Origin of the sequence: Streptomyces sp. NPDC007991, from assembly GCF_042958445.1 — a bacterium.
Lineage (GTDB): Bacteria > Actinomycetota > Actinomycetes > Streptomycetales > Streptomycetaceae > Streptomyces.
The window spans coordinates 197,391-252,254 of the sequence record NZ_JBIBJD010000008.1 but is presented as its reverse complement, the minus strand read 5'-3'; the positions used below and the strand labels follow the sequence as shown (position 1 = coordinate 252,254).

General features: G+C 71.9%; 55 protein-coding genes and 1 pseudogene (1 of these 56 cut by a window edge). 22 read left to right on the top strand and 34 right to left on the bottom strand.

Going from position 1 to position 54,864, the window contains the following annotated elements:
- Positions 1-337, top strand: the final stretch of a protein-coding gene (locus ACFZDA_RS24320) for an MFS transporter (RefSeq protein ID WP_391085265.1). It extends 938 nt beyond the left edge of the window; only the last 337 of its 1,275 coding nucleotides appear in the window; its start codon lies off the left edge, out of view; the stop codon is at positions 335-337.
- A gap of 249 nt (positions 338-586) precedes the next feature.
- On the opposite strand, the gene ACFZDA_RS24315 is transcribed toward ACFZDA_RS24320, so the two are convergent.
- The 5 genes from ACFZDA_RS24315 to ACFZDA_RS24295 all read right to left on the bottom strand — a co-directional run bounded on the left by ACFZDA_RS24315 (position 587) and on the right by ACFZDA_RS24295 (position 7,680).
- Entirely contained in the window at positions 587-1,588 is a 1,002-nt protein-coding gene (locus ACFZDA_RS24315; protein WP_391085262.1) for a TerC/Alx family metal homeostasis membrane protein, read from the bottom strand.
- Positions 1,589-1,822: 234 nt separating this feature from the next.
- Positions 1,823-3,841, bottom strand: a complete 2,019-nt coding sequence (locus ACFZDA_RS24310; RefSeq protein ID WP_391085259.1) for a TerD family protein — start codon at positions 3,839-3,841, stop codon at positions 1,823-1,825.
- Between the two features lie 76 nt (positions 3,842-3,917).
- Entirely contained in the window at positions 3,918-4,496 is a 579-nt protein-coding gene (locus ACFZDA_RS24305; RefSeq protein WP_010039633.1) for a TerD family protein, read from the bottom strand.
- 138 nt (positions 4,497-4,634) lie between these two features.
- Positions 4,635-6,773: an excinuclease ABC subunit UvrB gene (uvrB, locus tag ACFZDA_RS24300; RefSeq protein ID WP_391085255.1), complete on the bottom strand. Its 2,139-nt coding sequence runs from the start codon at positions 6,771-6,773 to the stop codon at positions 4,635-4,637.
- 40 nt (positions 6,774-6,813) lie between these two features.
- Entirely contained in the window at positions 6,814-7,680 is an 867-nt protein-coding gene (locus ACFZDA_RS24295; RefSeq protein ID WP_391085252.1) for an MHYT domain-containing protein, read from the bottom strand.
- Positions 7,681-7,967: 287 nt separating this feature from the next.
- Here ACFZDA_RS24295 and ACFZDA_RS24290 point away from each other — a divergent pair, with 287 nt between their 5' ends.
- Positions 7,968-8,840 carry a glycerophosphodiester phosphodiesterase family protein gene (locus ACFZDA_RS24290; protein ID WP_391085249.1) on the top strand — a complete coding sequence of 291 codons (873 nt, stop codon included), beginning with the start codon at positions 7,968-7,970 and terminating at the stop codon, positions 8,838-8,840.
- Positions 8,841-8,906: 66 nt separating this feature from the next.
- Positions 8,907-9,461: a methylated-DNA--[protein]-cysteine S-methyltransferase gene (locus tag ACFZDA_RS24285; protein WP_391085246.1), complete on the top strand. Its 555-nt coding sequence runs from the start codon at positions 8,907-8,909 to the stop codon at positions 9,459-9,461.
- A gap of 8 nt (positions 9,462-9,469) precedes the next feature.
- Here ACFZDA_RS24285 and ACFZDA_RS24280 read toward each other — a convergent pair whose 3' ends face one another.
- The gene (locus tag ACFZDA_RS24280; protein ID WP_391085243.1) at positions 9,470-9,898 is read right to left on the bottom strand and encodes a VOC family protein; all 429 of its coding nucleotides are present in this window, start codon (positions 9,896-9,898) and stop codon (positions 9,470-9,472) included.
- Positions 9,899-9,999: 101 nt separating this feature from the next.
- On the opposite strand from ACFZDA_RS24280, the gene ACFZDA_RS24275 reads away from it, so the two are divergent.
- Both ACFZDA_RS24275 and ACFZDA_RS24270 read left to right on the top strand, forming a co-directional pair.
- Positions 10,000-10,905, top strand: a complete 906-nt coding sequence (locus ACFZDA_RS24275; protein WP_391085734.1) for a pseudouridine-5'-phosphate glycosidase — start codon at positions 10,000-10,002, stop codon at positions 10,903-10,905.
- Positions 10,902-11,867 carry a PfkB family carbohydrate kinase gene (locus ACFZDA_RS24270; RefSeq protein WP_391085240.1) on the top strand — a complete coding sequence of 322 codons (966 nt, stop codon included), beginning with the start codon at positions 10,902-10,904 and terminating at the stop codon, positions 11,865-11,867. The genes ACFZDA_RS24275 and ACFZDA_RS24270 overlap by 4 nt, the downstream gene beginning before the upstream one ends.
- Positions 11,868-11,893: 26 nt before the next feature.
- Here the strand turns inward: ACFZDA_RS24270 and ACFZDA_RS24265 are convergent, their stop codons facing one another.
- Complete coding sequence (locus tag ACFZDA_RS24265; RefSeq protein WP_391085237.1) at positions 11,894-12,688, bottom strand: methyltransferase domain-containing protein; 795 nt, start codon at positions 12,686-12,688, stop codon at positions 11,894-11,896.
- A gap of 288 nt (positions 12,689-12,976) precedes the next feature.
- Between ACFZDA_RS24265 and corA the strand changes: the two genes are divergently transcribed.
- Positions 12,977-14,104: a magnesium/cobalt transporter CorA gene (gene corA / locus ACFZDA_RS24260; protein WP_391085234.1), complete on the top strand. Its 1,128-nt coding sequence runs from the start codon at positions 12,977-12,979 to the stop codon at positions 14,102-14,104.
- A 43-nt stretch (positions 14,105-14,147) separates the two neighbouring features.
- On the opposite strand, the gene ACFZDA_RS24255 is transcribed toward corA, so the two are convergent.
- Both ACFZDA_RS24255 and ACFZDA_RS24250 read right to left on the bottom strand, forming a co-directional pair.
- Entirely contained in the window at positions 14,148-14,576 is a 429-nt protein-coding gene (locus ACFZDA_RS24255; protein WP_391085230.1) for a CBS domain-containing protein, read from the bottom strand.
- 134 nt (positions 14,577-14,710) lie between these two features.
- A complete protein-coding gene (locus ACFZDA_RS24250) occupies positions 14,711-15,343 on the bottom strand; it encodes a uridine kinase (protein ID WP_391085227.1) in 633 nt (210 codons plus the stop codon).
- Between the two features lie 84 nt (positions 15,344-15,427).
- Here ACFZDA_RS24250 and ACFZDA_RS24245 point away from each other — a divergent pair, with 84 nt between their 5' ends.
- The 3 genes from ACFZDA_RS24245 to ACFZDA_RS24235 all read left to right on the top strand — a co-directional run bounded on the left by ACFZDA_RS24245 (position 15,428) and on the right by ACFZDA_RS24235 (position 18,361).
- Positions 15,428-16,132 carry a DUF2293 domain-containing protein gene (locus tag ACFZDA_RS24245; protein ID WP_391085732.1) on the top strand — a complete coding sequence of 235 codons (705 nt, stop codon included), beginning with the start codon at positions 15,428-15,430 and terminating at the stop codon, positions 16,130-16,132.
- A gap of 140 nt (positions 16,133-16,272) precedes the next feature.
- Complete coding sequence (locus ACFZDA_RS24240; protein ID WP_391085224.1) at positions 16,273-16,752, top strand: anthrone oxygenase family protein; 480 nt, start codon at positions 16,273-16,275, stop codon at positions 16,750-16,752.
- Between the two features lie 118 nt (positions 16,753-16,870).
- Positions 16,871-18,361 (top strand): glutamate synthase small subunit, encoded by a 1,491-nt coding sequence (locus tag ACFZDA_RS24235; RefSeq protein ID WP_391085221.1) that lies wholly within the window; start codon positions 16,871-16,873, stop codon positions 18,359-18,361.
- 52 nt (positions 18,362-18,413) lie between these two features.
- Here ACFZDA_RS24235 and ACFZDA_RS24230 read toward each other — a convergent pair whose 3' ends face one another.
- Positions 18,414-18,899, bottom strand: coding sequence for a carboxymuconolactone decarboxylase family protein (locus ACFZDA_RS24230; RefSeq protein ID WP_391085218.1), 486 nt, complete (start codon positions 18,897-18,899; stop codon positions 18,414-18,416).
- A 46-nt stretch (positions 18,900-18,945) separates the two neighbouring features.
- Between ACFZDA_RS24230 and ACFZDA_RS24225 the strand changes: the two genes are divergently transcribed.
- Positions 18,946-20,358, top strand: coding sequence for an aminotransferase class I/II-fold pyridoxal phosphate-dependent enzyme (locus ACFZDA_RS24225; protein WP_391085215.1), 1,413 nt, complete (start codon positions 18,946-18,948; stop codon positions 20,356-20,358).
- Positions 20,359-20,380: 22 nt separating this feature from the next.
- Here ACFZDA_RS24225 and ACFZDA_RS24220 read toward each other — a convergent pair whose 3' ends face one another.
- The 3 genes from ACFZDA_RS24220 to ACFZDA_RS24210 form a co-directional block, all read right to left on the bottom strand.
- Positions 20,381-21,193: an SAM-dependent methyltransferase gene (locus tag ACFZDA_RS24220; RefSeq protein WP_391085212.1), complete on the bottom strand. Its 813-nt coding sequence runs from the start codon at positions 21,191-21,193 to the stop codon at positions 20,381-20,383.
- Positions 21,194-21,301: 108 nt separating this feature from the next.
- Positions 21,302-21,556 carry a DUF397 domain-containing protein gene (locus ACFZDA_RS24215; protein ID WP_020277664.1) on the bottom strand — a complete coding sequence of 85 codons (255 nt, stop codon included), beginning with the start codon at positions 21,554-21,556 and terminating at the stop codon, positions 21,302-21,304.
- Positions 21,557-22,417, bottom strand: coding sequence for a Scr1 family TA system antitoxin-like transcriptional regulator (locus ACFZDA_RS24210; RefSeq protein WP_391085207.1), 861 nt, complete (start codon positions 22,415-22,417; stop codon positions 21,557-21,559).
- A gap of 246 nt (positions 22,418-22,663) precedes the next feature.
- On the opposite strand from ACFZDA_RS24210, the gene ACFZDA_RS24205 reads away from it, so the two are divergent.
- The 3 genes from ACFZDA_RS24205 to ACFZDA_RS24195 all read left to right on the top strand — a co-directional run bounded on the left by ACFZDA_RS24205 (position 22,664) and on the right by ACFZDA_RS24195 (position 25,885).
- Positions 22,664-23,287 carry an ATP-binding protein gene (locus ACFZDA_RS24205; protein WP_391085204.1) on the top strand — a complete coding sequence of 208 codons (624 nt, stop codon included), beginning with the start codon at positions 22,664-22,666 and terminating at the stop codon, positions 23,285-23,287.
- On the top strand, positions 23,284-23,718 hold the full coding sequence (locus tag ACFZDA_RS24200) for a hypothetical protein (protein ID WP_391085201.1): 435 nt from the start codon (positions 23,284-23,286) through the stop codon (positions 23,716-23,718). The genes ACFZDA_RS24205 and ACFZDA_RS24200 overlap by 4 nt, the downstream gene beginning before the upstream one ends.
- Positions 23,719-23,995: 277 nt before the next feature.
- Positions 23,996-25,885, top strand: a complete 1,890-nt coding sequence (locus tag ACFZDA_RS24195) for an ATP-binding cassette domain-containing protein (RefSeq protein ID WP_391085730.1) — start codon at positions 23,996-23,998, stop codon at positions 25,883-25,885.
- 32 nt (positions 25,886-25,917) lie between these two features.
- Here ACFZDA_RS24195 and ACFZDA_RS24190 read toward each other — a convergent pair whose 3' ends face one another.
- The 3 genes and pseudogenes from ACFZDA_RS24190 to ACFZDA_RS24180 form a co-directional block, all read right to left on the bottom strand.
- Positions 25,918-26,100: a hypothetical protein gene (locus ACFZDA_RS24190; protein ID WP_306967875.1), complete on the bottom strand. Its 183-nt coding sequence runs from the start codon at positions 26,098-26,100 to the stop codon at positions 25,918-25,920.
- 155 nt (positions 26,101-26,255) lie between these two features.
- Positions 26,256-26,348 (bottom strand): annotated as a pseudogene (locus tag ACFZDA_RS24185) (DUF899 domain-containing protein); the annotation flags it as partial.
- A gap of 7 nt (positions 26,349-26,355) precedes the next feature.
- On the bottom strand, positions 26,356-27,720 hold the full coding sequence (locus tag ACFZDA_RS24180) for an amidohydrolase family protein (protein ID WP_391085197.1): 1,365 nt from the start codon (positions 27,718-27,720) through the stop codon (positions 26,356-26,358).
- A 42-nt stretch (positions 27,721-27,762) separates the two neighbouring features.
- Here ACFZDA_RS24180 and ACFZDA_RS24175 point away from each other — a divergent pair, with 42 nt between their 5' ends.
- Positions 27,763-28,716, top strand: coding sequence for an endonuclease/exonuclease/phosphatase family protein (locus tag ACFZDA_RS24175; protein ID WP_391085194.1), 954 nt, complete (start codon positions 27,763-27,765; stop codon positions 28,714-28,716).
- Positions 28,717-28,768: 52 nt separating this feature from the next.
- Here the strand turns inward: ACFZDA_RS24175 and ACFZDA_RS24170 are convergent, their stop codons facing one another.
- Together ACFZDA_RS24170 and ACFZDA_RS24165 are read right to left on the bottom strand one after the other, a co-directional pair.
- Complete coding sequence (locus tag ACFZDA_RS24170) at positions 28,769-30,730, bottom strand: FUSC family protein (RefSeq protein WP_391085191.1); 1,962 nt, start codon at positions 30,728-30,730, stop codon at positions 28,769-28,771.
- 208 nt (positions 30,731-30,938) lie between these two features.
- Positions 30,939-31,715: a nucleotidyltransferase domain-containing protein gene (locus tag ACFZDA_RS24165; protein ID WP_391085188.1), complete on the bottom strand. Its 777-nt coding sequence runs from the start codon at positions 31,713-31,715 to the stop codon at positions 30,939-30,941.
- Positions 31,716-31,866: 151 nt separating this feature from the next.
- Here ACFZDA_RS24165 and ACFZDA_RS24160 point away from each other — a divergent pair, with 151 nt between their 5' ends.
- Complete coding sequence (locus tag ACFZDA_RS24160) at positions 31,867-32,280, top strand: Rid family hydrolase (protein ID WP_391085185.1); 414 nt, start codon at positions 31,867-31,869, stop codon at positions 32,278-32,280.
- A 17-nt stretch (positions 32,281-32,297) separates the two neighbouring features.
- Complete coding sequence (locus tag ACFZDA_RS24155) at positions 32,298-32,906, top strand: gamma carbonic anhydrase family protein (protein WP_391085182.1); 609 nt, start codon at positions 32,298-32,300, stop codon at positions 32,904-32,906.
- A gap of 32 nt (positions 32,907-32,938) precedes the next feature.
- Here ACFZDA_RS24155 and ACFZDA_RS24150 read toward each other — a convergent pair whose 3' ends face one another.
- Both ACFZDA_RS24150 and ACFZDA_RS24145 read right to left on the bottom strand, forming a co-directional pair.
- Positions 32,939-33,664 carry an aspartate/glutamate racemase family protein gene (locus ACFZDA_RS24150; RefSeq protein ID WP_391085728.1) on the bottom strand — a complete coding sequence of 242 codons (726 nt, stop codon included), beginning with the start codon at positions 33,662-33,664 and terminating at the stop codon, positions 32,939-32,941.
- Between the two features lie 5 nt (positions 33,665-33,669).
- Positions 33,670-35,121, bottom strand: a complete 1,452-nt coding sequence (locus ACFZDA_RS24145) for a cytosine permease (RefSeq protein ID WP_391085726.1) — start codon at positions 35,119-35,121, stop codon at positions 33,670-33,672.
- Between the two features lie 145 nt (positions 35,122-35,266).
- Here ACFZDA_RS24145 and ACFZDA_RS24140 point away from each other — a divergent pair, with 145 nt between their 5' ends.
- Entirely contained in the window at positions 35,267-35,950 is a 684-nt protein-coding gene (locus ACFZDA_RS24140) for an FCD domain-containing protein (RefSeq protein ID WP_391085179.1), read from the top strand.
- Here the strand turns inward: ACFZDA_RS24140 and ACFZDA_RS24135 are convergent.
- Genes ACFZDA_RS24135 through ACFZDA_RS24125 form a run of 3 tightly spaced genes read right to left on the bottom strand, consistent with a single transcriptional unit; the run spans position 35,947 to position 38,725 of the window.
- A complete protein-coding gene (locus ACFZDA_RS24135) occupies positions 35,947-36,651 on the bottom strand; it encodes a uracil-DNA glycosylase family protein (RefSeq protein ID WP_391085176.1) in 705 nt (234 codons plus the stop codon). The genes ACFZDA_RS24140 and ACFZDA_RS24135 overlap by 4 nt on opposite strands.
- Positions 36,652-36,704: 53 nt before the next feature.
- Positions 36,705-38,096 carry an MFS transporter gene (locus ACFZDA_RS24130; protein WP_391085173.1) on the bottom strand — a complete coding sequence of 464 codons (1,392 nt, stop codon included), beginning with the start codon at positions 38,094-38,096 and terminating at the stop codon, positions 36,705-36,707.
- A complete protein-coding gene (locus tag ACFZDA_RS24125; RefSeq protein ID WP_391085170.1) occupies positions 38,096-38,725 on the bottom strand; it encodes a helix-turn-helix domain-containing protein in 630 nt (209 codons plus the stop codon). Before ACFZDA_RS24125 ends, ACFZDA_RS24130 begins: the two co-directional genes overlap by 1 nt.
- Positions 38,726-38,858: 133 nt before the next feature.
- Between ACFZDA_RS24125 and ACFZDA_RS24120 the strand changes: the two genes are divergently transcribed.
- Entirely contained in the window at positions 38,859-39,482 is a 624-nt protein-coding gene (locus ACFZDA_RS24120) for a S4 domain-containing protein (protein WP_391085167.1), read from the top strand.
- A gap of 18 nt (positions 39,483-39,500) precedes the next feature.
- Here ACFZDA_RS24120 and ACFZDA_RS24115 read toward each other — a convergent pair whose 3' ends face one another.
- The 3 genes from ACFZDA_RS24115 to ACFZDA_RS24105 form a co-directional block, all read right to left on the bottom strand.
- Positions 39,501-39,965: a DoxX family protein gene (locus tag ACFZDA_RS24115; protein ID WP_391085164.1), complete on the bottom strand. Its 465-nt coding sequence runs from the start codon at positions 39,963-39,965 to the stop codon at positions 39,501-39,503.
- A gap of 113 nt (positions 39,966-40,078) precedes the next feature.
- Positions 40,079-41,140 carry a protein kinase family protein gene (locus ACFZDA_RS24110; protein WP_391085161.1) on the bottom strand — a complete coding sequence of 354 codons (1,062 nt, stop codon included), beginning with the start codon at positions 41,138-41,140 and terminating at the stop codon, positions 40,079-40,081.
- Entirely contained in the window at positions 41,133-41,831 is a 699-nt protein-coding gene (locus tag ACFZDA_RS24105) for a methyltransferase domain-containing protein (RefSeq protein ID WP_391085158.1), read from the bottom strand. The genes ACFZDA_RS24110 and ACFZDA_RS24105 overlap by 8 nt, the downstream gene beginning before the upstream one ends.
- A gap of 161 nt (positions 41,832-41,992) precedes the next feature.
- Between ACFZDA_RS24105 and ACFZDA_RS24100 the strand changes: the two genes are divergently transcribed.
- Entirely contained in the window at positions 41,993-42,256 is a 264-nt protein-coding gene (locus ACFZDA_RS24100; protein ID WP_391085154.1) for a DUF6343 family protein, read from the top strand.
- Positions 42,257-42,355: 99 nt separating this feature from the next.
- Here the strand turns inward: ACFZDA_RS24100 and ACFZDA_RS24095 are convergent, their stop codons facing one another.
- The 4 genes from ACFZDA_RS24095 to rpsA all read right to left on the bottom strand — a co-directional run bounded on the left by ACFZDA_RS24095 (position 42,356) and on the right by rpsA (position 46,107).
- A complete protein-coding gene (locus ACFZDA_RS24095) occupies positions 42,356-42,736 on the bottom strand; it encodes a tetratricopeptide repeat protein (RefSeq protein ID WP_391085151.1) in 381 nt (126 codons plus the stop codon).
- 50 nt (positions 42,737-42,786) lie between these two features.
- The gene (coaE, locus tag ACFZDA_RS24090) at positions 42,787-43,407 is read right to left on the bottom strand and encodes a dephospho-CoA kinase (protein ID WP_391085148.1); all 621 of its coding nucleotides are present in this window, start codon (positions 43,405-43,407) and stop codon (positions 42,787-42,789) included.
- 53 nt (positions 43,408-43,460) lie between these two features.
- Complete coding sequence (locus ACFZDA_RS24085) at positions 43,461-44,399, bottom strand: PAC2 family protein (RefSeq protein WP_037672104.1); 939 nt, start codon at positions 44,397-44,399, stop codon at positions 43,461-43,463.
- Between the two features lie 211 nt (positions 44,400-44,610).
- Positions 44,611-46,107 carry a 30S ribosomal protein S1 gene (gene rpsA / locus ACFZDA_RS24080; protein WP_010039549.1) on the bottom strand — a complete coding sequence of 499 codons (1,497 nt, stop codon included), beginning with the start codon at positions 46,105-46,107 and terminating at the stop codon, positions 44,611-44,613.
- A gap of 419 nt (positions 46,108-46,526) precedes the next feature.
- On the opposite strand from rpsA, the gene ACFZDA_RS24075 reads away from it, so the two are divergent.
- The gene (locus ACFZDA_RS24075) at positions 46,527-47,282 is read left to right on the top strand and encodes a methyltransferase domain-containing protein (RefSeq protein ID WP_391085143.1); all 756 of its coding nucleotides are present in this window, start codon (positions 46,527-46,529) and stop codon (positions 47,280-47,282) included.
- Positions 47,283-47,286: 4 nt separating this feature from the next.
- Positions 47,287-49,827 carry an ATP-dependent helicase HrpB gene (hrpB, locus tag ACFZDA_RS24070; protein ID WP_391085140.1) on the top strand — a complete coding sequence of 847 codons (2,541 nt, stop codon included), beginning with the start codon at positions 47,287-47,289 and terminating at the stop codon, positions 49,825-49,827.
- Positions 49,828-49,839: 12 nt separating this feature from the next.
- On the opposite strand, the gene ACFZDA_RS24065 is transcribed toward hrpB, so the two are convergent.
- The 3 genes from ACFZDA_RS24065 to ACFZDA_RS24055 form a co-directional block, all read right to left on the bottom strand.
- Positions 49,840-50,832: a porin PorA family protein gene (locus ACFZDA_RS24065; RefSeq protein ID WP_391085137.1), complete on the bottom strand. Its 993-nt coding sequence runs from the start codon at positions 50,830-50,832 to the stop codon at positions 49,840-49,842.
- Positions 50,833-50,855: 23 nt separating this feature from the next.
- A complete protein-coding gene (locus ACFZDA_RS24060) occupies positions 50,856-50,990 on the bottom strand; it encodes an SPW_0924 family protein (RefSeq protein ID WP_391085134.1) in 135 nt (44 codons plus the stop codon).
- A gap of 138 nt (positions 50,991-51,128) precedes the next feature.
- Positions 51,129-52,877 carry a lytic murein transglycosylase gene (locus ACFZDA_RS24055; protein ID WP_391085131.1) on the bottom strand — a complete coding sequence of 583 codons (1,749 nt, stop codon included), beginning with the start codon at positions 52,875-52,877 and terminating at the stop codon, positions 51,129-51,131.
- 317 nt (positions 52,878-53,194) lie between these two features.
- Here ACFZDA_RS24055 and ACFZDA_RS24050 point away from each other — a divergent pair, with 317 nt between their 5' ends.
- Positions 53,195-54,070: a DUF4184 family protein gene (locus ACFZDA_RS24050; protein WP_391085128.1), complete on the top strand. Its 876-nt coding sequence runs from the start codon at positions 53,195-53,197 to the stop codon at positions 54,068-54,070.
- Here ACFZDA_RS24050 and ACFZDA_RS24045 read toward each other — a convergent pair.
- Complete coding sequence (locus ACFZDA_RS24045; RefSeq protein WP_391085126.1) at positions 53,970-54,569, bottom strand: hypothetical protein; 600 nt, start codon at positions 54,567-54,569, stop codon at positions 53,970-53,972. The two genes, ACFZDA_RS24050 and ACFZDA_RS24045, sit on opposite strands and share 101 nt — an antisense overlap.
- Positions 54,570-54,864: the final 295 nt, after the last annotated feature.

The window sequence follows — 54,864 nt, the reverse complement described above, 5'->3', positions numbered from 1 at the left end:
CGCCACCGGCGCGCCGCTGCCGATGTTCCTCGGCTTCCTCGGGGCGATGCTCGCGTTCATCACGATGTTCGCCGTGATCGCCGCGTATCTGCCGGAGTTGTACGCGCCACGGGTGCGCTGCACGGGCGCCGCCGTCGGCTACAACCTCGGCGGGGTCATCGGGGGCGCGCTCACGCCGATCGTGGCGACGACGCTGGCCGAGCAGGGCGGGCGGGTGCCCTGGGGCGTGGCCGCGTATCTGACGGCGGTGGCACTGCTGAGCCTGGGGTGCTTCGCGCTGCTGCCGGAGACGCGTCCGGTGCCGGTGACGGCGGCTGCGGAGCCGGCTTCGGGGTGACGTCCGTGATGGTGCGGGTAAACGCTTGCGTGAGCGTTTACCCGTGGACGGCGCGGACGCGTGGTCGGCTGACGGCTTTGACGGCAGACGGCAGACGGCTTTGACGGGTACGAACTTCATGGCACCTCCAGCCGGCCACGGCGCTCCCGGGCCGGGGAACGCGCTCAAGGACAAACAAGCACCGGGACCGGTGGCCGGCGAATTGCCGGCCACCGGTCCCGGTGATGGTTGTTCGCGCGTCCGACGTGGTCAGACGTCGATGCTGTCCTTCGGAGCGCCTCCGCTCTGCGCCTGCGCCGCCTCGGCCGCCGCCTGCTTCTTCGAAGCCCGCAGACTGGTGATCGTGGTGACGATCAGGACGGCGCAGATCACGCCGAGCGAGACCGGAATGCTGATCTCGGGCACGTGCACCCCGGACTCGTGCAGCGCGTGCAGCACCAGCTTCACGCCGATGAAGCCCAGGATGATCGACAGGCCGTAGCTGAGGTGCACCAGCTTCTTCAGCAGACCGCCGATGAGGAAGTACAGCTGGCGCAGACCCATCAGGGCGAAGGCGTTGGCCGTGAAGACGATGTACGGGTCCTGCGTCAGGCCGAAGATCGCGGGGATGGAGTCGAGCGCGAACAGCACGTCCGTGGTGCCGATCGCGAGCATCACGACCAGCATCGGGGTCATGACCCGCTTGCCGTTCTCCTGGATCCACAGCTTGGTGCCGTGGTAGCGGTCCGCCACACCGAAGCGGCGCTCGGCGGCCTTGAGGAGCTTGTTCTCCTCCCAGTCCTCGTCCTCCTCGTCCGCCCGGGCCTCCTGGATGAGCTTCCAGGCGGTCCAGATCAGGAAGGCGCCGAAGATGTAGAAGACCCAGGAGAAGCTGGCGAGGATCGCGGCACCCGCGGCGATGAAGATGGCCCGCAGGACCAGGGCTATGAGGACACCGATCAGGAGCACGCGCTGCTGGTACTGCGACGGCACCGCGAACTTCGCCATGATCAGGACGAAGACGAAGAGGTTGTCGACGCTCAGCGACTTCTCGGTGATGAAGCCCGCGAAGAACTCGCCGGCGGGCTGGCCGCCGCCGAACACCAGCAGACCGAGCCCGAAGAGCGCGGCGAGGACGATCCAGACGACCGTCCAGATCCCGGCTTCCTTGATCGATACGTCGTGCGGCTTGCGGCCGATGAAGAAGTCGACCGCGATCAGGGCGGCGAGCCCCACGATGGTCAGGACCCATAGGGTCACGGAAACATCCACTGCGCCTCCGGCAGTCGTAACGGCAAATGTCAGCGTCGTCGCTGCCGGAGGTCTCTTCCACCCAAGGATGGGCCGACGCCCCGGGATCTGGCCTGATCCGTATTGACGGGTACGCCGCAGCAGACAGGGAGTACTCCCCTCCGTGCCGTCAACAGTACCCCAATCACCAAGAACAGGTAAAGCGCTTGGCAAAAGAAAGACCAAAGAACCTGGTCAGAGGGGTGTCAGAGGGCTTTACACATACTTGGCGCGAGCAGCCGCGACCTGGGTGAGAACCTGCTGGAGGACCTGGCTGCCCGGCGGCACGAGCGAGGGCTCGTACGTCCAGGCATGCCCGACCCACGGGTCGGCGAGGTGATCGTCGGGCACGGGGGTCAGTCGCAGCAGCGAACGCCACAGCGGGTCGAGCAAAGGCCCGTACCCGGACGACTCCTCGCGGTCGGCCACCATCATCAGATGGACGCCGAAGGCGGGGCCCTCGTCGGCGAGGTAGCGCAACTGGTTCACGGCCCGGTCGTCGAAGCCGTGCGGGAAGTCATTGACGATCAGCAGTTGCTGGGAGGTGTCGAAGCCCGGCGGGAGGGAGTCTGCGGCGCCTCCCCGCACCGCCATCTGCACCAGGTCGACCCGCTGGGTGAGCCGGCCCAGCACGTCCGCCACCCCTGCGGCGCCGAGTGCGGGCGGGGCCGCGAGCACACCGGTCTGTACGAGGGGCGCGAGCGGCTGCGCACCCGAGCCGGCCGGGTCGATGACGTGGACGGTGAACTCCCCCGCCGGGTGGACGGCGAGCAGCCGGGCCGCGTGCGCGACCGCCGTCTCCAGGGCCAGACGCCCCAGGGCGTGCGAGTCCGCGAACGAACCGTCGGACGAGCCGGTCCGGCCGCTGTCGATCCACAGGCCGCGCTCCAGCGGCAGCCTGACCAGCATCGGGATGCGGATCCGGTCGGCTTCGGGGAGATGGAGGTCGCCCAGGCGCAGGGCCATGGGGATCTCCATCGGTACCCGGTAGGCGTGCCAGACGGGACTGTCCCAGCGGGCGTACGCCGGCGGGAGGGCGGGTTCGACGACCTCGGCCTCGGCCGCGAGCTGGGTGAGGTCCCGGTCGAGGACCTCGCCGGCCTGGGCGACGAGCTGGTCGTGCCGGGCGCGGGCCGCCTCGCGGACCGCGTCGCCCTGTCCTCCGATCCGGCTGCGCGGATCGGAGAGGACCTCATCCAGCTCCTTGTCCATGCGGGACTCGGCGAAGTCGACGGCGCTGCGGTAGGCGGCAGTGCTGCGGGCCAGGTCCTCGAACATGCCCCACACCTGGTTGTAGAGCCGCTCGTCCATGGACCAGCGGGTCGCGTCGCCCGCGACGGGCTGGGCGGGCTGCCCGGGTGCGGCCGGGGGTGCGGTGGGCGGCGGCGGGGGCGGGGCGGCGTTCTGGCGGCGCGGGTGGCTGTAGTCGACCGGGCCGCCCGTGGTGGGCGTGGAGGGCTGGGTGACGGCGTTGGGATCCGGGGCCGCGCCGGGGTACGACGGTGTCTGCGGCGCGGGCTGCCCCGGCCCGCCGGACGTCTGACCGCCGTACGGCGTCATCGGTGGTGTCTGGCCCGGCTGCGGCGCGGTGCCGCTCTGGTCCGGGCCGAGGGCCGGGGCCGCGGTCTGCCGGGAGCGGTCGCCGTCCGCCGTGCGCGGCGGGGGCGCCTGCACCGAGCGGGCCAGGCCCTGGGCCACCGCGTCGTCGATGGTGCCGGCGAGCCGGTGCGCCTGGGGCAGGCCCTGGTCCGTGAAGAGTTCGGCGAGGCCGCCCGCGTAGCCCTGGCCGACGGCGCGCACCTTCCAGGCGCCCTGCCTGCGGTAGAGCTCCAGGGCGACGACCGCCGACTCGGCTTCCAGGCCGGTGATGGTGTAGCTGGCGATCTGGGCGCCGTCGAGGCCGGTGACGGCGACAAACGGGGCGGCCACGGCACCGAAACGGGCCGGGCCCGCCGCGGCGGCGGGCAGGGCGAGCAGCACACCGACCCGGTGGACGGCTTCCGGCACGGCGTCCAGATCCACGGCGAGGCGATGCTCGGCGGCGGCCTGCCGGGAGACCTCCAGACCCGGCTGGGTGGGCGCGCCCGGGTGGGCGACCCACTCCGCCCCGCGGATCCGGCTGTTCTCGTCGCTGAGCGCGGCGGCGGCCACGATCGGCGTGCCGGCCGAGACCCGGATCTCGAGGCGGGCCTGGGAGAGCGGGTGGTTCTGCCCCCGCACCAGCTCGGCCGTCATCGCCTTCTCCCCCTGTGTCGTTGTGTGGTGTCGTGTACCGCTCGCCTGCCCGTCCCGGCCGGTCGTCCCCGGGGCGTCAGAGGACGGGCAGGATCGCCGGCATCAGGTCCTGGAAGGTGCGGCCGTTGGCCGGGTTGCCGAGGGCCGTCATCGTCCAGCCCGGGCCCGAGCGGTGCACCTTGGCCATGATCTGGGCGGTGTACTGGCCGCCGCCGGCCAGGGTGTAGCGGGCGAGCTCCTGGCCATTGGTCTCGTCGACCAGGCGGCAGAACGCGTTCTGCACCTCCTGGAACGTCTGGCCCGTGAAGGAGTTCACGGTGAAGACGATCTGGTCGATGTGGACCGGGACGCGCGAGAGGTCGACGAGGATCGCCTCGTCGTCGCCGCCCTGGCCGACACCGCCGACGAGGTTGTCACCGGTGTGGCGCACCGAGCCGTCGTCGCTCACCAGGTGGCGGAAGAAGACGACGTCGACCGGCTGCTTGTCGGCGAACAGGACGGCCGAGGCGTCGAGGTCGATCTCTCGCGTGCGCGAGCCGAACAGGCCGCGCCGGGGAGCCGCCTGCCAGCCGAGACCCATGCGCACCGCGGTCAGGCTGCCGCCGTCGTTCTTCTGCAGACTGATGGCCTGACCCTTGGTCATGTTGACGGTCACGCGCTGATCCCCTCTCGGACGTCCCCTGTTGCCGCGCGGTCGCGGTTGATCAGAACACTACGCAGGGGCACTGACAGTGACGTACCCCGGTCCGCACTTTGTGTCGGTCTTGCAACACTGCGCGTACGGGGTCCGCTCTCAGGCCAGGCCCGCCTCCTTCATCTGGCGCAGTTCCTTCTTCATCTCGGAGACCTCGTCGCGCAGGCGGGCCGCGATCTCGAACTGGAGGTCCGCGGCGGCGGCCCGCATGCGTGCGGTCAGCTCCTCGATCTGCTCGCCGAGTTCGGCCGCGGGGCGGTCGGTCGGCGCCGTCTCCTTGGCCTTGCCCTTGGCCGGCTTGGCGCCCTCGGTGCCCCGGCCCAGGGACGGCACGGGCGCCTTGGTGCCCCCGCCGTCCTTCTTCGCCTTGCGGTAGCCCGAGCCGAGCAGCTGCTCGGTGTCGATGTCCTCGCGGGCGATCTGGGCGACGATGTCGTTGATCTTCTTGCGGAGGGGCTGGGGGTCGATGCCCCGCTCCTTGTTGTACGCGATCTGCTTCTCCCGGCGCCGGTTGGTCTCCTCGATGGCCTTCTCCATCGCCGGGGTGATCTTGTCGGCGTACATGTGGACCTGGCCGGAGACGTTGCGCGCGGCGCGGCCGATGGTCTGGATCAGGGAGGTGCCGGAGCGCAGGAAGCCCTCCTTGTCGGCGTCCAGGATCGCCACCAGGGACACCTCGGGCAGGTCGAGGCCCTCCCGCAGGAGGTTGATGCCGACCAGCACGTCGTACTCACCGGCGCGCAGCTCACGCAGGAGTTCGACGCGGCGCAGGGTGTCGACGTCGCTGTGGAGATAGCGCACCTGGATGCCCAGTTCCAGGAAGTAGTCCGTGAGGTCCTCGGCCATCTTCTTGGTGAGCGTGGTGACCAGGACGCGCTCGTCCTTCTCGGTGCGCTGCCTGATCTCGTGTACCAGGTCGTCGATCTGGCCCTCGGTGGGCTTGACGACGACTTCCGGGTCGACGAGGCCGGTGGGGCGGATGATCTGCTCGACGAATCCGTCCGAGCGGGAGAACTCGTAGGCGCCGGGGGTCGCCGACAGGTAGACCGTCTGGCCGATGCGCTCCTGGAACTCCTCCCATTTCAGCGGGCGGTTGTCCAGGGCGGAGGGCAGCCGGAAGCCGTGGTCGACGAGGGTGCGCTTGCGGGAGGCGTCGCCCTCGTACATGGCGCCGATCTGCGGGACCGTGACGTGCGACTCGTCGATGACGAGGAGGAAGTCGTCCGGGAAGTAGTCCAGCAGGGTGTTGGGCGGGGAGCCGGGCAGGCGGCCGTCGAAGTGCATCGAGTAGTTCTCCACGCCGGAGCAGGAGCCGATCTGGCGGAGCATCTCGATGTCGTACGTCGTGCGCATCCTCAGGCGCTGGGCCTCCAGGAGCTTGCCCTGCTTCTCCAGCTCGGCGAGACGCTCGCCCAGCTCCTTCTCGATGTCGTTGATGGCCCGCTCCAGGCGCTCGGGCCCTGCGACATAGTGGGAGGCCGGGAAGACGTACAGCTGCTGGTCGTCGCTGATGATCTCGCCGGTGACCGGGTGCAGCGTGGACAGCGCCTCGATCTCGTCGCCGAACATCTCGATGCGGACGGCCAGCTCCTCGTAGACCGGGAAGATCTCGATGGTGTCGCCGCGGACACGGAAGGTGCCGCGGGTGAAGGCCATGTCGTTGCGCGTGTACTGGATGTCCACGAAGCGGCGCAGCAGCTCGTCGCGGTCGTGTTCCTCGCCGACGCGGAGGGGGACCATGCGGTCCACGTACTCCTGCGGTGTACCGAGGCCGTAGATGCAGGAGACCGAGGCGACCACGACGACGTCGCGGCGGGTGAGCAGCGAGTTGGTCGCGGAGTGGCGCAGGCGTTCGACCTCCTCGTTGATCGAGGAGTCCTTCTCGATGTAGGTGTCCGACTGCGGGACGTAGGCCTCGGGCTGGTAGTAGTCGTAGTACGAGACGAAGTACTCGACCGCGTTGTTCGGCAGCAGCTCGCGGAACTCGTTCGCCAGCTGGGCCGCCAGCGTCTTGTTCGGCGCCATCACGAGCGTGGGGCGCTGGAGCTTCTCGATCATCCACGCGGTGGTGGCGGACTTGCCGGTGCCGGTCGCGCCCAGGAGGACGACGTCCTTCTCGCCTGCCTGGATGCGCTGGGCGAGCTCGGCGATGGCCGTCGGCTGGTCGCCGCTCGGCTGGTAGGGGCTGACGACCTCGAAGGGCGCCACCGTGCGTTCGATCTGGGAAACGGGCCGCATGGGATCCACCGTACGACCCCGCACTGACAATGGGCTCCGGTCAGCGGTTCTGCGGGGTTCGGGAGCCCCGGTGCTCCAGGGTGCGGCGGGGGCGGAGCCGCAGGCGCTGCGGGTTGTGGGGGATGTGGATGTGGGCGGGAATGCCGGGTCTGTGCTCGACGGGGGCGACCGCGGGCTTCCCCATGACCATCAGCGGGTCGAACATCACCACGACGCCCGCGAGGAGGAGGAAGGCGAGCGGGCCGACCAGCATGGGCGCGAGCAGGGCGGCGGGCGACTCACCCGCGGTGGGCTCGGCCGTGCCGTGCAGGTGGACGCTGAGGCCGGCCATGCCGGTGTAGTGCATGCCGCTGACGGCCAGTCCCATGACGAGGCTGGCGCCCACGCTCCACATCAGGCCCCTGACCTGGCCGGCCGCCCACAGGGCGGCGGTGGCCGCGGCCATGGCGATCGCGACGGAGATGCCGACGGTGAGGGTGTCGTACTCCAGCTTCCCGTCCAGGTGCATGCTGGCCATGCCGAGGTAGTGCATCGACGCGATGCCCAGGCCGGTGATGGTGCCGCCGGTGAAAAGGGCCGTTCCGCGGGCCCCCTTGTAGCCGACGATGAAGATCCCGACGCCGACCATCACGATCGCGACGGCCAGGCTCGCGAAGGTCATCGGCTTGTCGTAGTGGATCGTGGCTCCCCGGACCGTGAACCCCATCATCGCGATGAAGTGCATGGTCCATATGCCGGAGCCGATGGCGGCCGAGCCGAGGGCGAGCCAGCCGGGGCGCCAGGACTGGGCGACGAGCATGGATCTGGTGGTGCAGCGCAGGCCCAGGGCACCTCCGAGGCAGGCCATGAGGTAGGCCACCAGGGGTGTGACCAGGCCGTAGCTGAATCCGTCGACCGTGCCCTGCATGCGCGGCTGCCCTTCCCGCCCTTTGCGTCCCGGAATTCCCGATCTGCGCCCCCTCCCAGGACCGCGGCAGCGGTCAGGGTTGACGCAGAGAGTATGACCCCCACCGGAATGGTCGAACGACTTTCCGGCAAAGAAACACGTCCTTGCCCCAGTTGTGCGGTACCGGTGTGCGGAGTTGGGTCCTTTCCATTCAACCTGTGGCCATCCTGTACCCCTCGCTCGTTGACCCTCTGCTGTCACAGTTGAGCTGTCTGTGACGCCGTGATCGCTCGACGCGAGGAGTACTTATGCACGCGCGCGCTGTTGCCGCCTCGACCACCGCGCTCCTGGGGACCGCCGCCCTGCTGTTCCCCGCCTCCCCCGCGCAGGCCGCCGCCGACGGCGGTCGGCCGCTGGTCATCGCACACCGCGGGGCCTCCGCGTACGCGCCCGAGAACACGCTGGCCGCCGTCGACAAGGCGGCCGCGCTGGGCATCCGCTGGGTGGAGAACGACGTGCAGCGGACCAGGGACGGTGAGCTCGTCGTTTTCCACGACGACACCCTGCGGCGTACCACCGACGTGGAGGAGGTCTACCCCGACCGGGCTCCCTGGAAGGTGAAGGACTTCACCGCCGCGGAGATCGCCCGTCTCGACGCGGGCAGCTGGTTCGGCCCCGCGTACGCGGGCGCGCGCGTGCCGACGCTGGAGCAGTTCGTGCGCCGCGTCGAGCGTCATCACCAGAAGCTTCTTCTGGAGATCAAGAACCCGGAGCTGTATCAGGGCATCGAGCGGCAGACGCTCAAGGTTCTCGGCAACGAGGGCTGGCTGGACCGGTCGCACGTGGCGGGACGGCTGATCGTGCAGAGCTTCAGCGCGGACAGCGTGCGGACGGTGCACGAGCTGAAGCCCGCCGTGAAGACCGGCCTGCTGGGCACGCCGCCCGTGTCGGACCTGCCGCTCTACGCCGGCTTCGCCGACCAGATCAACCCGTCGTACGGCTCGCTCTCCACGGCGTACGTCGCCTCCGTCCAGGCGTTCACCGGGCCGCACGGCAGGCCGCTGCAGGTCCTCACCTGGACGGTCGACGACGCGGCGAGGGCCCGGCGGGCGGCCGGGTACGGGGTCGACGGGATCATCACGAACAAGCCGGATGTGGTGCGTGAGGCCGTGGGCGGGTGAGGCAGGCCGGTGGGCGGTGGGTCCGTCCGCGGCGGCGTTGTCAGTGGTGGGCCGTACGGTGGGCGCATGGACAGCCATGGGCAGGTTGAGCAGCGGGTCGTGTGGGCCGTCGTCGACAGCGGTATCGGCCCGCTGCTGCTGGCGGCGACCCGCGAGGGCCTGGTGAACGTCGTGTTCCATGCCACGGACGCGGTGCGGGACCGGGCGGTCGAGCGGCTGGCGTCACGGCTGGGCACCGAGCCCGCCGAGGCGCCCGGCTCCCCGCTGCTGGCCGAGGCGATACGTCAGGTCGAGGCATACTTCGCGGGTGAGCGCCACGCCTTCGACCTGCCGCTGGACTGGTCGCTGATCTCCGGCTTCAACCGCGAGGTCCTGCGCGAGCTGGCATCAGGAGTGCCGTACGGCACGGTCGTCGGGTATGGCGATCTGGCCGGACGGGTCGGCCAGCCGGGTGCCGCCCAGGCCGTGGGCACGGCGATGGGCGCGAACCCGCTGCCGGTGGTGGTGCCCTGTCACCGGGTCGTCGAGAGCGACGGCGGCATCGGGGGCTTCGGGGGCGGGCTGGAGACCAAGCGGACGCTGCTGGCCCTCGAAGGGGTGCTGCCCGAACCGCTGTTCTGAGGTCCTGGTCAGTCGTAGTGCCGTGCCTCGAAGATGTTGCCGTCCGGGTCGCGGAAGTAGAAGCTGCGTGTGGCCTTGCCCCGGGCCCCGAAGGAGTCGTACGAGAGGTCCGACACCGGTACGGAGCGTTCCGCCAGACGGCTGAGAAGGGCGTCGAAGTCGCCCCGGGGCAGTGACAGGCAGACGTGGTTGACGGGGTGCCCCGCGCTGTCGGCGGCGCCGGGCAGCATCGTCATGCGTTCCGCGAAGGTCAGCGGCATGAGGTCGAGGATGGTCTCGTCGTTGACGCGCACGGAGGGGAACGGCGCCTCACCGGCGGCGAACTCGGTGAGCCTGACCGTCTCCAGGCCGACGGCCTTCTCGTAGAAGTCCGCGGCGGTGAGCGGGTCGCGCACCCAGAGGACGACGTGGTCGAGTCGCGGTGTGTTGTCCGTCATGCACCCAGGCTCGTGACGTCGCCGACAGCCCGCAAGGGTTTGGCCCGGCGCGCCGCCCGCCAGAGATGAGGGAAGACCGAGCGACAGGAGGCAGGCGCGTGGTGCTGGTGGTGTCAGAAGAGGTGCGGGGGGCGATCGACGCGCGTCGGCCCGTGGTGGCCCTGGAGTCCACGATCATCGCCCACGGGCTGCCGCGGCCGCGCAACCTCCAGGTGGCGCTGGAGCTGGAGACGGCGGTGCGGCAGGAAGGCGCTGTGCCCGCGACGATCGCCGTGCTGGACGGGCGGCCCCATGTGGGGCTGGACAAGGAGCAGCTGGAGCGGGTCGCGAACGAGGACGGCATCCGCAAGCTGGGCCACCGCGACCTGCCGCTCGCGATGTCCTCCGGGGTGAGCGGGGCTACCACGGTGTCGGCGACGGCGCTGCTGGCGGCGCTGGCGGGCGTGCGGGTGTTCGCGACGGGTGGGCTCGGCGGGGTACACCGGCAGTGGACGGTGACGCAGGACGAGTCGGCCGACCTGGGGCTGCTGGCGCGCACCCGGATCACCGTGGTGTGTGCCGGGGTGAAGTCGATCCTGGATGTGCCGGCGACCTTGCAGCGGCTGGAGACGCTGGGTGTCGCGGTGGCCGGTTACGGGACGGACCGGTTCCCCGGCTTCTATCTGTCCGACTCGGGGCATCCGGTGGACTGGACGCTGCGCACACCGGACGAGGTGGCGGGTGTCATGCGCGCCCAGGACGCGCTCGGCGGGCCGGAGTCGGCGCTGATCGTCGCCAACCCCGTCCCCGAGGAGGAGCAGCTCGATCCGGAACTGCACGCGCGCGTGCTCGGCGACGCGCTGCACGCGTGCGAGGAGGAGGGGATCACCGGCCAGGCGGTCACGCCGTTCCTGCTCGACTACCTCGTTCGGCACACCGACGGCGCCTCCCTGAGCGCCAACCTGGCGGCGGTGCGCGGCAACGTACGCCTGGCGGCGCGGATCGCGGCGGCCTGGGCGCGGGGATGACCGGGGCCGGGGCCGACCGCGGTGCGGTGGTAGGAGCCGACGCGGCGGAGACCTCGACAGCGGGCGGGGCGCTGTTGGTCGTCGGGGACGTCATCACGGACGTCGTCGCGCGGCACGTGGGGCCGCTCGCCGCCGGTACGGACACGGCTGCCTCGATCCGGACGGTGCCCGGCGGGGCGGGCGCCAACGTGGCGTGCTGGGCGGCGCACCGGGGCGCGGCGGAGGTGCGGCTGCTCGGACGTGTGGGCGTACAGGCCGCTGCCTGGCATGAGCGTGAGCTGGTGGCCCACGGCGTGCGTCCGCGGCTGGTCGTCGACCCGCGGGCGCCGACCGGCACGGTGATCTGCCTGGTGGACGGGGGCGCTTCGGCGGAGCGGACGTTCCTCACCGACAGCGGCGCGTCGTTGCGGCTGGAACCGGCCGACTGGTCGGACGCGCTGCTCGACGGCGTGGCCCGGCTGCACCTGTCGGGCTACCTGTTGTTCTCCGAGCCGAGTCGCGCCCTGGTGACGGTGGCTCTGAAGGCCGCACGCGTGCGGGGTGTGCCGGTGAGTCTGGACCCCGCGTCGGCCGGTTTCCTCGGGGAGCTGGGCGCCGGTCGGTTCCTCGCGCTCGTCGAGGGCGTGGACGTGCTGCTGCCCAGCCGGGACGAGGCGTGTCTGCTGACGGGGCTGACCGACGCGGCCGACGCGGCGGCCGAGCTGAGCCTGCGGGTGCCGCTGGTGGTGGTCAAGCAGGGGCACGAGGGGGCGCTCGTCGCCCGCTCGGGGAAGGTGTGCGCCCGGGTCCCCGCCGTACCGGCGACGCCACGGGACACCACGGGCGCCGGTGACGCCTTCACCGGCGCGTTCCTCGCCGCCCTGCTCGCGGGTGCCGGGCCCGAGGAGGCGGCGGAAGAGGGCTGCCGGGCGGGTGCGAGGGCGGTGGAGCGGGTGGGCGGCAGACCACCCCTGCCCGGTTGATGCCCGGCGCCCCGCACCACCTCTGACTACTGCTTGCGCCCCCACGCCGAGATCATCGGCGCCGTCGTCAGATCGAGGCTGCCGGCCGTGACGTTCGCGAGATGCCGGTCGATGTCCTGGTCCGTGGCGAGGCCCGCGGTGACGAGCTGGTCACGGACCTGGCGGATCGTCACCGACTCCAGGGCGGCGCAGGCCGGCGAGGCGACGGGGAAGTAGGCGTCGGCCTGCACCCGGGTCACGCCTGCCTCCCGGAGCAGCCGTGGGAGGACCCGGCCGCAGGGCAGTTCGGTCCCGCGGTCGGCGAGCAGTTTGCGAAAGCCGTGCCGCAGCCGGTTCGCGAGCTGTTGCTCGGGGCCGTACTCGTCGGGACAGAGCAGCGGCTGGAGGGCGGGGTCGGCGTCCTCGACGAGGATGCGCCCGCCGGGGCGCAGCGCCTGGACCATGGATCGCATGGCCCGTGCCCGGTCGGACACGTGGACGAGGGCGAGACGGGCGTGTACCAGGTCGAAGCCCTCCTCCGGCGGCTCGTCGGCGCCGAGGTCGTGCACGCGCACCTGCACGGGCGGCCGGGCCGCGGGGGCGAGCTGTGAGGTGTCGGTGCCGGTCGCGACGACGCGTCCGGTCGGGCCGACCTTCTTCGCCAGCCAGGACACCACGGAGGTGCCGCCGGCTCCCACCTCCCAGCACCGCCAGCCGGATCCGACGCCGAGCGCTTCGAGATGCCGGAACGTCGTGGGGTCGAAGAGAGCGGCGAAGGCGCTGAAGTGCTCTGCCGCCTCGGTCTGCCGGTTGTCGAGGAGGTACCCGTCGGTTCGCGTCATGCCGCGATCTTCCCATTTATCCCACTTATCCGTGATGGTCGATACTCCAGTTGCCGGTGATGACCGACGCTCCGGCACGGAGAACCGCACGGCGCCCGATACGCGTCGAAGTCTCCGGCGTGAGGGCACCCGGAGTCGTTCGTCCACAGCCGGGAACGTCGTTCGTCCACAGCCGGGAACAAAGCGGAACGAGCCGTTTCCACAGGCTTACCCGCAGCTCACGTCGGCCTGGCAGACTGCCGCCAAGGCGCGGGAACGGCGCGAGGAGCTCCACGCAAGGAGATGCAGATGTCCATGGCAGGGAATCTGCGCAAGGTCACGAGCCTCGGCGGCGTCGGCGGCCTCCGCAGGGTGGCTCGGCTGGCCCGGCGGCGCCCGCGCGTCGACCTGAGTCACCCGGCCCGCTCCCCGCTGGGCTCCTCCGTGGTGAACTGCGTGACGTACCAGGACGGGGCCCGCACCGCCGCGCGCGGCGATCTGGTGGACACCGTGGAGTGTGTGCGCAAGAAGGGCGAGGGCTTCGTCTGGCTCGGCCTGCACGAGCCGACCGACGACGAGTTCGCGGGCATCGCCGAGCTCTTCGACCTGCACCCCCTGGCCGTGGAGGACGCCGTCGAGGCGCACCAGCGCCCCAAGCTGGAGCGCTACGGCGAGACGCTCTTCGCGGTGTTCAAAACGGTCTGCTACGTCGAGCACGAGGAACTCACGGCCACCAGCGAGGTGGTGAACACCGGCGAGATCATGGTCTTCGTCGGCAAGGACTTCGTGATCACGGTGCGGCACGGCCGGCACGGCTCGCTGGGCCCGCTGCGCGAGGAGCTGGAGTCCGACCCCGGCCAGCTGGCCAAGGGCCCGTCCGCGGTGCTGCACGCGATCGCGGACCACGTGGTGGACGACTACCTGACCGTCACGGACTCGGTGCAGGAGGACATCGACCAGGTCGAGACGGACGTGTTCGCGGAGACCGGCGCGCGGGCCGACCCGGGGCGCATCTACCAGCTCAAGCGTGAACTGCTGGAGCTGAAGCGGGCGGTGGTGCCGCTCAGCCGGCCGCTGGAGGATCTCGCCACCCGGCCGATCCGGGCGGTCGACCCGGAGATACAGGCGTACTTCCGCGATGTCTCGGACCACCTGCTGCGGGCGAAGGAGCAGATCGCCTCCTTCGACGAACTGCTCAACTCCATCCTCCAGGCGCACCTCGCGCAGGTCACGGTCGCGCAGAACGAGGACATGCGGAAGATCACGTCGTGGGCCGCGATCGTCGCCGTGCCGACGATGGTCTGCGGGGTGTACGGCATGAACTTCGACCACATGCCGGAGCTGCACTGGCGCTACGGCTACCCCATGGTCATAGGCGTCATATCCGTCGCGTGCCTGGCGCTGTACCGGGGTTTCCGGCGCAGCGGCTGGCTCTGACCCAGGGCCGTGACCTGCGGGGTCGTGATGGGGTGAGGCGCGGTCAGCGCGGGCTGGTCCTGGCGTAGACGCCCTCGGCCCAGGAGGCGATCTGGTCGCCCGCCAGATGCCGGGCCAGGTCGGCCTCGCTGATCATGCCGACCAGGCGCTTGTCCTGGATGACGGGCAGCCGGCGGATCTGGTGCTCCCGCATCTCCTGGAGCACCTCGGCCACGTCGGCGTCCGCGTCGATCCAGCGGGGCGTGCCCTTGGCCATCTCGCCCGCGGTGACCTCGGCGGGGTCGTGCCCCATGGCGACGCAGCCGACGACGATGTCGCGGTCGGTGAGGATGCCGCAGAGCCGCTCGTTCGCGTCACTGATGGGCAGGGCGCCGACGTTCAGTTCGCGCATGAGCTGAGCCGCGCGGTCGAGGGTTTCGTGGGCGGGGATCCACTGGACGCCTCGGTGCATGATGTCTCCGGCGGTGGTCATGGAATACCTCCCGGTGCCGGACGGCCGGCGCGGCGCGGGAGGCACCGCGAGTCCCGGCGCCCTTCATTCTCGCCGCGTCACCCGGAGCCCGCACACGGGACAGCGCCCCCTCCCCCGAGCAGCAGGACAGCGGCTCAGCCGCCCCACGCCGGATGGCGCGGATCATCGGCGCGCACCAGGACGTCGGCGGTACCCGCCGGGTCGGTCTCCTGCTCGTAGCGCTCGAAGGCCGGCAGGGTCCAGTGCTCGGCCTCGGGTGTACGGCGGCGCAGGGCGCCCGGGGAGAGCAGGACGTGAACGCTCAGATCGAAGGGGAACCAGTGCCGAAGGAGGAAGGGACCGTGCAGCAACAGTACGCCGCCGGGCGGGAGTTGGACGTAGGGGCTGCGGGTGGCCCGGTCGGCGTCCGGGTCCCACAGATCCGGCAGGACGCGGCCGTCGCCCCCGGCTTCGAGGGGGCCGAACACCTCGCGCCACAGAGCGCTGGTGTCGTACCAGCCGCTGTAATAGGACTCCACGTCCCGGTGGCCGTACTCCAGGCGCACGGAGGCGGGGCGCAGAAAGCCCTCCGTGCCCACGACCAGCGAGGACCGGCCGCGTATCCGCAGCGCCTCGCAGACCCGCCGGGCGAGATCTCCCGGCCGGGCGGCCGGGGCGCCGTCGAAGGCGACGCGCGGCCAGGGACTGCCGTCGGCGGGCTTCACGTCGAGCAGACGCTCGGCGAGTGTGTCGCCGAGCCGGTCCCAGGTGATCGCTTCGAGTCGCACACGGCCCATGATGCGTCAGACCGCGGCAGGACGTGCCGGGCTCCCGTCGGCGGGAATGAACCCCCTATGGTCCCCGACCGCCGTATGGCACCGCGCGCGACGCTCCCGCCCCACACCCCCACCGGCCTCCTCGTCTTCCAGCCCCTCAAGCGGCGGCACTGCGCCGAGTGCCGGCGAGGGCCGCTGCCGCTGCTCGTCCTGGAGGACGCTGCCCCGCGCTGCCTCGACTGTGCCGACCTCGGACATCTGGTGTTCCTGCCGCGCGGCGACACCGCGCTGACGCGCAGATCGCGGGAGGAGAGCGGGCTGTCGGCGGTGGTCGTGCGGTTCAACCGGCGCAAGAGCCGTTATGAGCGGCAGGGCGTTCTGGTCGAGGAGGCGGCGCTCGCGCGGGCCGAGCAGCGGTGTCTGGCGGACGCCGAGGCGCGACGGCGGCGCCGGGTGCGGGACGCGCGACGCAGAGCGGCCCAGGACGCCCTGTTCGCCGAGGCGTTCGCCGCGGAGATACGGCGGCTGTTTCCCGGCTGCCCGGCCGATCGTGCGCGGGCCATCGCCGCGCACGCCTCGGAGCGGGGCAGCGGGCGAGTGGGCCGCAGCGCGGCCGGGCGGGCGCTGACTCAGGGGGCGGTGACCTCGGCGGTCGTGGCGTCCGTACGGCATCTGGACACGCCGTACGACCGGCTGCTGATGAGCGGGGTGCCCCGGCACGAGGCGCGGCGACGGATCGCGGCGGCGGTGGAGACGGTGCTGCGGGGGTGGACCGAGGCACGGCTCGGTTCCACCGGGTGACCGGGCCGGCCGGGCGGCCGGTCAGTCGGTCGGTGACACTCGCGTGCCGTGCACCGTCACTGTTCTCGTACGGGATTTCACTTGTGGTGAGGAAGGGTGCCCGGGCAGGATCCCGGGGTCGAGGAGCGGGAGAGGCTGACATGATCGACGGACCGTACTTCGTGCTGACCGTGCTGGGTGTGCTCGGGACCGGCCTGGTGGCCGGGGTGTTCTGCGGCTTCTCGACCTTCGTCATGCGGGCCCTCGCCACGCTGCCGCCCGCGCAGGGGGTCGCCGCGATGAACGCGATCAACGTGGCCGCGGTGGCGCCGCCCTTCATGGCCGTGTTCCTCGGGTCGGCCGTGCTGTGCGCGGTGATCGCCGTGGTGACGTTCGTGCTGTGGCCGCAGGAGGGGACGGGGGAACTGCTGGTGGGCAGCGCGCTGTACCTGTTCGGCTCGTTCGGGGTCACCATGGTCGCGAACGTGCCGCGCAACGACGCGCTGCTGAGGCTGGGGCCGGACACCCCGGAGGCGGCCGCGTACTGGCCGGCGTATGTGCGCGAGTGGACGATATGGAACCACGTCCGCACGGCCGCCTCGGCCGGGGCGGCGGTGGCGTACGTGCTGGCACTCACCTGAGCGCGTCGGCCGACGCTGTCCCGCCCCCTGCGCGGGTGCCGCGGCGGACGTATCGTGGCCGGAAGGAGCGTCGCCCGACGGCGCACGGCCTGTCACAGCGTAGGCAAGGAAGACGGCCATGGCCGACCCCAAGGGTTTCCTGACCACCCCCCGCCAGGACTGGCCGCGCAGGCCCGTCGAGGAGCGGGCCAGGGACTGGGACGAGGTGTACGTCCCCGGGGCGCTGCTGCCGATCATCAGCAAGCAGGCCGACCGCTGCATGGACTGCGGCATCCCCTTCTGCCACGAGGCCTGCCCGCTGGGCAACCTGATCCCCGAGTGGAACGACCTGGTCTCGAGGGAGGACTGGCGGGCCGCCGCCGACCGGCTGCACGCCACGAACAACTTCCCGGAGTTCACCGGCCGGTTGTGCCCGGCGCCGTGCGAGGCGGGGTGTGTGCTGGCGATCAACCAGCCGGCCGTCACCATCAAGAACGTGGAGTGCGCGATCGCCGACCGGGCGTGGGAGGAGGGCTTCACGCCGGCGAGGCCGCCGGAGCGGCTGTCCGGCAAGACGGTCGCGGTGATCGGTTCCGGGCCGACCGGGCTGGCGGCGGCCCAGCAGCTGACCCGGGCGGGGCACACGGTCGCCGTGTACGAGCGGGACGACCGGCTCGGCGGGCTGATGCGGTACGGCATCCCCGCGTTCAAGATGGAGAAGCACCATCTGGAGCGGCGGCTGGAGCAGATGCGGGCCGAGGGGACCAAGTTCCGTACGTCGACGGCGGTCGGGCGGGACATCGCGGCCGACGATCTGCGGACTCGCTACGACGCCGTGGTGCTCGCCACAGGGGCGACCGTGTGGCGCGAACTCGGCGTGCCGGGGCGGGAGCTGACGGGCATTCACCAGGCGATGGAGTACCTCCCGCTGGCCAACCGGGTGTGCGAGGGCGATCTGGAGACGTCCCCGCTGTCGGCCGCCGGGAAGCACGTCGTCATCGTCGGCGGCGGCGACACCGGGGCCGACTGTCTGGGCACGGCCGTCCGGGAGGGTGCCGCGTCCGTGACCCAGCTGGACATCTACGCGCTGCCGGACACCGAGCGCGACGAGGACAGCGAGCCCTGGCCGACGTATCCGGTGCGGATCTACCGGCTGTCCGCCGCGCACGAGGAGGCCCGTGACCTGCGGACGGCGCCGGTGGCCGACGCGGACGCGCGGCTGTTCGCGGCGTCCACGCTGCGTTTCGACGGTGACGCGGACGGCCATGTGCGGTCGCTGCACCTGGTCGAGGTGGACGCGCGGCGCCGCCCGGTGGAGGGCAGCGGGCGGACACTCCCCGCCGACCTCGTGCTGCTCGCCCTCGGTTTCCTGGGGCCCGACCGGAGGGACGGGCTCGTCGACCGGCTGGGGCTGGACATGGAGCCTCGCGGCACGATCGCGCGTGACGCCGGTTTCGCCACGAACGTGCCCGGCGTGTTCGCCGCCGGAGACGCCGCCCGCGGCCAGTCGCTCATCGTCTGGGCGATCGCCGAGGGGCGGGCCGTGGCGGCGGCGGTCGACCGTCATCTGACGGGCAGTTCGCGGCTCCCGTCGCCGATCGGACCCTACGACCGGCCCATGGTGGTCTAGGCAACGGCCGGTCCAGTCCGGTCCGGTCCGGTCCAGTCCGGTCCGGGGGCGATCACCGCTCGTCCGTGCCCGCCACCTTCCCCGTCGACAGCGCCACCCGGTTCCAGGTGTTGATCGTGCAGATCAGGGCGAGGATGTGGGCCAGTTCGCGCTCGTCGAAGCGGGCCGCGGCCTGTGCGTAGACCTCGTCCGGGACGCCCGCGTCGGCGACGAGCGTCATCGCCTCCGTGAGGGCGAGGGCCGCCTGTTCCCGCTCGCTGAAGAAGTGCCGGGCCTCGCGCCACACGGCGACCATGTGCAGCCGGTCCTCGCTCTCGCCGGCCTTGCGGGCGTCGTTGGTGTGCATGTGCAGGCAGTACGCGCAGTGGTTGAGGTGCGAGGCGCGGATCTGGATCAGTTCGACGAGGGCCGTGTCGAGGCCCTCGCGGGCGGCGGCGTCGAAGGCGATGAGGGCCCGGAAAGCCTTCGGGGCGGACTTGGCGAACTCCAGCCGGGGCGCCTTCACCTGCGTGTCGCTCGTGCTCGGGTGCGTTGTCATGTCCTTGAGCCTACGGACGTAAAGACCCACTGTAGGGTGCATTTCCATGGGGGATTCGTGGGTCAATTCGGCGGAACGGATCGGGTCCGACCTGCACCTGGAGCTGACCGGGCCGGGCGGGCGGCGCGCGGCGCTGACCCGGGCCCTGCGGGAGGCCGTGCGCAGCGGGCGGCTCGCTCCGGGTGCGCGGCTGCCGCCGTACCGCTCGCTCGCGGCCGATCTCGGCGTCGCCCGCAACACGGTGGCCGACGCCTACGCGGAACTCGTCGCGGAGGGCTGGCTCACCGCCCGGCAGGGCTCGGGCACCCGGGTCGCGGAGCGTGCCGAGCCGCTGCGGCCTGTCCCCCGCGTGCCGCGAGCGGCACCTCCACGCGCGCGTGGACCCCGGCACGACCTGACGCAGGGCACACCGGACGCCTCGTCGTTCCCGCGCACCGCGTGGCTGGCCTCTTACCGGAGGGCTCTGCAGCAGGCGCCCAACGAGGTGTTCGGGCCGGGCGATCCGGCCGGCCGGATCGAACTGCGGGAGGCGCTCACGGAGTACCTGGCACGCGCGCGTGGTGTGCGCACCGAACCGGGCAGGATCGTGATCTGCTCCGGCTTCGCGCACGCGCTGCGGCTGCTGTTCGGCGGGGGCGTCCTGCGCGGGCCCCTGGCGGTGGAGGCGTACGGGCTCGGATTCCACCGGGAGGTCCTCGCGGCGGCCGGGGTGCGGACCGTGCCGCTCCCCCTCGACGCAGACGGCGCCCGGGTCGACCGGTTGGGGCGCGAGCGTGCCGTGCTGCTCACGCCGGCACACCAGTTCCCGACCGGAGGGCCGCTGCACCCCGAACGCCGGGCCGCCGTGATCGACTGGGCACGCGCGCGTGGCGGGCTGGTCCTGGAGGACGACTACGACGGCGAGTTCCGCTACGACCGCAAGCCGGTCGGCTCGGTCCAGGGCCTCGATCCCGAGCACGTGATCCACATCGGCTCGGTCAGCAAGAGCCTGTCACCGGCGGTGCGGCTGGGCTGGATGGTGCTCCCGGAGCGGTACGTCGACGCCGTCCTGGCCGCCAAGGGGGACCGGGAGGCGTGGGCGAGCGTCCTCGACCAGCTGAGCCTCGCGGACTTCGTCGTCTCCGGGGCGTACGACCGTCACGTACGGCGGATGCGGCAGCGTTACCGCAGCCGCCGTGACCGGCTCGTCGCGGCGCTCGCCGAGCACGCGCCGCACATCCGGGCCACCGGTGTCGCGGCCGGACTGCACGCGGTACTGCGGCTGCCGCCGGGCACCGAGGCGTCCGCGGTCAAGGCCGCCGTCTGGCAGGGCATCGCCCTGGACGGCCTCGCGGCGTTCCGGCACCCGGACACGGACATGGCGGCGGGTGACGGCCTCGTCGTGGGGTACGCGACTCCCTCCGAGCATGCGTACGGGCCGGCCCTTCAGGCGCTGTGCCGTGCACTGCCGCCGCCGTGACCGGCCCGTGAAGCGCGTGGAGCTACGGCTTGCGCGCGACCGCCCCGTATCCCGGGATCACCCCGTCGTCCTGCCCGGGTACGGGCTCGCCCAGTTCGGGGTGCCAGTGGTGGGGCACCTCGACTCCGGGTTCGACGAGTTCGAGGCCGTCGAAGAAGCGGGTGAACTCCTCGCGGGAGCGCAGGGCGAGGGTGACTCCGGCTGCGCGGAGCTTCTCGGTGGCCGCCTTCGACTCCTGCGGCGTGAAGTCGGCCGTGGCATGGGTGACGACCAGGTAGCTGCCGGAGGGCAGTTCGGCGAGCAGCCGGCGGACCAGGTCGTGCGCGCCGTCGTCGTCGGAGACGAAGTGCAGCAGCGCGATGAGCGACAGCGCGACGGGCCGGGTGAAGTCCAGGACCTTCCGCGCGCCCTCCAGGACGGCGTCCGGGTCGCGCACGTCGGCCTGGAGGTACTCGGTCGCCCCCTCGTCCGTGCCGCGCAGCAGGGCCGCCGCGTGGGCCAGGACGATGGGGTCGTTGTCGCAGTAGACGATCCGGGCGTCGGGGGCGGTCTCCTGGGCGACCTGGTGGAGGTTGGGCTCGGTCGGGATGCCGGTGCCGATGTCCAGGAACTGCCGTACGCCGTTCGCGGCCAGCCAGCGGGTGGCCCGGTGCATGAACGCGCGGTTGACGCGCGCCATGACCGGCACCCTCGGGTCGAGGCCGAGCATCTGCCGGCCCATCTCCTCGTCGACCGGGTAGTTGTCCTTGCCGCCGAGGTACCAGTCGTACATCCGCGCGGGGTGGGGTCTGGTCGTGTCGATCTGGACGGCGGGTGTGGGGTCCTGCCCGGTCATGAGTCACTCCGTAAGGCACAAAGGGTGGTCAATTCAGCACCAGAGTCGGAAATTCGAGCATCGGGAAATCGAGCGTCAACGGGTCGAGCGTCAGAAAAGGCAATCGGGTCAGGACAGCAGGAAGTCCGCCTCTCCCGCCTTCGCCCCTTCGATGAAGGCCGTCATCTCGTCGGTGGTGTAGATCAGCGCCGGACCGTCCGGGTCGGTGGACTGCCGGACGGCGATCCGGCCGTCGGCGAGCTTCATCGCCTCCAGGCAGTTCCCTCCGTTCCCGCCGCTCCACGGCTTGTGCCAGCCTTCGCTGCCCAAGTCGCGCGCGGGCATGCCGTTGTAGACGTGTTTGCGCGGCTTGATGCGATCCATTCACAGCTCCTTGCGAAGATCCCTGAGGATCTCCTTCGTGCGATGTGCCGTAGCGGCCTGCGCCGCCATGCGGTCCATGACCTCGAGGTGGGTCGCCACCTCGGCGCGCGCGTCGAGGTAGACCGCGCCGGTCAGGTACTCGCTGTAGACCATGTCCGGCAGTTCGGGCATGGCAAATCGGAACAGCACGAACGGCCCGTACGTGCCCGGGTGCGGCCCGGCCGCGAACGGGGCGACCTGCAACGTCACATGGGACAGCTCCGTGGCCTCCAGCAGCCGGTCGATCTGGGCGCGCATCACCTCCGGGCCGCCGACCGGGCGCCGCAGCGCGGTCTCGTCCATCACGACCCACAGCCGGGGCGCGTCCTCGCGGGTGAGCAGTTCCTGACGCTGCATCCGCAGGGCGACATGCCGCTCGATGTCGTCGGGCCGGGTCTGGCCGATGGCGCCCGAGCGGAGCACTCCGCGCGCGTAGTCCTCGGTCTGCAACAGCCCGGGGACGAAATGGGGCTCGTAACTGCGGATGACGGCGGCCGCGCCCTCCAGGCTCACGTACATCGAGAACCAGCCGGGCAGGATGTCGTGGAAACGCTGCCACCAGCCGGGCTTGTTCGCTTCCTCGGCCAGCAGGACGAAGGCGTCGGCCTCCTCGTCGGAGATTCCGTAGGCTTTCAAAAGCAGTTGCAGATAGGGGATTTTGAGCGTGACCTCGGCCATCTCCATACGGCGGACCGTGGCGGGAGCGACGCGGAGGATGCGGGCGGCCTCCTCGCGCTTCATCCCGGCGCGTTCCCGCAGGTCCAACAGGCGTCGGCCGAGGACGACCTGGCCCACCGTCGGCGCGGACCGCGGTTCGCTCACGCTCCACCTCCACCAAGAGTTCTGACGAGCCGGCCACAGAAGAAGCTGACAGCCCGGCGGCGCCATGCGAAGACCTTTTCGAAGAGCCGGTCATCCGAACAAACGTTTTCGAACAGATCTTCGATGGCCTCAACTGGCGCCGGGCGGGGTGCTGTTGCGAGCAGTGTGCCACGGCCTTCCAGAACGTCACACAGCACTCTGCAATTTTCAGAGTGACACTTGCCAAGTGTTCTCGGCGGGGCGATAGTGGCAAGCGTGATTCCGTCCGCGCCCTTAGGAACAGACGCCGCCGCAGGCCCCAACGGCCTGGGTGCCAGCCCGGAAGCAAGCCCTCTCGGGGCCGCTGCCGAGCGCCGGTTCCGTTTCGAGCTGGCCGCACATCCGGGTTCTCCCGCACAGGCCAGACGCCTGACGCGGGCCCGGCTGACCGGCTGGTCGGTGTGCGAGGACACCTGCGACAGCGCGGCCCTGGTGGTTTCCGAGCTGGTCACCAACGCCATCGTGCACACGGCGAGCACCCACATCGTGTGCGAGCTGCACGACGGCGACGACCTGGTGCGGATAGCCGTGCGTGACGAGGGCTGCGCCCCGGGCCAGCCCCACGCGGCCAGCCGCACCCGGCCCGAGGAGGAGCACGGGAGGGGACTGCTTCTCGTCGACGCCCTCTGCGATGCCTGGGGTGCCCATGAGCACGGCCCCGGGCTGCTGGTCTGGGCCGAGCTGCCGCGCAAGGCCGACACCCCGCACGACCCGGCGGAGCCCCGGAACGACCTGGGCTGGGGCGCCCGCCCGAAGCCGGGGCCGTCCGACGACGGGGACGACGGGGACGGAGCACACCAGGAGCGACACCGAGAGCGGGGGCCGGCGTGAGCCCCGGGTGCGGTGGCCGCGTCCTGAACCTCGACACCCTGACCCGGCTCCGGCGCGAGCTGCGGACGACGGGCCCGGCTCTGCGGCTTCCCGTGCCCGACGGCATGACCGCCCCGCTCGGCTGCGACGCGGTCGCGGTACCCGCCGGCCTCGGCCCGCTGGTCATGCCCCGGCTACCGCGCGTGGGCTGCGTCTACGCCGACGAGGGGCACTGGTGGTGGCTGGTGCCGTCCGACTCCGACCACGCCCTGGAATGGCCGGCCCCGGCGCACTACGCCACCGGCGCGGTCGTCCCGGACCTCCCTGAGCTGCCCGAACTGATCCACCGCCCGGACGGCACGCTGCCGTACACCCCGCCGATACCGCTGTATCTGGCCCTGTGCCGGGTGACGGGGACCGCGCCGGCCTGGTCGCGGCCGGTCAGCGCGTAGGGCTCGTCAAGCTCGCCGGACACGGCTCGATCGAAGCCTGGGCACCACCCCTGCGACTCCGCGCCGTTCAACGCCTCCCCCGCCCGATTCGTGCGCCCGCGCGCTCCCGGCGCCCCGGGCTGCGCCCTGCCCGGGCGGGCTCCGCCCCCGCCATAGTGACCGTTCGTCCACGAGCGGGGCAGAGCGGGGAGGTCGGTCGACGGTGGCGACGAAGCGGACCGCGCCGGAGGTGTCCGAGTCGGAGCGGCTGCTCTTCGGCGGGCCGCTGCGCTACGACATGGGCTGGAACCAGCACGCGGACGCGTTCCTGGAGCTGAACTTCCGCGCGATGATCAGCCGGCTGCCGTCCCTGCTGGCGTCCAGCCTGCGGCTCGCCCGGCAGGCCGACCGGGGCGCCGCGCGGATCGTGCTGGCCGCCGAGGCGGGCCGGGGCGTGGCGCAGGCGGTGGCGCTGCTCGCGGTCAACAGCGTGCTGGCCCGGCTGATGGGCGGCGGCGCGATCGAGGACCGGCTGCGCGGTGCCGTCCCCGCGCTGGTCACCGTGGCCGTCGTGATGCTGCTCGCGGCACTGCTGCGGGCCGCGAGCACCTACGCCACCGGACGGCTGGAGCCCAAGGTGGAGCGGGTGGCGACCGAGCGGTACCTGGAGCGGGCCGCGGCCGTCGAGCTGGCCGCGATCGAGGACCACGCCTTCCACAAGCTGCTGGACACCGCGCAGTACGGCGCCGCCTCCGCCCGCAGGATGATCTCCTACGGCACGCGCGTGATCAACGCGATGATCTCGCTGGTCGCGGCGGCGGGCGTGCTGACCGTGCTGCATCCGGCGCTGCTGCCGCTGCTGGTCACGATGACCCTGCCGAGCGCCTGGAGCGCGCTGACCGTGGCCCGGCGGCGCTACGAGTCCTTCCACGCCTGGGTGCAGCACGCCCGGGCGGGCCGGCTGCTCGGCAATCTGCTGATCGAGCCCGAGGCGGCCCCCGAGATCCGGGTGCACGGGGTGGGCGCCTTCCTGCTGCGGCACTTCCGCGCGATGTCGGAGACGGCGGAGGCCGAGCAGGCCCGGCTGGCCCGGTTGGCCGCCCGTACCGGCCTGATCGCGGCGGCGTGGACGGGCCTGGCGACGGTGGCGACGTACGCGACGCTCGGCGGGCTGCTGCTGGCGGGCGCGATGGCCCTGTCGGTGGCGGGTACGGCCGTGATCGCGATCCGGACCGGCTCGCAGAGCCTCGACACGCTCGTGGTGGAGGTCAACGCGCTCCACGAGGAGGCCCTCTTCGTCGGCGATCTGCATCGGCTGTACACCGAGGCGGACCAGTGGGCGATCCCGGCGGGCGGCGCGCCGCTGCCGGAGGATCCGCGCGAGATCCGCTTCGAGAACGTCACGTTCCGTTACCCGGGCGACTCCGCCCGCCCCGCCCTCGACGACGTGTCGCTCACCCTCCCGCTGGGCCGGATCGTGGCGCTGGTCGGCGAGAACGGCTCCGGCAAGACGACCCTGGTCAAGCTGCTCGCCGGGCTCTACACCCCGCAGAGGGGGCGGATCCTGTGGGACGGCGTGGACGCGGCGACCGCCGACCGGCACCGGCTGGCCGAGCGGATCGCGATGGTGGCGCAGGACTTCAAGCGGTGGCCGTTCACGGCCCGGGTGAACGTCGCCCTGGGGCGCACATCGGTGCCGGTGTGCGAGCAACGGCTGGCCGCGTCGATCGCCGAGGCCGGGGCCGAGACGGTGATCGCGGACCTGCCGCGTGGGCTGGACACCCTGCTCGCCCGCAACTTCAGCGGCGGGCACGAACTGTCGGGCGGCCAGTGGCAGCGGCTGGGCATCGCCCGGGCGGCCTACCGCAGGGGCCGCATCCTGATCGTGGACGAGCCGACGGCGGCCCTGGACGCCCGGGCCGAGCTGGAGGTCTTCGAGCGGATCCGCGCCCTGGCCGACAGCGGTCAGACGGTCGTGCTGATCACGCACCGGCTGGCGTCCGTACGCCACGCGGATCTGGTGCACGTCCTGGACCAGGGCCGGCTCGTGGAGTCCGGGACTCCGGAGGAGCTGCTGGCGACCGGCGGTCTCTACGCCGAGCTGTACGCGCTCCAGGCGGAGCAGTTCGCCACGTCACCCGCCGCTGTTCCGCCGGTCCCGGAGGTGCCGGCACCGAAGGCGGGCTGAGCCCCACCGCCGGGCCGCCGCCGGGGCACGCGTCAGGCTGCGGCGTCGGCGCCGTCTCCGCTGCGCACGATCACCAGGAACATGTCCGTGGCGAGATCCATGACGACCTCGGCAGGCAGGCCCTCCAGACGCCGCGCCTGCGCGAACTCCTCCGCCGGCCAGGAGCCACGCGGCCCACCGGCGGGAAAGCGCTCGAGCACCGTTCGCCCGTTCACCCTGCACCTCCATGTCGCGCTGTACTCGTAGAGTTAAACGCCAACCATGGGGTGAACGGCTCGCGAAGTGACGGTTCTGAGACGTAGTTGACACTCGTTCACCGCCGAGTGTGACCAAACTCTCAGCCGCTTGGCCTATCTTTTCACTTTCCGTATCAGTCGTCGTACTCGTCGTGATAGCGGACGCGGTCACTTCCCGCAGGCGCCCCGAGAGCCGACGCCCGCCCCTTGGGCACCTCCCACTCCTCGGGATCGTCAGGTGTCGTAGTCCTGGATGCGCCGGCCGTGGCTGCGGTCGACGAGGGCGGGCAGGCGCTCCTGCAGTTCCCGTACCACCGCCGGCACGTCGATCGTCAGGAGCTCCCGGTCGCGCATCAGGATCCGGCCGTCGACGATCGTGGTGCGGACGTCGGCGGAGCGGGCGCTGTGCACGAGGGTGGCGGCGAGGTCGTGGACGGGCTGGGTGTGCGGTCCGGTGAGGTCGGCCAGGACGATGTCCGCCCGCCGCCCCGGAGCGATGCTGCCGACGCGGTCCCCGAGACCCACGGCACGGGCGCTCTGGAGGGTGGCGTGGTGCAGGGCCTGGCGGGAGGTCAGCCAGCGGGGGTCGCCCTCGGCGGACTTCTGGACCAGGGAGGTGAGGGCCATCGACTCCCATACGTCGAGGGAGTTGTTGGAGGCGGCGCCGTCGGTGGCGAGTCCGACGTCGACGCCGATGTCGCGCAGGGCGCGGACCGGTGTGGTGTCGGGCCAGGCGAACTTGAGGTAGCCCCGGGGCGCGGTGGCGACCGCCTTACGGCCGTCCGCCCGCTCCAGCACGGGGAGGTCGCTGTCGACGATGCCGGTGCCGTGGGCGAGGAGCAGGTCCGTGTGGAGGATGCCGGTGCGTTCCAGGACCTCGATCGGAGTCGCACCGTGACGGGCGAGGCTGGCCTCGGTCTGGTCGCGGTTCTCGGCGGCGTGGAGGTGGACGGGCAGGCCGTGCGTGCGGGCGAGTTCGCCGGTGGCGGCGAGATCGGTGTCGTCGACCGTATAGGGGGCATGGGGAGCGAGCGCGGTGGTGATCCGGCCGTCGGCCGCGCCGCGGTGCCGCAGCGCGAACTCCAGTGACCGCTCCCGGCCTTCGGGGCCCTGCGAGGAGAAGAACGCCTCGCCGAGCAGCGCCCGCATGCCGGATTCCGCGACCACCCGGGCCACCGCGTCCATGGCGAAGTAGTGGTCGGCGAAGCAGGTGACGCCGGCGCGGATCATCTCGGCGCAGGCGAGCCACGCCCCCAACTCCACGTCCTTCTCCGTGAGGTTGGACTCCACGGGCCAGACGACGTCGTTGAACCACTCCTGTGTCGGAAGGTCCTCGGCCAGACCGCGCAGCGCGACCATCGGCGCGTGCGTGTGGCAGTTGATCAGACCGGGCAGGGCGACCTGGCCCCGGGCGTCGAGGCGCTCGGCGGCGGGCAGGTCCGCGACCGCGGCGGTGGTCGTCACGGCCTCCACGACTGCGTTCCGTACGACGATCGCGGCGTCCTCCTGGAACCCGATGCGCTCTTGATCGTCGTGCACGAGGACGGTACATGCGCTGATGATGAGGTCCGCGGGACCCTCCGCGGCAGAAGGCGTCATCGCGCCAACGTACGACCTGTCGGCTTCTGAAGGGAGCCCGGCATGCTTCTCGGCACCTGGAACCTGGAGAACCTCTACCGGCCCGGCGGCCCGTTCGGCCCGAAGGACGAGGCCGCGTACGACACCAAGCTCGCCGCGCTCACCGCCGTGATCACGGAACTCGACCCGACGCTGCTCGGCGTGCAGGAGGTCGGGGACCCCCAAGCCTTGCAGGACCTGGCCGGGATGCTCGGCGACGACTGGCATGTCGCCTTGTCCGGGCATCCGGACAGCCGGGGAATACGGGTCGGGTTCCTGAGCCGTACGGCCATGACGGTGCTGGCGGACACGACGGCCTTCCCCGCGGAGCTGCGGCCCGTGCAGGTGGACGACTCGGGGGTGACGGTGACGCGGGCGGGGCGGGGCTTCCTCGCCGTCGAGGTCGCGGAGGCCGAGGGCGGGCCACTGCGGGTGGCCGTCTGCCATCTGAAGTCGAAGCTGCTGTCGTACCCGGACGGCCGCTTCCAGCCGCACGACGAGGGCGAACGGGCCCGCTACGGCGCCTACGCCCTGTACCGGCGGGCCGCCGAGGCGACGGCCCTGCGCGCCCTCGCGGACGAGCTCCTGGACGGCGACGGGCAGGGCAGGGACGTGGCCGTAGTGGGCGACCTCAACGACGAGGTGCAGGCCGCGACCACACAGATCCTGCTCGGCCCGCCCGGCTCCGAGATCGGCACGCCGGGCTACGAGCGGGCGGACCAGGGCGACGCGAACCGGCTGTGGGACGTGGCCCCGCTCATCCCGCCCGGGCAGCGCTACTCCCGCGTCACCTCAGGGCGGCGCGAACTGATCGACCATGTGCTGGTGAGCCACCGCCTGCTGCGCCGGGTGACGGCGGCGGGCACGGGCCTGCCCGGCGACGGCCCGCCCGGTCTGCCGTCGGTCGGTCCCGACCCGGCGCAGCGGCGGGGCGCGCCCGGGTCGGACCACGCGCCGGTGTGGATACGGGTCGGCTGAGGGGCCGGTTGCGGGTTCGGCTGAAGGGCCGGTTGCGGGTTCGGCTGAGGGGTCATCCGGCGCGGCGCGTCCTGGGCAGTCGCAGCCCCACCCGCTCTCCCTGTCCGGCGAGTTCACCGAGGAGGGCGCTGAGGCGCCCGGTGTGCTCGGAGCCGATCCGTCCCGTGTCGTCGAGGTGGACGGCGCAGGCGGTGGTGGTGTCGACGAGGCGTTCGAGGAGGTCCGCCACCTCGTCCGCGCCCTCGGTGTGCCGGGCGAGGGCGGGCAGTTCGTGCGCGGACAGCGAGATGGCCGTCCGGGCCTCGGCCAGCGTGCGGTAGGCCTCGCGGCGCAGGGTCCAGCGGGTGGCGCGGGGGTCGGAGGGCGTGATGGGGCGCTCGGAGGAGGTGACCCGGCGCTCGGTGGGCATGCCGCGGCGCTCGGAAGGCGTGCCGGGCCTGCCGATGCGCGGGGTGTCGGCCTCGTCGAGGACGTGGGTGAGATAGGCGTACGCGGCGTCGCTCGCCGCGGCGAGCCGGGCGCGCACTCCCCCGCCCCGCTGTCCGGGCATCGGCAGGTGCCCGGTGATCAGCACGATCGCGCAGGCCAGCAGCGTCTCCCCGATCCGCCCCATGGAGGCCTGCGGCTCGCCGCCGACCATGACCAGGGCGAGGACGAGGACCGTGACGACGGCGGTCTGGGCGGCGAAGTGCCGGGTGGCGACAGGGATGAGCGCTCCGCTGAGGGCGACGAGCGCGATGAGACCCTCGGGCCGCGGCAGCACGGCGGCGAATCCGGCGAAGACGACGGCGCCGAGCACCGTCCCGGCGGCCCGGTTCAGCACCCGCGAGGCCAGCGGCCCCAGGTCGGGCTTGACGAGGAAGACGGCGGTGGCCGGCAGCCAGTACCAGTGCTCGTGCTGCCCGTACCACTGGCCCTGGTGCAGGGCCTGCGCGACGGCCGAACTGGCCCCGAAGCAGAGGGCGACCCGCAGCCCGTACTCGCGCCCGGCGCTGCCGAAGGCGGCGCGCAGCCGGTCCCTGGGCGTGCGGGGCCGGGTGTGCAGAGCGCCGCCCCTGCCCTGGTCGAACACCTCGGCGGCGTGCAGGAGGGCGTCGTCGAGGGCGCGCAGCGCGGGCGCCGAGCGGGAGGGTGCGGGCAGGGGGCCGGTATGGGAGTTGCCGCGAACGGCGGCGGCGAGCCGCCGGGGTCCTTCCAAGGCCCGCTCGCCGACGGCCTCTCCGGCCCACGCCAGGGCGGTGGCGGCCTCGGCGAGGGGCAGGGCGGCGGCGTACTGCGCGTGCAGCCGCCGCTCGGCGGAGGAGGAGGCGTACCGCCGCAGCCGGGGCCCGGCGAGGGCGTCCTGCGCGTGGTCGAGGGCGGCGGTGAGCGCGGCCCGGCGGCGCATCGCCTCGGGCCCGCCGACGGCGTCGAGCAGGTCGGCGACGGCCTCGTACACGCCGGCGACGGCCTTCCGCTCCCCGTCGAACCGGAAGTCCCCGGCGAGGGAACCGGGCGTGGGCAGGACGAGCCGGAGCACGAGCAGCCACCCGGCGCCCGCGACGTAGGCGAGCGCCCGCTCCCACCCCGGCTCCGGCAGGGGCATCCCGGCCCCGATCGCCGAGGCGACGAGCACCTGCGTCCCGACGGCGGAGGCGACCGGCCCGATCGCGCTGATGCTCCCGGCGACGAGCCCGACGAACGTGAGGAGCACCGTCAGCACGACCGCGCCGGTCTGCTGCCCGGCGTACGTCCCGGCCACCAGCCCCAGGGCACCGCCCAGCGCGGGCACCCCGATCCGCTTGACCGAGGCCCGCCGGCTCCCGGGCCGGTCGTTGATCCCGGCGAGCATGGCGGCGATGGCGGCGACGACCCCGAGCGAGGTCCGCCCGGCCTGCACGGCCACCAGCAGCAGCGGCCCCGCCGACAGGGCGCCCCGCGTCACCGCGTTCCAGGGCACCGGCCCCCGCTGAGCGCGCAGGGCGTGCGCGAGCCAGGGCGGCAACGCGAGGTAGGCACGGCGGGACCGGGACACGGGGCTCCTGTCGACTCGTCGAGGGCAGGGGTGGGCCTTCGGGCGACGGTGGCCGGGGCGGGGGTGTGGGTGCCCACAGTAGGCGGGGTTCCTGGAGGAAAGGTTTCCGGAACGTGACGGAGTCCGGGAAAGCCGGGTTCTTTATGAACGCAATCGGCATGAGCTCGATCGGGTACGGCCGTACCCGGTCGGCGACGGCCGTACCCGGTCAGCTCCGCGCTGCCTCCACGGCCCGGTTCAAGACCGTCTCCACGTCGGTGATCCTCTTCACGAGCTCGTCCGGAGGGCTGGTGAGGGCGCCCAAGAGCACGTCCACTTCCCGCAGCCCCGCCCGCGCGACAATCCCCTTCTCGTTGGTCACCCACTCCCCCCGTGCCGCCAGCACCGCGTGCGCCGTCTGTGTCGCCGCGAGGGCGATCGCGCCGGCGACCTGGGTGACCGCGCCTTTCGGGGCATGGCCCGCCTTCGCGTACGCGAGGGTGGCCGTGGCCATGCCGTGCCAGTGGGCCGGGGCGGTCTCGCGCAGGGCCGGTGGGTAGGCCGCGGGGCGCGGCAGGTTGCCCCGCAGCACCTTGTTGATGGCGAGTTCGGCGACGAGCAGATACGTCGGGATGCCCGCCAGGTGGAACATCAGCGGCTCGACCCGGAAGCGGCCCTGCTCCGCCTGCGCCACCTCGTGTTCGACCACGTCCAGATCGCGGTAGTGGACGTCCACGCGCCGGCCGTCGACGGTCAGCCAGGCGCCGCCGTTGAAGACACCGCCGCCCCACGCGCCGAGTTCGGAGACCTCGCCCTCCCAGCCGACAGCCCGCAGGTCCTCCGGATCGAAGACGCCCCGGTAGTAGATCGCCAGGTCCCAGTCGCTGTCCGGGCGTTCGGTGCCCTGGGCGCGGGAGCCGCCGAGGGTGACGGCCTCGACGGCGGGGAGGGCGGCGAGGCGGTCGGCGGTGGTGTCGAGGAAGGTCTGATCCGGGCGGGTGGGCACGGGCGTCGCTCCTGGGCCGGCGGGTGATCCACGGGAAGCGTAGGGGAGCGCTCGGGCGGGGGTGCAACCGAAATACGGGTGCGCCCGCGTGGTGGAACCTCGCATGATCGGCGGGTTGCCCTCGGCTGCCGCCCTTAGATCGGAGACCCCCGTGATCCAGCGAGTCACCGTCCCGAGCCTGTTTCCGCCGCCCGCCTACTCCCACGCCTCGGTCGTGGAGGCCGGCACGCGGCTGGCGTTCCTCGCCGGGTCCGTGCCGCTGGATGCCGACGGCGAGCTGGTCGGCCCGGGGGATCCCGTGCGGCAGGCCGGGCAGGTGATCGACAATCTGCGCGAGCAACTGCGTGCCGTCGGCAGCGATCTGGCGCACGTCGTGTCGACCGACGTGTACGTCGTGAGCGGTGAACCGGCCGTGCTGTCGGCCGTCTGGGAGGTCGTCGAGGCGTCCGGGCTCAGTGCCGGACCGCACTCGTCGACGCTGATCGGCGTGGCGTGCCTCGGGTACACGGGACAGCTGGTGGAGATTACGGCGACAGCGGTCGTGCCCGGCGAGCCGCCGGCCTGAGGCCTGAGGAGAACGCCATGTTGATCGAGCACCGAGGGCGGCGCCCCGTCGTCCCCGAGTCCGCGTACGTCGCCCCGACGGCCGTCCTGTGCGGGGCCGTCGTCCTCGGTGAGCGCAGCCGGGTGCTGCACGGGGCCGTGCTCACCGCCGAGGACGGGGAGGTACGGGTGGGCTCGGACGTCGTCGTCATGGAGAACGCGCTGGTGCGGGGGCGGGCGAGGCACCCCGCGGTGATCGGTGACGCCGTGCTCGTCGGCCCGCACGCCCATGTCAACGGGGCGACGCTGGAGGACGAGGTCTTCGTGGCCACGGGCGCCTGCGTCTTCCCGGGCGCCGTCGCGAGCGCCGGATCCGAACTGCGGATCCACAGCGTGCTGCACGTCAACTCCGTGCTGCCGCCCGGCACGGTCCTGCCCATCGGCTGGATCGCGGCGGGAGCGCCCCGGGCCCGGCTCTTCGCCCCCGGCGAGCACGACGAGTTGTGGCAGGTGCAGGAGGCGCTGGACTTCCCCGGCACGGTGTACGGCATCCCGCGCGGCACCTCGATGCGGCAGGTCATGGCCCGCCAGGCGGCGTTCTACGGGGCTCATCGCGACGACGTCACACTCGACGACGGCGCGGCATGACCCACGGGCTCCCGACGGGACTCCGGAATGGCCTAGGTGTGCCGTCCGGGCCGCCCCCACACCCTGCGTTTCGCCAGCGGCTCGGCGTAGCTCCCCACCCGGCTCGTCGTCAGCCCCAGCGCCACCAGCGATTCGGCCAGTTTGACGGCCGCGGCGACCCCGTCGACGACCGGCAGGCCCAGCTTCTCCCCGACCAGCCGCTGCAATCCCGTCATGCCGGCGCAGCCCAGCACCAGGACCTCGGCCCCGGCCGCGCACGCCCGCTCGGCGGCGGCCAGGAACGCCGTCTCGGTGCGCTCGTCGTCGCCGAGGTCGAGCACGTTCAGGCCCGTGCCGACGATCGCGGCGCAGTTGCGGGCCACGCCCGCCGTCTCCAGGCTGTCCTCGATCTGGCCGACGGACCGCTCCAGCGTGGTGACGACGCCGTAGCGGCGGCCCAGCAGACAGGCCAGGTGTGCTGCCGCCTCGGTGATGTCGACGACCGGTACGTCCACCAGTTCCCGGACACCCTCGCGCCCGTGCTCCCCGAAACCGGCCATGACGACGGCGTCGTACGGCGGTCCGTCGTACGTGCGCAGCGTGTCCAGGACGGCCGCGGCGGACAGGTAGCTGTCGAGCCAGCCCTCCGCGGACTCCGGCCCCCAGGCCGGGGTCAGTCCGGTCACGGCGGTGCCCGGGCCTGCGGCGGCCCGGGCACCTCGTACGATCTCCTCGGTCATCTCCTGCGTGGTGTTGCAGTTGGTGACGACGATCCGCACGTCTCTCATACCTCCACGGTGGCGCGCTCGGGGCGGCACAGCGCCGCGTACAGGCCTGCCGCGAGCGCCGTGCCGATGAACCAGGAGTACGGCGCGACACCGCTGAAGGTCTTCACCAGCGCGAGGACCGCCGCGACACCGGCCGCCGGCAGGAACGCCCACAGCGCCTTGGGGTTGAAGCCCTTGCGGTAGTGGTAGCGGGAGCCGGGCGTGGCGTCGAACAGTTCGTCGACGTTCACCCGGCCGCGCTTGACCCAGTAGTAGTCGACCATGATCACGCCGAACAGCGGGCCGAGGAAGGCGCCGAGGCCGCCGAGGAAGTAGTTCACGACGGTCGGGTTGGAGAAGAGGTTCCAGGGCGTGACGAGCAGGGCCGCGACCGTGCTGATCATGCCGCCGACCTTGAAAGTGATCTTCTGCGGCCAGACGTTGGCGAGGTCGTACGCCGGTGAGACGAAGTTGGCGACGATGTTGACGCCCATGGTGGCGATGGCGAAGGTCAGCGCGCCCAGTACCAGCACCCAGGTGTTGCCGATCTCGGCGACGAGGTAGGCCGGGTCGGTGATCTCCTTGCCGAAGACCTCGAAGGCGCCCGCCGTGACGATGACCGACACGATGACGAAGGCCGTGGAGTTGACGGGCAGGCCCCAGAAGTTGCCGCGCCGGACGGACTTGTAGTCGGGGGCGAAGCGGGAGAAGTCGCAGAAGTTGAGCATCAGTGTGCCGTACGTGGCGAGGACCAGGCCGATCGCGCCGAACCACTGGCGCCACTGCTCTCCGACGGACACCGGGTGCGGGGTGGAGGTGAGCGAGATCGTCCAGCCGGCCTTGGCGAGGATCCACACGGCCAGCGCGATCATCACGAGCCAGATCGCCGGACCGCAGAAGTCCTGGAACTTGCGGACCGACTCCATGCCCCGGCTGATGATCGCCGCCTGGACCAGCCACAGCGCGACGAAGGAGACCCAGCCGAGCGCGTCCAGTCCGAGGAACGAGTTGTGCGTCCACGACTCCAGGCCCGGCCAGGCCGCGAGCAGCATGACGTTGACGGCGACGGAGGCCAGGTAGGTCTGGATGCCGTACCACATGATGGCGATCACGGCCCTGATCAGCGCCGGGATGTTGGCGCCCCAGACGCCGAAGGCGATCCGGCTGACGACCGGGAAGGGCACGCCGTGGCGCTGGCCGATCTTCCCCATCCAGTTCATGCCGATGTAGATGATCACGAAGCCCACGAGCAGGGAGGTGAAGATCTGCCAGACGTTCATGCCGAGGAAGAGCAGTCCGGCGGCGAAGGTGTAGTTGCCGAGGTTGTGGACGTCGGACATCCACATGGCGAAGAGGTCGAAGACCTTCCAGTTGCGCTTCTTCGCGGGCGCGAGGTCTTCGTTGGTGAGCCGGGGATCGGGGACGAACGCTGGGGTGCCGGTGGTTGCGGCACGGTCGGCGAGGGACACGGGGGCCTCCATGAGCAAGGGGACGACGGAGGACTGCTCTGCGAGGGTTTGGTATACCAAACTGCGCACATGGTCTCCTCGTCAACCGTTCTGACCGATGTCGCTCTTGTTAACGCTCCGTAAAAGAGACCGCGCGTCGGCGAAGATGGGCTCCATGACGAAGATCGAACCCCTCGGAGCGGTGCGCGAACGCGTCACGGCCGACCTTCGGCAGGAGATCATCGCGGGCAGCCTCCGTCCCGGCGACCGCCTGGTCGAACGCGAGCTGGCGGAGCGCTTCGGCGTCTCGCGCGTTCCGGTCAGGGAGGCGATCCGGGCGCTCGTCGCCGAGGGCTTCGTCCACTTCGAGACGCCCCGGCGCACGGTCGTACGCCGTCTCACCCCGACCGACGTCAAGGAACTGTTCGAACTGCGCGAGGCCCTGGAGGTCTACGCGGCCGGGCTCGCCGCGTCCCGCGCGACACCGCAGGACCTGGCCGCGGTCCAGGAGCTCCTCGACCGCGCGGCCGACGCCACGGAGGCCGGGGACGCCGAGCTGATCACGGACCTCAACAGCCGCCTGCACGACCGCATCATGGCGATGGCCGGCAACAGCCTGCTGGCCGAGGCCCTGGAACCGGTCGCCGGCCGGCTGCGCTGGATGACCCGGCGCAACGAGGAGTGGCCGCAGCTCCTGGTGGAGCACCGCGAGCTGTACGAGGCCATCGCCTCGGGCGACCCGGACCGGGCCCGCGCGCACGCACTCACGCACGTACGCACCAACTACCGCTCCACGGTGCGGCATCTGTTCGGGGAAGCGGCTCCTCAGCTACGGGGAGGAGGCTCTTAGCCGCTCTTGGTGGGCAGTTGCGCAGCCCGCCCCGCCGCCCGCAGGACGTCGCGCAGCATCGCCGGGGTGAGCCGGCCGGTGAAGGTGTTGCGCTGGCTGACGTGGAAGCAGCCGAAGAGTTCCAGGCCGTCCAGGCGGTAGCGGGCCCCATGACCGAAGGCGGGCCGGGGACGGGGCACGGACCAGCCCGCCTCCGCGAACGCGGGGAGCGCGGCCTGCCAGCCGAAGGCGCCGAGCACGACCACGGCCCGCAGCGTCGGACGCAGCAGCCGCAGTTCCTGCGCCAGCCAGGGGCGGCAGGTGTCCCGTTCCTCCGGAGTGGGCTTGTTCGCGGGCGGGGCGCAGTGCACGGGCGAGGTGACGCGTACGCCGTACAGCTCCAGGCCGTCGTGGGCGTGCTCGGCGGTGGGCCGGGAGGCGAGGCCGACGTCGTACAGCGCCTGGTACAGGACGTCTCCCGAGCGGTCGCCGGTGAACATCCGGCCCGTGCGGTTGCCGCCGTGCGCGGCGGGAGCGAGTCCGACGATCAGCAGCGAAGCGTCCGCCGGCCCGAACCCGGGCACCGGCCGCCCCCAGTACGTCCAGTCCGCGTAGGCGGCTCGCTTGGCCCGAGCCACCTCCTCACGCCAGGAGACCAGCCGCGGGCAGGCCCGGCACTCCGTGATGCACCGGTCGAGGAGGGGGAGACCGCTGGCGTCCATCACTCCACGGTAAGCGCCAATGGGACCCCTCCCCCCACCGGGAGGCAGCAGGCTCAGGAGATGCCGGCACGCGATCCCGAGGTGATGGTCGTGCCCGGCACGGACCGTGCCTCGACGCGGCGTAGCCACAGCAGGCCCCCGGACAGCAGCACCGCTCCGGTCAGCAGCCACGGCAGCGGGCCCGGCCGCAACGCGCCGACGACGAGTCCGGTGAGCGCGCCGACCAGTTGCAGGGCGAGGGACTGGACGGACAGGGCGGTGGCGCGGCCGGCGCTGGTGACGCGGCGGTGCAGCAGGTCGTTCTGGTTCGGGGACGCGGCACCGATACCGAGGTAGAGCAAGCAGAAGCCGAGGACCGCGAGGGCCGTGGCGACCGGATGCGTGGTGGTTGCGGTGACGCAGAGCAGCAGCATGCCGACCGCGCCCGTCCCGAGACAGACCAGCACGGCCCGCTCGCCACTGCCCGCGACCCTGGCGGCGAGCGGCGCGAGGTGGCTGCCGAGACCGTTGCAGACGAAGCCCGCGCAGGCGAGCGCCGCGTACACCATCGCTCCCGAGCCGGGCGCTCCGGTCAGCTCGACGGTGCGGCCCGGGATGAGCAGTTCGATGGTGGCCAGGGCACTGCCGACGGCCGCGGCGGTCAGCAGCACCCGGCGGACCAGCGCGTCCCGGCCGCCCAGCCGCAGTCCGCCCAGGACGGTGACCGGGACGCCGCGCAGCACCGAACGCAGGGTGACCGGCCCTCGCGGCGGCTCCCGCAGGACGGCCAGCACGTAGCAGACGAGGACGACCCTGAGTACGGCTCCCAGCAGCAGCGGAACGGACAGCGGCAACACCGCACCCGACGTCGCCTCGCTCAGCCGGGCGCCGAGATCGGGCCCCAGACCGAGCAGCCAGGGCAGGGCGCCACCGAGCAGCATGCCGGCCGCGAGGGCGGCGGAGGTCGCGGAGCCGCCCCGGGCCAGGCCCGTGCGCAGCTCGGTGTCCGGGCCGGAACACTCCTGGACGGTGTCGACGTACCACGCCTCGGCGGTGCCGCTGCCCAGGGCCCGGCCCACGCCCATGAGCACCAGGCCGGCGGTGAGCACCCACACGGTGGTGCCGAGGCCGACCAGGACGCAGGCGACCACGTTGAGCACACCGGCCGTGGCCAGGACCGACCGGCGTCCGAGGACGTCGGAGAGCCCGCCGGTGGGCAGTTCCAGCGCGGCCACCGTCAGCGACTGGGCGGCGAAGAGCCCCGCGATCGTGGCCAGGGACATGCCGCGCTCGCTGAACAGCAGGACCATCGAGGCCAGGCTGAGGCCCGCCGGCAGCCATAAGAACGCACAGACGGTGACATAGCGGCGGCGAACGGTCCGCAGCTCGGGCAGCTCGGTCGGCTCGGTCGGCTCGGGCAGCTCGGTCGGCTCGGGCAGCTCGGTCGGCTTGGTCAACTCGGTCATCAGGCGCCCTCGCCGTCCGAGTCCTGACGGCCTGTGTCCCCACGGTCGTGCGGGGCGAGCGGCAGCCCGGCGGTGAGGATCAGGACGTTCTCCGCGCGGGGGTCGTCCGCGTCACGGGCCGTCAGCTCCTCCAGCTTCCGGGCCAAGGCGTCCCAGAGCTCGGAGAGCGACTCGGCCGTCAGCCGGGGCATGAGGTCGCTGATCCCGGACGGCTCCACCCACTCCTGGCCGAACCGCCCGGCGGCCATGTCCGCCTCGTGCCGGGCGAGGGACGTCTCCAGATGCTCAAGCTGCCGCCGTCGCGCCAGGCTGACGAAGGCACGGCCCGCCTCGCAGGACTCCATCGCCTCGTTGCTCCAGGACGTCACGGTGTGCCGGGCCCGCCAGCGCCGCTCCCGCCCGTCCCGATGCTCGGCCTCGGCGATGAACGCGTACTTCGCCAGCACCCGCAGGTGGTAGCTGGTCGACGCCGACGACTCCCCCGTCCGCGCGGCGAGCTCACTGGCCGTGGCGGGCCCGTCCTGCCGCAGCAGTCCGAGCAGCTGGATGCGCAGGGGGTGGGTGAGGGCCTTCAAGGCGTCCGTGTCGTGGCCTGGGTCGAGTACGCGCTTGTGCTCGTCGCTGTCCATGCCGGGAGGGTAGGCGACCACCGGCATTTACCAAAAGACATTTTGCAAAACTTGTTTTGCTTACTCTTGTGGGGAACGATTACCTGCCCGGACGGCCCGAGAACAGACGACTCGAAGGACTAAGGTCGGGGACATGGCTTCTGAAGGCGCGGAGTACGACGAAGCGGACGACCCCAAGGCCACGGACCCGAAGGCCACGGGCCCGGCGGCCGCAGCCCCGAAGACCGCGGACCCGAAGACCGCGGACCCGAAGGTCGCGGCGGCCATCGCCGCTGCCGAGGCCGCCGGGCCGCAGAGCGGCCAGGCCGTCCGTGTCGACAGCTGGATCTGGGCCGTACGCCTCGTCAAGACCCGTTCCCTGGGCGCCACCGCCTGCCGGGGCGGACACGTCCGCGTCAACGGCGAGCGTGTGAAACCCGCCCACGCGGTACGTGTCGGCGACGAGGTGCGTGTGCGGCACGAGGGCCGGGAGCGGGTCGTCGTCGTGACTCGGCTGATCCGCAAGCGGGTCGGCGCCCCGGTGGCCGCGCAGTGCTACATCGACAACTCCCCGCCGCCTCCGCCCCGCGAAGCCGTCGCCCCGGCCGGCATCCGCGACCGCGGCGCGGGCCGCCCGACGAAACGGGACCGCCGCGAAATGGAACGCCTGCGCGGCCTGGCCGGCCCCGGTCCGGGCCCCGGTCCGGGCCCCGTACCCGGCCCGGCCTCCGGCGGCGGCTTCGGCCCCGGCGGAAGGTCGGGCAGACCGAGGCCGTGAGCAGCGCACTCGGCGCGATCACGCCCGCAGCCGCAGCAGGCGCAGCAGGTCCGCGTTGTGCCTCCGCCGCGCCCAGGCGATGAGGGCGAGCGGCACGAGCAGGATGACCGGCGTCGCCGCGTACTGCCCGTCCATGACGGTGATCTGGACGATGAACGCGCCCACCATCAGCGCGCCCAGCGCCATCGCCGCCACCGACTGGAGCACGGGGATCAACAGGGCGACCGCTCCGGCCAGTTCGAGCACGCCGATGGTGTACATCCCCGCGCTGCCCCAGCCGAGCTTCTCGAACGACTCGGCAGCCGACGGGTGCGCGATCAGCTTGGGCACGGCGCTCGCGATCCCGAAGATCAGGGCGAGCAGCACCTGGAGACCGCGCAGTGCGATCCGGGCACGCCGCCCGCGGGCGGTGGCGGACTCGGCGATGACGACACCGGCCGGCGCCGAGGGGGCAGGGGTGGCGGGAGCGTTGGACTCGGACATGGAGGTCTCCTGGGGGAAGCGGTCCGTGATGATGCCGCAGGGATAGACCGCCCCTCGTCCTGGAACTCATCGCCACCCGGCGGATTTCTTCCGATCCGCTCCGGCCCCGCCCGTCACGGGCAGAGCCGCCGGAGTCTTTCGGCTGGGTAGGGAGTCGTCCTGCTCACCTCCTGGATCGTGCGGTAGAAGTCCGTCATCACGGCTGCCACCGGGGCATGGCGAGTGAGGATCTTCGCCGTCCCGGATGGCACCCCGGTGGGCTGCTGTCCTTCGGCCCAGGCCTGTATCAGTGGTCCACGGGTCTCCCAGTGGTCGCCGTACAGCGCGGCGACCAGCCAGTTCACGAGGTAACTGGCCGTATAACAGCGGTCGTAGCCGACATGCCGGTCGTAGAAGTCGGTCTCGGCGGGTGAGAGATCGAAGCGGCTGGACAGGGCGAGGCCGTAGTCGGCGAAGTACAGGCGGCGGCCGTCGGTCAGGACGTTCTCGAAGTGGGCGTCGAAGTGGAGCAGCCCCCGGCTGTTCATGAAGGACGTACCGGCCCGCAGTTCCCTCTCCACGAGCGAACACGCCCGGTCGAGAACCGCGCCGCCTGTTCGTACCTGGTCCGTGAGCCACGCGTGCAGCGTCTGGGGGACGTACTCGAGGAACAGCGCGACGCTCGCCGAGGACCGCCGCAGTGCCTCGATACGACGCCGCACTTCCTCGCTCCCTCTCCAGTAGGCCACGGCGCGTTCCACATCGGCCAGTTCCTTCGCCAGGGTGGGTGCCTCGTCCGGCAGCACCCGCCAGTGGTACATCAGCGGAAATCCCTGGAACTGGCCGGAGAGCACCCAGTTCGTCGTCATCGTGTGGACGGCGACCTCGCGCCACGCCCCGAAGCCGGGTCCGCCGACGCCGTACTGGCAGAACGTGGGGAGCCCGAACACGTTGGCCGTGGACCGGAGGTGTTCCGGCCGCCGCTCCAGGTCCGTCAACGGCACCCGCTTCACGAAGACCGGCATGCCGGCCACGTCCGTCCGGGCCGATGTGCCACCGATGCCCGTCCCCAGTGGCACGGCCGCATCCACCAGCTCACGCAACTCGGCGTCGCCGCACAGCGCCAGGGAGGTCGAAACCGCGTCGTAGCCGGTCAGCCGCCCGGACGTCCCCGCCCCGTCCGACTCCTCACGCACCCCGCACGCCTCGGCCGCCGGGCACCGCCCGCACCCAGATCCGGTCCTCCGTCAGGTACCGGTCCACCCTCAGGCCCGCCTCCTCCAGCGCCTCCTCGAACTGTTCCCTCGTCAGGGGGCGTGCCCGGAACGTCTGGGTCCAGACCGCGTCCGGGAACTCGTACTCCGCACGAACCGAGTTGACACCGTCGCCGACCGGCTCCGACGACACGATCCGGACGGTGAAGCCGCTGGGGTCCACCCGCTCGCGCGGCACGTTCACGTGGTAGTCCTCGCCCTCCCGCTGGATCAGCACGGAGCCGCCCTCCGCGACATGGCGCACACACGTGCGCAGCAGGCCCCGCCGCACTTCGGCGTCCCCGGCGTGCACGAGGAACGACGCCAGCAGCACCACGTCGAACGTCTCGCCCAGATCCAGGTCCTCGATCGGGCTGCATATCGTCCGCGCCCCGCGTACCCGCGTCAGCATGTCGGCGGACTCGTCCACCGCCGTGACCTCGAACCCGCGCTCCAGCAGCGCATGCGTCATGCGCCCGACGCCGCTGCCCAGCTCCAGGATGCGCGCGCCCGCCGGCACGGCCGCCGCGATGATCTCCGGTTCGTCCCCGACGGGCAGCCGCGAGTAGAGCTCCACCGCGCAGCCGTCCGGGGTGATGGCCCCGGGTCCCGTCCCCTCGTACCCCTCACGCATTTTCAGCTCCATGCCCGCCCAACGGACCACACCCGCACGCCCGTTCCCGTCCCCGCCCGTGTTCACCCTCCCGAGTGAACGACGACGCGCGCCGGCCCGGCTCTCCCTGTTGGTCGGTGTCCGCGGTGAGGGGTACGTTGCAAAGAGGAGCGGAGATCGTGATGCGTACAGGCAGTGAACCGACGACCGCGCGCAGTGCCCTGCGGGCTCGCTTCTGGCTGAGCCTGTGGGGGCTGGTCTGGGCGCTCTTCGGAACGGTGGCGTTCACACTCGCCGGGCGGACGGGCTGGGCCATCGCCTGTGGCGCGTTGCTGCTGGTGGTCACGATCGACCTCGCCATCGTCCTCAGGCACATCCGCCAGGGCCCGCACTACCAGCCCGGTCCCGACATCCCGCCCTACCGTCCGCCGGAAGATCATCCTTGATGCGGACCGATCGCCCCCGACGCAGACGGATCATCTCCGAGGCAGATGCATCACCTCTGAGGGAGAAGCATCACCTCTGAGGGAGAAGGGGACCGCCGCTCACGAGTCGAAGCGCGCCGCCTTCAGGAACCGCGGGTTCGGGTCCAGCGCGGCGGCCAGGCGGAAGTGGCGCTTGGCCTGGTCAGGGCGGTTCTGCCGCTCATACGTGCGGGCGAGCGCGAAGTGCGCGAACGCGTTGTCCGGCTCGCGCTCCAGGACGATCGAGAACTCCAGCTCCGCAGGCCGCAGCTGCGCCGCCGCGAAGAAGGCACGGGCGCGCAGCAGCCGCGCGGCGGTGTTCTCGGGATGCGCGGCGATGACTTTGTCGAGCAGCTTCACCGCGCCCCGCGGGTCCCGCGCGGCGAGCAGTTGCTCGGCGGCGCGGAAGTCGATGACGTGCGTCTCCGGGGTACGTCCGGTCGAACCGCTGGTCTCGGGCACAGCAGAGTCCTTCCCTCACTGCGAGGGTTCAACGCCCCCGAGCGGTGCCGCTATTCCTGGGGGGACGGCCGGGACGCCTGCGACCTGCGTGTCAGCTCGGCCCACACGTCCTTCACGCGGCGCTCCAGGTCCTCCAGCGGCACGTCGTTGTCGATGACGATGTCGGCGATCTCCCGGCGCTGCTCGCGGGTCGCCTGGGCGGCCATCCGCGCGCGGGCGTCCTCCTCGGTCATGCCCCGCAGCCGGACGAGCCGGTCGAGCTGGGTCTCGGGGGTCGCGTCGACGACGATCACGACGTCGTAGAGCGGCGCCAGGCCGTTCTCCGTGAGGAGCGGGACGTCGTGCACGACGACCGCGTCCTCGGCGGCGGCTTCTTCGAGCTCGCGGGAGCGGGCGCCCACGAGGGGGTGCACGATCGCGTTGAGCGTGGCGAGTTTCGCCGCGTCGGCGAAGACGAGGGAGCCGAGCCTGGGCCGGTCCAGGCTGCCGTCGGCCGTGAGTACCTCCTCGCCGAAGGCCTCGACGACCGCGGCGAGCCCCGGGGTCCCTGGTGCGACGACCTCGCGCGCGATGCGGTCCGCGTCGATCAGCACGGCACCGCGCTCGACGAGCAGCCGTGACACCTCACTCTTGCCGGCGCCGATACCGCCGGTCAGGCCCACCTTCAGCATGAGCCGAGCTTAGGCCCTGCCGGTGACAGGGCCCGGTCCAGGTCTCCCCGGGCTCAGCCGTCGCCTTCTCTCTCCGCCAGGAACTTTTCGAACTCACGGCCGATCTCGTCCGCCGAGGGGATGTCCACCGGCTCGGCGAGCATGTTGCCCCGGGTCTCGGCGCCCGCGACCGCGTCGTACTGGTGCTCAAGGCCCTCGACGAGCGCGGTGAGGTCCTCGTCGCCCTCGCGGATCTGGCGGTCGATCTCCGTCTGGGTGCGGTGGGCGTCCGAGCGCAGCGCGTGGGCGATGCCGGGCAGCACCAGTCCGGTCGCCGCCGTGATGGCCTCCAGGACCGTCAGGGCCGCGTCCGGATACGGGGAGCGGGCGATGTAGTGCGGGACGTGGGCGGCGACGCCCAGGACGTCGTGTCCCGCCTGGAGCAGGCGGTACTCGACGAGGGACTCGGCGCTGCCGGGCACCTGCGCCTCCTCGAACGGGCTGCGGTGGCCCGGGACGAGGTCGGTGCGGTTGCCGTGCGGGGTCAGACCGACGGGCCGGGTGTGCGGGACGCCCATCGGGATGCCGTGGAAGTTCACCGACAGACGGACGCCGAGCCGCTCCACGATCTGCTTCACGGCCGCCGCGAAACGCTCCCACTCCACGTCCGGCTCCGGGCCGGACAGCAGCAGGAACGGCGCTCCCGTGGCGTCCTGGACCAGCCGCACCTCGATGGCCGGATCCTCGTAGTCGCTCCAGCGGTCGCGCTTGAACGTCAGCAGCGGGCGACGGGCGCGGTAGTCCACGAGCCGGTCGTGGTCGAAGCGGGCGACGACCTGGTGGGGCAGCGAGTCGAGCAGCCGGTCGACGATCTGGTCGCCCGTCTCGCCCGCGTCGATGTATCCGTCGAAGTGGTAGAGCATGACAAGACCGGCCGACTCCTGGGCCAGCGCCATGTCGACGACGGCCAGCCCCTTCGGCTCCCATGCGTACAAGCCCTGCGGATCAAGCACAGTGACCGCTCCTCCCGGTGTTCGTACTGCACAACACCCTTGCGGGCGCGGGCATTCCCCGGAGAAGGAGAACATTGATCTTGGTAGCCGGGACAACGCCCCCTGATACACGACAACGCCCCCTGACCCACACTGAGCCCCTGACACACGCTGAGGGCCCGCACCTCGAAAGGTGCGGGCCCTCAGTCAGGAGCTACAGCTCAGTGGGCGTTCAGCTCTGCCCACCCGCCAGCTTCTCGCGCAGCGCGGCGAGCGCCTCGTCCGAGGCCAGCGCGCCGGAGTTGTCCGGGCCCTCGGAGGAGTACGAACCGCCACCGCCGGACGCGGCCGGAGCGGCGGCCTCGCCACCCTCGGCAGCCGCCTGGGCGTCCGCCTCGCGCGACTTGATGACCTGCGCCTGGTGCTGCTCGAAGCGCTGCTGCGCCTCGGCGTACTGGCGCTCCCACTCCTCGCGCTGCTTCTCGTAGCCCTCGAGCCAGTCGTTGGTCTCGGGGTCGAAGCCCTCGGGGTAGATGTAGTTGCCCTGGTCGTCGTAGGACGCGGCCATGCCGTACAGGGTCGGGTCGAACTCGACCGCCGACGGGTCGGCGCCGAAGGACTCGTTGGCCTGCTTCAGCGAGAGGCTGATGCGACGGCGCTCGAGGTCGATGTCGATGACCTTGACGAAGATCTCGTCGTTGACCTGGACGACCTGCTCCGGGATCTCCACGTGGCGCTCGGCCAGCTCGGAGATGTGGACCAGACCCTCGATGCCCTCGTCCACGCGGACGAACGCACCGAACGGAACCAGCTTCGTGACCTTGCCGGGCACGACCTGGCCGATCTGGTGGGTGCGGGCGAACTGCTGCCACGGGTCTTCCTGGGTCGCCTTCAGCGACAGGGAGACGCGCTCGCGGTCCATGTCGACGTCGAGGACCTCGACCGTGACCTCCTGGCCGACCTCGACGACCTCGGAGGGGTGGTCGATGTGCTTCCAGGACAGCTCGGAGACGTGGACCAGACCGTCGACGCCACCCAGGTCCACGAAGGCACCGAAGTTGACGATCGAGGAGACGACGCCGGAACGGACCTGACCCTTCTGCAGGGTCGTGAGGAACGTCTGGCGGACCTCGGACTGGGTCTGCTCCAGCCAGGCACGGCGGGACAGGACCACGTTGTTGCGGTTCTTGTCCAGCTCGATGATCTTGGCCTCGAGCTCCTTGCCCACGTAGGGCTGAAGGTCGCGGACGCGGCGCATCTCGACCAGGGAGGCCGGGAGGAAGCCACGGAGGCCGATGTCGAGGATGAGACCACCCTTGACGACCTCGATGACGGTACCGGTGACGATCCCGTCCTCTTCCTTGATCTTCTCGATGGTGCCCCAGGCACGCTCGTACTGGGCGCGCTTCTTCGAGAGGATCAGGCGGCCTTCCTTGTCCTCCTTCTGGAGAACAAGGGCCTCGATCTCGTCACCGACGGCGACGACCTCGTTGGGGTCGACGTCGTGCTTGATCGAGAGCTCGCGGCTCGGGATAACGCCTTCGGTCTTGTAACCGATGTCGAGCAGGACCTCGTCCCGGTCGACCTTCACGATGACGCCGTCGACGATGTCGCCGTCGTTGAAGTACTTGATCGTCTCGTCGATCGCGGCGAGGAAGGCTTCCTCGTTACCGATGTCGTTGACCGCTACCTGCGGGGTGGTGGCGGTGGTCTCGGTGCTGCTCGTCATGTGGGAAAGGGCTCCGGTACGGACATTGAAGTCGTAGGTACTGCTACGCCGGGAGCCCGTTTCGCTCTGCAGAAGCCGGACAGCCAAGGAAGCGCCACACAAGATCGGTGGCGCCTCGACAACCGAGGGGACATACATACAGATGCGAGCGCAGCCTGCTACGTCTGAGGTGCGCAGGCCCGCAGCGCAACTTGTAGCATACGGGGGCAGCCGGGCAGGGTCAATGCGCGAAGCCGCCCACCCGGGGCGGAACACCGCATACCCGGCACAAGTCGTGTCGTCCGAGGCCACGCAGGGCGTGCGACGCCCGCTTCGTGCCCCCTCCGGGACCGGCTGGACGGAAGAGTACGACGAGGGAGCCGATCATCCAAGAGCCCGAAGCGTCCGAACCAGAGGCGACCCGGCGTGACGCAGATGTCATGGAGAGCTCCCGGGCCAACCGGGGCTGGTGGGACCGCAACGCGGACGAGTACCAGATCGAGCACGGCACCTTCCTCGGCGACGACCGCTTCGTGTGGGGCCCCGAGGGTCTGGACGAGGTGGAGGCCGAACTGCTCGGCCCGCCGGAGGACCTGAAGGGCAAGGACGTCCTGGAGATCGGCGCGGGCGCGGCGCAGTGCTCGCGCTGGCTGGCCGGCCAGGGAGCCCGCCCGGTGGCCCTGGACATCTCGCACCGGCAGTTGCAGCACGCGCTGCGCATCGGCGGACCCTTCCCCCTGGTGTGCGCAGACGCCGGCGCGCTGCCCTTCGCGGACGGCTCGTTCGACCTGGCCTGCTCGGCGTACGGGGCGCTGCCCTTCGTCGCCGATCCGCGCCTGGTGCTGCGGGAGGTACGCCGGGTGCTGCGGCCCGGGGGCCGTCTGGTCTTCTCGGTGACGCACCCGATCCGCTGGGCCTTCCCCGACGAGCCGGGACCGGAGGGGCTGTCGGTGTCGGGTTCGTACTTCGACCGCACGCCCTACGTCGAGCAGGACGAGGAGGGCCGCGCGGTCTACGTCGAGCACCACCGCACGCTCGGCGACCGCGTCCGGGACGTGGTGGCCTCCGGCTTCCGGCTGGTGGACCTGGTCGAGCCGGAGTGGCCGGCCTGGAACACGTCCGAGTGGGGCGGCTGGTCGCCGCTGCGCGGGAACCTGATCCCGGGGACGGCGATCTTCGTGTGCGTACGAGACTGAGCGTGTGATCCGTTACGACGCTCTGGACGCCCTGCCCGTACGCGGTGCCCTGCCCGCCCTGGACGACGCCCTGGAGGGGCACGGCACCGCCGTGCTCGTGGCGCCGCCCGGCACCGGCAAGACGACCCTGGTGCCGCTGGTTCTGGCGGGGCTGCTCGCTCAGGGGCCTCGGCGGCGGGTGATCGTCGCCGAGCCGCGGCGGATCGCGGCACGGGCGGCGGCGCGGCGGATGGCGTGGCTGCTGGGCGAGAAGGTGGGCGAGAGCGTCGGCTACACGGTGCGCGGGGAACGCGTCGTGGGGCGGCACACGCGCGTGGAGGTCGTCACGACCGGTGTGCTGGTGCAGCGGCTGCAGCGGGACCAGGAGCTGGCCGGTACGGATGTCGTGGTGCTCGACGAGTGCCACGAGCGGCATCTGGACGCGGACACGGCGGCGGCGTTCCTGTGGGACGTGCGGCAGACGCTCCGTCCGGAACTGCGGCTGGTGGCCGCCTCGGCGACGACCGACGCGCAGGGGTGGGCCGGGCTGCTGGGCGGGGCTCCGGTGGTCGAGGCCCCGGGAGTGGCGCATCCGGTGGAGGTCGTGTGGGCGCCGCCGGTGCGGCCCGTACGTCCGCCGCACGGGATGCGGGTCGATCCGGCGCTGCTGACGCATGTGGCGTCGGTGGTGCGGCGGGCACTGGCCGAGCGGGACGGGGACGTGCTGTGCTTCCTGCCGGGCGTGGGCGAGATCGCGCGGGTCGCCGGGCAGCTCGGCAAGCTCGGGGACGTCGAGGTGCTCCAGGTGCACGGGCGTGCGCCCGCGGCCGTCCAGGACGCCGTGCTGGCCGGCGGGGAGCGGCGCCGGGTGGTGCTGGCCACGTCGGTGGCGGAGTCGTCGCTGACGGTTCCCGGTGTGCGCGTGGTCGTCGACTCCGGGCTGGCGCGGGAGCCGCGCGTCGACCACGCGCGCGGGCTGAGCGGACTGACGACGGTACGGGCGTCACAGGCGGCCGGGCGGCAGCGGGCGGGGCGGGCGGGGCGTGAGGCGCACGGGGTGGTGTACCGGTGCTGGGCGGAGGCCGAGGACGCACGTCTGCCGCGTTTTCCCTCGCCGGAGATCAAGGTGGCCGATCTGACGGCGTTCGCGCTTCAGGTGGCGTGCTGGGGGGATCCGGACGCGTCCGGGCTGGCGTTGCTGGATCCGCCGCCGGGTGGGGCGATGGCGGCGGCGCGGGATGTGCTGGCTGCGGTGGGGGCCGTCGACTCCGTCGGGAGGGCCACGGAGCGGGGCGCTGCGCTGGCCCGGCTGGGGGTGCATCCCCGGCTGGGGCGGGCCTTGGTGGATGCGGTGCCGTTCGCGGGTGCCGAGCGCGCCTCGGAAATCGTCGCCCTGTTGAGTGAGGAGGTGCCCCGGGAGTACGGCGATGATCTGGCGGGTGCGTTGCGTCGTGCTCGGCGTGGGGGTGACGCCTATGCCTCGCGATGGCGGAGCGAGGTTCGGCGGCTGCGGGCCGTTGTTTCGGGGGTTTCCCACCCGCTCACCCGTAGCTCGCATCCAGAGGCGCAGGTCGACGCGTGGGCGAACTCCTCGGAGGAACACCAGGCCGGGCTCGTCGCCGCTCTCGCCTTTCCCGAACGTGTCGCCAAGGCCGACGGCGGGTCGTATCTCATGGCGTCCGGAACCCGTGCCGAGGCCGGGGACGGGAGCACGCTGCGTGGTTCCCCCTGGATCGCTGTCGCCATGGCCGACCGGCCCGTCGGCAAGGGGCACGCGCGCGTGCAGCTCGGGGCTGTGGTCGACGAGGAGACGGCCCGGCTCGCGGCCGGCGCGTTGCTGGAGGAGCGGGACGAGGTGCGCTGGGACGGTGGGGACGTCGTGGCGCGGCGGGTGGAGCGGCTGGGGGCCGTGGAGTTGGCGGTGCGGCCGCTGAGGGACGCCCATCCCGGGCTCGTCCGCGGTGCGCTGCTCGACGGGCTGCGGAGGGAGGGGTTCGGGCTGCTGCGCTGGTCGCCGGAGGCGGGTGTCCTGCTGCAGCGGCTGGCGTTTGTGCGGCTGCACCTCGGTGAACCGTGGCCGGACGTGTCCGACGGCGCGCTCCACGCGCGCGTGGAGGAGTGGCTGGAGCCGGAGCTGAGCCGGGCCCGGCGGCGGGCCGATCTGGCGCGGATCGACGCCGGGGAGGCGCTCGCGCGGCTGCTGCCCTGGGCCTCCGGTGAGGCCGGGCGGCTCGACGAGCTCGCCCCGGAGCGGATCACCGTGCCCAGTGGGTCGAGGATCCGCGTCGACTACTCCCGTCCCGAGCAGCCCGTGCTGGCGGTGAAGTTGCAGGAGATGTTCGGGCTCCAGGAGTCGCCACGGGTCGCCGGGGTGCCGTTGCTCGTGCATCTGCTGTCCCCGGCCGGGCGTCCGGCCGCCGTCACCGCCGACCTCGCCTCGTTCTGGAAGGACGGTTACCGGGGCGTGCGGGCGGAGCTGCGCGGGCGCTATCCGAAGCATCCGTGGCCTGAGGACCCGGCCGGGGCGGAGCCGACCCGGCACACCAGCGCCCGGCTCAGGCGCTGACCACCGTGCGGCTCAGGCGCTGACCGGTGACGGTTCCTCGGCCTGAGCGGGGGCGGGGCCGGACGGGCGGCGGCCGCGGGCCTCCAGGTACAGCGCGAGGGCCAGCAGGAGGACGCCGAGGGCCAGGGAGCCCCACGGCCCGTAGGACGTCATCAGCAGGATGAGCAGGCGCTGGGATTTCACCAGGTCGACGGTGTGCGTGATGTAGTCCTCGCGCATCTTCACGTGCCCGGCGAACGCGGTCACTTTGTCGCGGTCGCCGAGGAGGGTGCCGCCGCGCAGTTCCTCCTGGTGAAGTTCCTCGCCGTAGACGGGGGCGCCGGTGAGGGGCTCGACCCAGAACTTGCGGACCGTGGTGTACCAGCGTGTGGTGCCGGTCTCGGCGACCGACTCGGGGGTGAGGCCCGCCACGGGCAGCGTCTTGGGGATCCGCACCTTGGTCCAGGGGATGGTCTGCTCGAAGTAGTAGACCTCAAGGCCGCGGAAGTCCCGGGTGCCCTTGTAGTGGATGGGGGCGGTGAGGCGGGCCTGGGCGTCGAAGTACTCGTAGTCCCGTTTCTCCGTGAGGAACGGCCATTTGAACTCGATGCCCTCGCGGCGCACCGGGTCGCCGTCGACCGTCTCGCCGGTGGCGTGGACGGGTTCCTGGGTGTGTGCGTCGAAGATGTAGCGCTCCGGGACCTTCGACACCATCTCGCCGTCGGGGCCGACGACGTAGGACAGGCCGTCCCAGACGACCACGTCCCGGCCGGCCGACTCCTCGATCCGCTCGGAGGCCTCCACGTCGCCCTTGAGGGTCTGCACGATGGTGACCTTGGGGACGGTGCGGGCCCGCATCGTGCCGTAGTCGAGGAGGGTGGCGTTCTCCGCCTCCAGGACCATGTCCTGGTACTGGTTCGCGGGGATCTTGGCGAGGCGCGGGAAGGCGTACCAGCGCAGCAGCGGGGACAGTGCCGCGAAGAACACGGCGAGGGCGAGCAGGACCAGGCCGGCCTTGCGGCGCATCTCGGCCTCCCTCCGGCGGGCGGTCAGGGGTGTGCGGGCACCGTCGTCAGCAGCGGCTTCGGGGACGTGCCGCCCGAGGGGGAGCCGAGGGCGGTCAGCGTCAGGACCAAGGCGAACGCGACGGCGAGACCGGTGGCGGCGGCGATGAGTACGCGCATACGGGGCCTCCCCACGGGCTGAACTGATACACCGTCAGTTTCCTCGGCACCGTAGCAACGCGCGGCTGAGATGAGAACACGTCGCACACACAACGACGCCCCTCTTGAAAGAGGGGCGTCGTCCGTCGTACTTGAGAGCTACGCGCTCGGGCCGGCCGAAGGGCTCGGCGACGACGTCTCGGCGGCGGCCACCGTCAGTTCGACGGTGAGGGTCGCTCCGCCTTCGGTGCCGACGCGGAGCAAGAACGTGCCGGTGGTGTCGTCCGCGTAGAGCTTCGGCAGCATCAGCAGGCCCTTCGCGTCCGTCTTCAGGCCCGTCAGGGTGCGGACGGCCTTGCCGTCGGCGTCCTTGAAGTAGGGGCCCTTGTCGTTGGCGGCCGGATCGTCCGCCGACTTGATCAGCGTGGCGGTGGCCGCGACGCCGTCCGCGACGGCGCCCTTGTATGTGGCCTTCACCTCGACCTGGTTCGCGAACTCACCGCCCGGGGTGCAGGTCAGCGCGGCGTCACCGGTGCGGACGAGGGTGTCGGCGGCGCGTTCGGTGACGGTGGCCGTGTAGTCGAGGCCCGCGATCGTACGGCCCACGACGGTGGCCCGGACGGTGACGTCGCCCGTCCTCTCCCCCGCCTGGAGCGCGGGCGCGACGGCCACTCCGGAGCTGTTGGTGGCGACCGTGGCCACGCTCTCGCCGCCCGTGAACGTGGTGTCCGTGTCACCGACGATCGTGAAGCGGATCCTGACCTTGGCGACGGCCTTGCCGGCCTTCGTCTCGGCGCGGGTGCTGATGCGCTTGGTGAACGTGTCGCCCGCCATCGCGGTGAGCTTCGCGGTCCCCGCGTCCTCCAGGTGGTGCACCGTGTCGGTGGGCGTGGGAGACGTCGAGGGCGGTGTACTCGGGGAGCCGGGCGGGGTGGCGGGCGGCGTGGTGGGCTTGGGCGACGTCGTGCCGCCCTCGCCGGGGCTTTCGGGCCTGGGGCTGGGCTTGGGCTTGGAGCCGCCCGCAGCCGGCGCGCCGGGCGTGCTCGGCGCGGAGGGGCTGGAGCTCGATCCGGCCCGGTCGTCGCTGCGGTTGTCGGGCAGCGTGCCGGTGCCGTCGGGGACCTCGTGCGTGCCCTTGCGGTAGTACTCCAGCCACCGCATGACCAGGTTCAGGTATTCACGCGAGTTGTTGTAGCTGAGGATCGCGCGGTCGAGGTCGTTCTGGTCGGACAGGTCCCAGTTGTTGCGGCACAGGTAGTGGCCGGCGGCGAGCGCGGCGTCGTAGACGTTGTTGGGGTCCTTCTTGCCGTCGCCGTTGCCGTCGCGGCCGGCCCACGCCCAGGTCGACGGGATGAACTGCATGGGGCCGACGGCCTGGTCGTAGCTGCTGTTGCCGTCGTAGGCGCCGTTGTCGGTGTCCTTGATGAGGGCGAAGCCGTTGCCGTCGAGCTGGGGGCCGAGGATCGGCGAGACGGTGGTGCCGTCGGCGGTGACGCGGCCGCCGCGGGCCTGGCCCGACTCCACCCGGCCGATGGCCGCGAGGAGTTGCCAGGGCAGGTTGCAGCCGGGCTTGGAGTCGCGCAGCGCGGCCTCGGCCTTCTTGTAGGCGTCGAGGACGGTCGCGGGAATGCCCGCCTCCGCCGTGCCGGAGGGGGTGGGGAGCGGCCCGGTGCTCGGTGCCGGGCTCGGGCTGTTGAGCGGCGGCAGGTCCGTGTAGTACGGCGAGTTGCCGGTGGCGCTGCCGTCGGAGGCACTCGCGTCGGGGGAGGGTGCGGCGTCCGCGGCCGGCTGTCTGCCGTGGTCGTTCACGCCCGGAGCCTGGGAGGCGGACAGGGCCGCGACCGCTACCGCGGCCACGGCGGTGGTTGCCGCCCCCTTGCGCAGCCTCCTGCCGAATTGCGCCGCCATAGAGTGAACCCCTCCCGTGGACGCCCGAGCGCCCGTCTCTGTCTGTCGCGCGCTTGTGTTGCGTGCGCCTACTGCTGTTGCGCTCGCTCTGTTGTGACGATCGACCGGCCCGAGTGGTTGCCCTCCGACAGGCCCGACTCCTGCCACCGGCACGGTGACCCTGGCGACCCTACGACAACTTCCTTTGCTCGGACACCCGTTCGTGCCCGTTTTTCACCAGTTGGTCATGTGGCGAGCGCGGCGGGCGGGCCGGTGTCCGGCATCCCGCATACTGAGCGCTCCGATCGCCCGGGCAACGACCGTCACGAGGAGCCGAGTTGCCGTTCACGCTGAGCCACGCGGCAGCCGTACTGCCCGCCGTACGCATCGACGGCACCGGCCGGGGCCCACTGGTGCCCGCCGTGCTCGTGGCAGGTTCCTTCGCGCCCGACTTGACCTATTACGCGGCGAGTGCGGTGTCCGGGGCGATGGAGTTCGGTGATGTCACGCACTCGTTCCCGGGTGTGTTCACGGTCGATGTGCTCATCGCCTGGGCGCTGGTGGGGCTGTGGCTGCTGCTGCGCGAACCGCTGGTGGCGCTGTTGCCGCGGGCCCGGCAGGGGCGGGTCTCCGCGTTGGTGCGGTGCGGGGCGCCACGCGCGCGTGTGCGGCCGTCCCTGGTGCTGCGGTGGTACGCGTCCGCGGTTGTCGGCGCGCTGACCCATGTCGTGTGGGACGCGTTCACGCACCTCGACCGGTGGGGGATGCGGCTGTTTCCGGTGCTGGGCCGGGAGGTGGCGGGTTCGCCGCTGTACTGGTACCTGCAGTACGGCGGTTCGGCGGTGGCCGCTGTCGTGATCGCCGTGTTCGCGGTGCGGGCCGTGCGGCGGGCGCCGGCGCGCGAGCCGGTGAGGGTCCCGGTGCTGTCGGTGCGGGAGCGGTGGCTGGCCGGTGTGGTGATCGGCGGCTTCGCGCTGGTGGGAGCGGTGCAGCGGGCGTCGCGGTGGTGGGCCTACTGGGGTTCGGTCGCGAAACCGTGGGAGATCATTCCGACGGTGTGCTTCGGGGCGGGCGCGGGGCTCGTCCCGGCGCTGCTGCTGTACGCCCTGGGGGTCAGGGCGTGGCGTCCGGCTCCGGGCCCGGTCCTGGGCCTGGACCCGGGTGGTCCTGGCCGTGTCGGTGACGAGGAGCCGAGCCGGTCGGCCGCTCGCTGAGAGGCGCTGTGGTCGCGATGTACACGGTGATGGTGGTGTGCGCGGGGCGGCGGGGCCGTGGCAGCAGGGTCAGGACGAGCGTCAGGTAACTGCGGGCCCGGTCCGCCCAGGGGCGGCCGGTCCTGCCGGGGCGATCGGACTTGCCTGGGTGCTGGGTGGCAGGGACTGGGGCGCCGGTGAGACCGAGGATGTCGAACACGTCGCCGGGACCGGTGAGACCCGCGATGGCGGGGATGTCGCCGGCGCCGGGGCGCCCCGGGACGGCCGTCACGTCGCCTGCGCCGGTGCGCCGGGTCGCGGTGGACGCCTCGCCGGCGCGCGTGGGAGCGGTCGGCCACCGGACCTCGGCCAGGCGCCGCCGCAGGTCCGCCGTCGTGCGGCGCAGGCCCGTGGTGAGGCCCGCCGGGACGCGAACCGTGCCGGCGGCGGCCGCGAAGGGCGGGACCGGCGGGAGTGCCACGCCTGGGGCCGTGCGACGGAGGAGCGTGCGTATACCCATGCCCGCATCTTTGCGACCGCCGGGGGCGGGGGCCCTTTGTCGAGGGCCACGCGAGTGACGTTTTCCGCGGGTGTTCAGCGGGGGTGGCGGGCGGCCCCGGCTCAGGACCTGGCCGAGGGCACTCCGCACCAGGCTGTGCACCGCCGGCTCCCAGTCGACGGCGACTAGGGGCGGACGCCCCCGGCGCAAGGCCAAGCCAAGGGCACTCCGCACCAGGCTGTGCACCGCCGGCTCCCAGTCGACGGCGACTAGGGGCGGACGCCCCCGGCGCAAGGCCAAGCCAAGGGCACTCCGC

Coding starts and splice junctions, on each gene's coding strand:
- ACFZDA_RS24310 (WP_391085259.1), bottom strand. CDS start 3,841: ATGACGGCCGAGCTGGTGCGGGGGCAGAACCACCCGCTCTCCCAGGCC.
- uvrB (WP_391085255.1), bottom strand. CDS start 6,773: ATGCGGCCCGTTTCCCAGATCGAACGCACGGTGGCGCCCTTCGAGGTC.
- ACFZDA_RS24295 (WP_391085252.1), bottom strand. CDS start 7,680: ATGCAGGGCACGGTCGACGGATTCAGCTACGGCCTGGTCACACCCCTG.
- ACFZDA_RS24290 (WP_391085249.1), top strand. CDS start 7,968: ATGCACGCGCGCGCTGTTGCCGCCTCGACCACCGCGCTCCTGGGGACC.
- ACFZDA_RS24285 (WP_391085246.1), top strand. CDS start 8,907: ATGGACAGCCATGGGCAGGTTGAGCAGCGGGTCGTGTGGGCCGTCGTC.
- ACFZDA_RS24280 (WP_391085243.1), bottom strand. CDS start 9,898: ATGACGGACAACACACCGCGACTCGACCACGTCGTCCTCTGGGTGCGC.
- ACFZDA_RS24270 (WP_391085240.1), top strand. CDS start 10,902: ATGACCGGGGCCGGGGCCGACCGCGGTGCGGTGGTAGGAGCCGACGCG.
- ACFZDA_RS24265 (WP_391085237.1), bottom strand. CDS start 12,688: ATGACGCGAACCGACGGGTACCTCCTCGACAACCGGCAGACCGAGGCG.
- corA (WP_391085234.1), top strand. CDS start 12,977: ATGTCCATGGCAGGGAATCTGCGCAAGGTCACGAGCCTCGGCGGCGTC.
- ACFZDA_RS24255 (WP_391085230.1), bottom strand. CDS start 14,576: ATGACCACCGCCGGAGACATCATGCACCGAGGCGTCCAGTGGATCCCC.
- ACFZDA_RS24245 (WP_391085732.1), top strand. CDS start 15,428: ATGGCACCGCGCGCGACGCTCCCGCCCCACACCCCCACCGGCCTCCTC.
- ACFZDA_RS24240 (WP_391085224.1), top strand. CDS start 16,273: ATGATCGACGGACCGTACTTCGTGCTGACCGTGCTGGGTGTGCTCGGG.
- ACFZDA_RS24235 (WP_391085221.1), top strand. CDS start 16,871: ATGGCCGACCCCAAGGGTTTCCTGACCACCCCCCGCCAGGACTGGCCG.
- ACFZDA_RS24230 (WP_391085218.1), bottom strand. CDS start 18,899: ATGACAACGCACCCGAGCACGAGCGACACGCAGGTGAAGGCGCCCCGG.
- ACFZDA_RS24225 (WP_391085215.1), top strand. CDS start 18,946: ATGGGGGATTCGTGGGTCAATTCGGCGGAACGGATCGGGTCCGACCTG.
- ACFZDA_RS24220 (WP_391085212.1), bottom strand. CDS start 21,193: ATGACCGGGCAGGACCCCACACCCGCCGTCCAGATCGACACGACCAGA.
- ACFZDA_RS24215 (WP_020277664.1), bottom strand. CDS start 21,556: ATGGATCGCATCAAGCCGCGCAAACACGTCTACAACGGCATGCCCGCG.
- ACFZDA_RS24195 (WP_391085730.1), top strand. CDS start 23,996: ATGGGCTGGAACCAGCACGCGGACGCGTTCCTGGAGCTGAACTTCCGC.
- ACFZDA_RS24180 (WP_391085197.1), bottom strand. CDS start 27,720: ATGACGCCTTCTGCCGCGGAGGGTCCCGCGGACCTCATCATCAGCGCA.
- ACFZDA_RS24175 (WP_391085194.1), top strand. CDS start 27,763: ATGCTTCTCGGCACCTGGAACCTGGAGAACCTCTACCGGCCCGGCGGC.
- ACFZDA_RS24155 (WP_391085182.1), top strand. CDS start 32,298: ATGTTGATCGAGCACCGAGGGCGGCGCCCCGTCGTCCCCGAGTCCGCG.
- ACFZDA_RS24140 (WP_391085179.1), top strand. CDS start 35,267: ATGGGCTCCATGACGAAGATCGAACCCCTCGGAGCGGTGCGCGAACGC.
- ACFZDA_RS24135 (WP_391085176.1), bottom strand. CDS start 36,651: ATGGACGCCAGCGGTCTCCCCCTCCTCGACCGGTGCATCACGGAGTGC.
- ACFZDA_RS24130 (WP_391085173.1), bottom strand. CDS start 38,096: ATGACCGAGTTGACCAAGCCGACCGAGCTGCCCGAGCCGACCGAGCTG.
- ACFZDA_RS24125 (WP_391085170.1), bottom strand. CDS start 38,725: ATGGACAGCGACGAGCACAAGCGCGTACTCGACCCAGGCCACGACACG.
- ACFZDA_RS24120 (WP_391085167.1), top strand. CDS start 38,859: ATGGCTTCTGAAGGCGCGGAGTACGACGAAGCGGACGACCCCAAGGCC.
- ACFZDA_RS24115 (WP_391085164.1), bottom strand. CDS start 39,965: ATGTCCGAGTCCAACGCTCCCGCCACCCCTGCCCCCTCGGCGCCGGCC.
- ACFZDA_RS24105 (WP_391085158.1), bottom strand. CDS start 41,831: ATGCGTGAGGGGTACGAGGGGACGGGACCCGGGGCCATCACCCCGGAC.
- ACFZDA_RS24100 (WP_391085154.1), top strand. CDS start 41,993: ATGCGTACAGGCAGTGAACCGACGACCGCGCGCAGTGCCCTGCGGGCT.
- coaE (WP_391085148.1), bottom strand. CDS start 43,407: ATGCTGAAGGTGGGCCTGACCGGCGGTATCGGCGCCGGCAAGAGTGAG.
- rpsA (WP_010039549.1), bottom strand. CDS start 46,107: ATGACGAGCAGCACCGAGACCACCGCCACCACCCCGCAGGTAGCGGTC.
- ACFZDA_RS24075 (WP_391085143.1), top strand. CDS start 46,527: ATGGAGAGCTCCCGGGCCAACCGGGGCTGGTGGGACCGCAACGCGGAC.
- ACFZDA_RS24065 (WP_391085137.1), bottom strand. CDS start 50,832: ATGCGCCGCAAGGCCGGCCTGGTCCTGCTCGCCCTCGCCGTGTTCTTC.
- ACFZDA_RS24060 (WP_391085134.1), bottom strand. CDS start 50,990: ATGCGCGTACTCATCGCCGCCGCCACCGGTCTCGCCGTCGCGTTCGCC.
- ACFZDA_RS24055 (WP_391085131.1), bottom strand. CDS start 52,877: ATGGCGGCGCAATTCGGCAGGAGGCTGCGCAAGGGGGCGGCAACCACC.
- ACFZDA_RS24045 (WP_391085126.1), bottom strand. CDS start 54,569: ATGGGTATACGCACGCTCCTCCGTCGCACGGCCCCAGGCGTGGCACTC.